The following is a 55,111-nucleotide window of genomic DNA, read 5'->3' on the forward strand; positions in this document are numbered from 1 at the left end:
TGGTCGAGCGGGTCGAGCGGGCCCGCGGTGGCCAGGTCCTCGGTGAAGAAGCTGAGGTGCCCCAGCGCCGTCCGGCCCTCGACCAGGGTGTAGCTCACCACGAACACCAGGGCGGCCAGCATCAGCGCCGCCAGGCTGTGCACCACGACGGAGGCCAGCCGGTCGCGGACCGTGGGACCGTCCTCCTCCAGCGACACCAGCAGCAGGTAGAGGGCGAGGAAGACCAGATAGGCGGTGACGAGAAAGCCGATCAGACCGCTGAAGCCGGTCAGCCGGGTGAAGAGCAGCAGGGTGACGCAGAGCGCGGCGACCGCGGCGCCCAGCAGGGCGTAGACATCGGTGGCCCGCCGGGTGCCGGTGCGGCGGCGGGGCTGCGGCGGCAGTGTCCCCGGTGCGGGCGGCACCGGCAGGGTGGTGGTCGCGGACGCCGCGGCGCGGGCGCCGGGGGGAACGGTGGTGGCCATGCGTCGGTTTCGCCTCCTTCGGTCTGCGGTTCCTCGGCGGGACGGCTCGGCAGGGCGGTGCGGGCGGGCGGGCGGGCGGCGGAGATCAGCCGGTCTGCGCGCCGGACCTGCTGCGCGCGACGATGGAGGAGGCGAGGAAGTTCACGACGAGAGTCATCAGGAACAGTGCGAGACCCGCCGCCATCAGGGCGGAGAGGTGGAACTCGGAGGCATCGCCGTAGCGCAGCGCGATGAGTGAGGAGACGGAGTTGCCGCCCTGCTGGAGGACGTGCCACTGGATCTCGAAGACCGGCGAGATCACCATGTAGACGCCGATGGTCTCGCCCAGCGCCCGGCCCAGGCCGAGCATGGTGCCGCCGATCATGCCGCCGCGGCCGAAGGGCAGCACCACGGAGCGGATCATGCCCCAGTGGGTGGCGCCCAGCGCCAGCGCACCCTCCCGCTCCCCCACCGGGGCCTGGGAGAACACCTCGCGCATGATGGAGCAGATGATCGGGCTGACCATCATGGCGACGACGATGCCGGCGATGAAGGTGGAGGCGGTGTAGACGCTGGCCGAGGCCAGCGGGTCGCCGGGGTCGGTCCCGGGCACCGAGAACGGGGGGAACCAGCCCAGGTAGGTGGACAGCCAGCGGGCGAGGCCGACGACATTGCCCTGGAGGTAGAACAGCCCCCACAGGCCGTAGACCACCGACGGCACCGCGGCCATCAGGTCGATCATGCTGATCAGGGTCTGCTTCAGCCGCGGCGGGGCGTACTCGGAGATGTACAGCGCGGTGCCGGTGGCCAGCGGGACCGAGAGGCAGATCGCCACGGTCGCGATGAGCACCGTGCCCACCAGTACCGCGGCGATGCCGAAGTTGCCGCTGTCCGGCTCCCATGCCTCGGTGGTGACGAAGGACGGGCCGGCCTCGCCCAGCGCGTCCCATGCGCGGTAGGTGAGGAAGGCGCCGACGAAGGACATGATGACGAGCACCAGCCCGCCGCCGCCGCGCAGCGTTCCCAGGAAGACGCGGTCGGCCGGGCCGGAGTCCGCCGACAGCCGCCGCGCGGCCGGCGCGGCCTCGGTGGTGCTGACGGTCACCGTGCTCCCCCTTGCTCACCGGTCGTGCGACCCGCTCTACCCGCGTCGCGGTTCCGACCGTTCCAGCGGTGGGATGCGGAGCGCGGTCCGGATCGTGAACGCGGAGCCACCGAGGGGGAACCTTGAGTGGTCACCATCCGGGTAATCCGGCCTTGAGGAAGGAGACCAGCAGGCGCCGGAAGCGCTCGCCGGCGACCACACAGGTCGAGTACCGCGCGTAGGAGCGGGCGGCACTGGCGATGCGCCGGCCGTCGGCGGTGCGGGCATGCCAGCGGAAACTGGAACCGCCCGGGCTGAGTTCGATGAGGGTGACGAGTTCGCCCGCGTCCCGGCAGGCGGCCTCGACGCCCGAGCGGCAGTCTTCCACGGAGGTGAAGGACTCCGCGGACACCGCGATGGCCCGGCCGTTCTGGGTGCTCAGCCGCCAGCAGTAGCGGGCGGGCGGGCCGCACCGGATGATCTGGAATCTGAGTACGGGCGCGTCCGATCTGCCATCCCCGCCGGTCAAGGCCGTTCCTCCGAGTCCTCGGACCTGTCATTGTCACGGACAGCCACGGCAAGGCCACGCCGCCCCCAAGCCCACGCAATCTATGTCCCTTCCCCGCCCGCGGGAGATCCCAGGAGAGGCCATCGATGGCGTTTTCACGCGCAAGTTCCCCCTCGTTCAACCTTGTTCAGCTCTGAGTGAGTCGGTGCTGTCCGCTTTCTGCGGGGATGGGGGACACTGGGGGTTCGGCCGGTCAGCCGGGGTTCCGCCGGGCCGGGCAGGCCATGTCGGGCAGACCACAGGGAGACACGGGTGAGCGGTGGGCCGCTGATTGTGCAGAGCGACAAGACGCTGCTGCTGGAGGTCGATCACGAGGGGGCGGCCGAGTGCCGGCGGGCGATCGCGCCGTTCGCCGAGCTGGAACGGGCGCCGGAGCACATCCACACCTACCGGGTCACCCCGCTCGGACTGTGGAACGCCCGGGCCGCCGGGCACGACGCCGAGCAGGTGGTGGACGCGCTGCTGCGCCACTCCCGCTATCCCGTGCCGCAGGCCCTGCTGGTGGACATCGCCGAGACCATGTCCCGCTACGGGCGGCTGACCCTCACCAAGGACCCCGCGCACGGCCTGGTGCTCACCACCACCGACCGCCCGGTGCTGGAGGAGATCCTGCGCTCCAAGCGGGTGCGCCCGCTCATCGGCGCGCGGCTCGACGACGACACCGTGGCGGTGCACCCCTCCGAGCGCGGCCAGATCAAGCAGACCCTGCTCAAGCTGGGCTGGCCGGCCGAGGACCTGGCCGGCTATGTGGACGGCGAGGCGCATCCGATCGAGCTGGCCGAGGACGGCTGGGCGCTGCGCCCCTACCAGCGGCAGGCGGTGGAGGGTTTCTGGCACGGCGGCAGCGGCGTGGTGGTGCTGCCCTGCGGCGCGGGCAAGACCCTGGTCGGCGCCGGTGCCATGGCCACCGCCAAGTCCACCACCCTGATCCTGGTCACCAACACCGTCTCGGCGCGGCAGTGGAAGTCCGAGCTGGTGCGCCGCACCTCGCTGACCGAGCACGAGGTCGGCGAGTACAGCGGCGCCAAGAAGGAGATCCGCCCGGTCACCATCGCCACCTACCAGGTGCTGACCACCAGGCGGAAGGGCCTCTATCCGCACCTGGAGCTGTTCGACTCCCGCGACTGGGGCCTGATCATCTACGACGAGGTGCATCTGCTGCCCGCGCCGGTGTTCAAGTTCACCGCCGATCTCCAGGCGCGGCGGCGGCTGGGCCTGACCGCCACCCTGGTCCGGGAGGACGGCCGCGAGTCGGACGTCTTCTCGCTGATCGGGCCCAAGCGGTTCGACGCGCCGTGGAAGGAGATCGAGGCCCAGGGCTATATCGCCCCGGCCGACTGCGTGGAGATCCGGGTCGATCTCACCGAGAGCGAGCGGCTGGCCTACGCCATGGCCGAACCGGAGGAGAAGTACCGCTACTGCGCCACCACGGACGCCAAGCTGCGGGTGGCCCGGCAGCTGGTGCGGCTGCACGCCGGGCAGCAGACCCTGGTCATCGGCCAGTACATCGACCAGCTCGACGAGCTGGGCGAGCGGCTCGGCGCGCCGGTGATCAAGGGCGAGACCGGCAATGCCCGGCGGGAGAAGCTGTTCGACGCCTTCCGCTCCGGTGAGCTGAAGGTGCTGGTGGTGTCCAAGGTGGCGAACTTCTCCGTCGATCTGCCGGAGGCCACGGTCGCCATCCAGGTCTCGGGCACCTTCGGCTCCCGCCAGGAGGAGGCGCAGCGGCTGGGCCGGGTGCTGCGTCCCAAGGCGGACGGCCACGAGGCGCGCTTCTACTCGGTGGTGGCCCGGGACACCGTGGACCAGGACTTCGCCGCCCACCGCCAGCGCTTCCTGGCGGAGCAGGGCTACGCCTACCGGATCATGGACGCGGGCGATCTCCCCGCCCCCGGCACCGGCCGCACACCCCAGACGCCCCAGACGCCCGAGGCGCCCGAGGCGCCCGGCGCCCCCGGGACTTCCGGGCACTGACCCCGGGCCCGCCCCGCCCCCGGGATTAATGGTTTGCGGCCGGTCGCAGGACCGTCGTAGGCTCCCGCTTCTGCCGTCTGGGCCGCACCCGGAGGCGCCGGCCGTTCGGGAACCGGCCGGCATGGCGTCACCCCTTCCGCACGCAGCGCACCGCACCGCACCGCACCGTCCGGCAGCCGCCGGGCGGTGCCGTGCGCGCCGTGGCCGCCGCGGGTGCCGCCGAACGCCCAGACCGTCGCCGCCGGAGGCCATCCCGTGTCCGCCCCATCCGTCCCGTCCACCCCCGAATCCGCTTCCGCCCCCTCGCCGCTCGACACCGAGCGGGCCCATCTGGCCGCCTCCCGGGCCGCGCTGCGCGCCATGCGCCGGGACGCCGAGGCCCTGGACATCTCCGATGTCGCCGCCACCTGGGTCTCCGCCGAAGTGCTGCGCCGGGATGTCGAGGCCCGGATCAAGGCGCTGGCCGACCTGGCCGGCACCCCGCTGTTCTTCGGCCGCCTGGACTATCTGCGCGCCCTGGACGCCGAGGGCGAGACCGGCACCCGCTTCTACATCGGCCGCCGGCACGTCCACGACGCCTCCGGCGACCCCATGGTCATCGACTGGCGGGCGCCGGTGTCCCGCCCCTTCTACCGGGCCTCCCGCCAGGACCCGCAGGGCATCGCGCTGCGCCGCCGGTTCGGCTACGACGGCGGCGAACTCACCGCCTACGAGGACGAGCGTCTCTCCGATCCCGGGGCCGACGAGGGCCCCGCCGGAGCGCTGCTGCGCCGCGAGATCGAGCGCCCGCGCGTCGGCCCGATGCGGGACATCGTGGCCACCATCCAGCCCGAGCAGGACGAGATCGTGCGCGGCCCGGTCGCCGAGACGGTCTGCGTGCAGGGGGCGCCCGGCACCGGGAAGACCGCCGTGGGCCTGCACCGGGTGGCGTTCCTGCTCTACGCCCACCGGGAGAAGCTGGCCCGCACCGGCACCCTGGTGATCGGGCCCAACCGCTCCTTCCTGCGCTATATCGAGCAGGTGCTGCCCGCCCTGGGCGAACTGGAGGTCAGGCAGGCCACGGTGGACGAGCTGGTGCTGGCGGACGGGCTGGAGATCCGGGGCACCGACCCGGCCCCCACCGCCGTCCTGAAGGGCGACGCGCGGATGGCGCGGCTGCTGCGCCGCGCGGTGCGCTCCGGGGTGCGCCTGCCCGAGGAGGCGGTGGTCGTCCCGCGCGGCACGCGCCGCTGGCGGGTGCCCGGGTACGAGCTGGCGGAGATCGTCCGCGAACTGCTGGACCGCGACATCCGCTACGGCGCGGCCCGCGAGGCCCTGCCGCAGCGCATCGCGCACGCCGTGCTGGTGCAGATGGAGCGCGCCGGGGAGGCCCCGGACGACCGGGTGCAGGCCGCGGTGGCGCGCAGCGCCCCGGTCAAGGCGGCGGTGAAGGCCATCTGGCCGCCGGTGGACCCGGCGAAGCTGGTGCTGCGGCTGCTGTCGGACCCGGAATTCCTCGCCGAGCACGCCGAGGGCCTGCTCACCGCCGAGGAGCAGCGCCTGCTGCTCTGGTCCCGCCCGCCGCGCTCGGTGAAGTCCGCCCGCTGGTCGGCGGCGGACGCGGTGCTCATCGACGAGGCCCGCGACCTGGTGGCACGCACCCCCTCGCTCGGCCATGTGGTGCTGGACGAGGCGCAGGACCTGTCGCCGATGCAGTACCGGGCGGTGGGCCGGCGCTGCTCGACGGGCTCGGCGACGGTGCTGGGCGATCTCGCCCAGGGCACCACCCCGTGGGCCACCGGAAGCTGGGCCGAGGCCCTGTCGCATCTGGGCAAGCCGGAGGCGGCGGTGGCCGAGCTGACCCAGGGCTTCCGGGTGCCGCGGGAGGTGATCGCCTACGCCTCCCGGCTGCTGCCCGCGATCGCGCCCGGCCTGGCCGAGGCAACCTCCGTCCGGGACACCGCCGGCTCACTGCGGCTGCGCCGCGTCCCGGAACCGGCCGGGCCGGACGGTCTGGACGGGCCGGACGGGCCGGCCGGGCTGGACGGGCTGGACGGGGCCGTGGTGGACGCCTGCCGCGCGGCCCTGGAACACGAGGGCTCCATCGGCCTGATCGCCGCCGACGCCCGCATTCCGGCGCTGGCCGGGGCGCTGGCCCGGGCCGGCCTGGCTCATCTGGGTCCGGGTGAGGAGACCAGCGAGCGGGTCCGGCTCACCCTGGTCCCCGCCTCGCTGGCCAAGGGCCTGGAGTACGACCATGTGGTGCTGGACGAACCGGCCGCGGTGGTGGCCGGCGAGCCGGACGAGCGCACCGGCCTGCGCCGCCTCTATGTCGCCCTGACCCGCGCCGTGTCCGGCCTCACCGTGGTCCACGCCGCCGCGCTCCCGGCCCCGCTGGCCGGGCCCGGCCCCGAGGGCGACCGGTCATAGCGCGTGACCGGCAAGGAGCGCGGCAGCCCCGTCGGCGACCGGTGCGACGCCGGACCGGGTACACCGGCCGGGAGGCGGCCCGGTGACGGCGCCCGGGCGGGCGGTCCGGCTACGCCGCGGCGTCCAGCGCGGCGCGCCAGGCGGCGACCGCTTCCGCGGTGACCGGGCCGGACCAGCCGGCCGGGCGGGCCGCGCCGCCGATGTGGAAGGCGTCCACCCCGGCGGCCAGCAGTTCCGGCACATGGTCCAGCCGCAGGCCGCCGCCGGCCATCAGCCGGGCCCGGTAGCCGGGCTCGCCGGCCGCGGTGCGGGCCGCCTCGCCGCGCAGCACCGCCAGGCCGTGGTCCACGCCGGCCGCCGAGCCGGCCGTGAGGTAGGTGTCCAGACCGGGGAAGCCGTCCAGCCCGGCGCGCAGCGCAAAGCGGTCGGCGCTGTGGTCGATCGCCCGGTGGCAGGTCCAGCGGGCGTCCTCGCCCAGCACCGCGGTCAGGGTGCGGATGGCGGCGACATCGGCGTGGCCGTCCTCGTCCAGGAAGCCGAGGACGAATTCCCGGGCGCCCTCGGCGCGCAGCTTCTCGGCGGTGGCGCACAGGGCGTCCAGCACCCCGCTCCCGCCGGTCCGGAAGGCTCCCGCCGCCCCAGCCCCCGAGGGCCCGGGAGACGACCCCGGCCCCGGGCGGAGCATCACGCGCAGCGGGAGGGTGACGGCCTCCCGGATCGCGGCGACGGTCTCCACGGCGGGGGTCAGCCCGTCGGCGGACATCTCGGTGACCAGCTCCAGGCGGTCGGCGCCTCCGGACTGTGCGGCGATCGCGTCCTCGGCGTCGAGCGCGATCACCTCAAGAAGTGGTCTAGACATGTCGCACATGCTGGCATAGACCACTGCGGGGAGAAAGTCCGTCCCGGATTCCGGAACCCCGGAACTCCTGAGCCCGGGCGCGGCGGCGCGGCCGGTTGGCCAGAATGGGCCCATGCCCCACGACCGCGATCCCGCTCCCGGCCCCGCTTCCGGTCCCGCTTCCGGTCCCGCTTCCGGTCCTGGCGACGCCGACCTGGCCGGCCGGTTCGCCGCCCTGCTGGACGACGCGCCCGGCGCCGCCGGGCTCGGCGCCGACCTGCTGCGCCGCTGGTCCGGACCGGAGCGCCACTACCACACCACCGGCCATCTGCGGGCCGTCCTCGGCCATCTCGGCCGGGAGCTGCGCGGCCATGCCGCCGACCCGGCGGCGGTCGCCCTGGCCGCCTGGTTCCACGACGCGGTCTACGATCCGGCGGCCGGCGGCACGGCCAACGAGGAGCGCAGCGCCGAACTGGCCGAGCGCACCCTGCCCGGCACGGGCGCACCGCCCGCGCTGACCGCCGAGGTGGCCCGGCTGGTCCGGCTCACCGCCGGCCATGATCCGGCCACCGGTGACACCAATGGCGAGGCGCTGTGCGACGCCGACCTGGCGGTGCTCGGCCATCCGCCCGAGGAGTACGCCGCCTATACCGCGGCCGTCCGCCGGGAGTACGGCTTCGTGCCGCCGGAGGCGTTCCGCACCGGGCGCGCCGAGGTGCTGCGCGGCCTGCTCGCCCACCCGCGCCTCTACCGCACCCCCTACGCCGCCCGGCACTGGGAGCCCACCGCGCGCTACAACCTCGCCGCCGAGCTCGACCTCCTCACCCGGTGACCGGCGGGGCGCCCGGCGGGGTCCGGGGCCGGGCGCGCCGCCGCCGGCGCAGGCCCGCGGCGTGCAGCCGGCGGACGATCTCCCGGCTGGTGGCGGGCACGGCGCCCAGCGCCAGGGCGTCGGGATACCGCTCCCGCGGGATGTCGTAGTGATCCCGGTCGAAGGCCCTGGCCGGCACTCCCAGCCGTTCGGCGAAGGCATGCAGCTCGGCCAGGGACTCGTCGCTCACCAGATGCGACCAGTAGCGCCCGTGCCCCGGCCAGTCCGGAGGATCGATGAGGACCGCCACACCACCGCCCCGCCTTCCGCTCCCGTGCTCCGGCCGCCGTCCCCGCGCGTGATCGTCCTCTTGACGGGGATCGCCGCCATCGAACCACCATGACCGAAGGGGGTTGACGCGCGACCCCGCCGAAAATACCTTTCATCTGTGAGGAATGCCATGAAGGAAAATTTCGCCCGGCGCGGTGGCCGGTCGCGTCCCGCTCCCGTGGCGCCCCGCCCGGCGCCGCCCGAGCCGGGCGCGCTGGCCGCCAAGGTGCGCACCATGGCACCCTCCATGACCCGCTCCATGCAGCGGGTCGCCGAGACCGTGGCCGGCGACCCGGCCGGCTGCGCCGCCCTGACCGTCACCGGGCTCGCCGAGCGTACCGGCACCAGCGAGGCCACCGTGGTGCGCACCGCGCGGCTGCTGGGCTATCCCGGCTACCGCGATCTGCGCCTGGCCCTGGCCGGTCTCGCCGCCCAGCAGGCGTCCGGCGCCGCCCCGGCCCTCACCACCGACATCTCGGTGGACGATCCGCTGGGCGAGGTGGTCGCCAAGCTGGCCCAGGACGAGCGCCAGACCCTGGCCGACACCGCCGCCTCCCTGGACGTGGCCCAGCTGGAGGCGGCCGTGACCGCCATGGCCGGTGCCCGCCGGATCGATGTCTACGGCGTCGGCGCCTCCTCCCTCGTCGCCCAGGACCTGGCGCAGAAGCTGCTGCGCATCGGCCTGGTGTCGCACGCCCACGCCGACCCGCATCTCGCGGTCACCGGAGCGGTGCAGCTCCGCGCCGGGGACGTGGCCCTGGCCATTACCCACTCCGGGCGGACGGTGGATGTGATCGAACCGCTCCAGGCCGCCTTCGACCACGGCGCCACCACCATCGCGGTCACCGGACGGCCGGACGGCGAGGTGACCCAGTACGCGGACCATGTGCTGACCACCTCCACCGCCCGGGAGAGCGAGCTGCGGCCGGCCGCCATGTCCAGCCGCACCAGCCAGCTTCTGGTGGTGGACTGCCTGTTCATAGGCGTGGCGCAACGCACCTACGCATCCGCCGCGCCCGCGCTGCACGCCAGCTACGAGGCGCTGGCCCACCGCCACTCCCCCCGCGACGCCGGCCGCTGACGATCCGGGCGGCACCGCCCGCCCGCGCGCCCCCCACCCCGGAATCCCTGCCGAGACCCCCCGAGAACCGCCCCCGAGAATCCGCCCGCACCCGCCGTCCAGCCGCCGGCCAGCCGCCGCCCCCACTTTCTCCGAGCCGCCCGTCCACTCGTCTGAGGAAGTCGCGACGCCATGACCTCGCTGCCCCCGCCCGTGCCGCACAACCCGCCCGGCCCGCTCCAGTCCGAACTGGAGTCCCTGACCACCGAGGCGTACCGCTCCGATCTCGCCGACATCGACCGGTGGCCCACGCTGGACATCGCCCGGGCGATGAACCGGGAGGACGCGGCGGTGCCCACCGCGGTGGCCGCGCAGCTTCCCCGGATCGCCGCCGCCATCGACGGGATCGCCGCCCGCATGGCGCGCGGCGGGAGGCTGGTCTACTGCGGCGCCGGCACCGCCGGGCGGCTCGGCGTACTGGACGCCAGCGAGTGCCCGCCGACCTTCAACACCGCCCCGCAGGAGGTCATCGGACTGATCGCGGGCGGCCGGCCGGCCATGACGGCCGCGGTGGAAGGCGCCGAGGACAGCCGGGAGCTGGCCGAGGCCGATCTCGCGGCGCTCGGGCTGGCCGAGCGCGATGTGGTGGTCGGCGTCTCCGCCTCCGGCCGCACCCCGTACGCGGTCGGCGCGGTGGTCTGTGCGCGCCGCGCGGGCGCGCTCACCGTCGGGCTGTCCTGCAACGCGGACACCCCGCTCAGCGCCGCGGCGGAGCATCCGATCGAGGTGGTGGTCGGGCCGGAGCTGATCGCCGGCTCCACCCGCCTCAAGGCGGGCACCGCGCAGAAGCTGGTGCTCAACATGATCTCCACCATCAGCATGATCCGGCTGGGCAAGACCTACGGAAACCTGATGGTCGATGTCCGGGCCTCCAACGACAAGCTGCGGGCCCGGTCCCGCCGGATCGTCTCGCTGGCCACCGGCGCCTCCACGGAGGACGTGGAACGGGCGCTGGCCGCGGGCGGCGGCGAGACCAAGAACGCCATCCTGGCCCTGCTGGGCGGAGTGGACGCCGCCACCGCCGCCCGCCTCCTCACCGAATCAGGTGGCCATCTGCGCACCGCCCTGCACGCCATCCGGCGCCCCTGACCCCGCGGAGGCCACCGGCGGACACCGCGGAGACCGCAGAGACCGCGGACACCGCAATGGGTGGGACCGGCGCTACGCCGCGCGGGCGCCGGTGTGGGCCTGGGGAAGGTGTGCGGCAAACCAGTCGCGGGCCAGCTGCGCGACCTGCTCCAGCGCGCCCGGTTCCTCGAAGAGATGGGTCGCCCCCGGCACCATCTCCAGCCGCTTCTCGCAGCGCAGCAGCCGTTCCGCCTGCTGGTTCAGCTCCAGCACCAGCTGGTCCTGGCCGCCCACGATCAGCAGGGTGGGGGCCCGCACCGCCGCCAGCGCCGGCTCGCCCGCCAGATCCGGCCGTCCGCCCCGGGAGACCACGGCCGCCGGGTGGTCCTCCACGGCCGCCCGCAGCGCCGCCGCCGCGCCCGTGCTGGCGCCGAAGTAGGAGACCGGCAGCCCGTCGGTGGCCTCGCGCAGCCAGCGGGCGGCGCCGGCCAGCCGCCGGGCCAGCAGCGGAATGGCGAAGACCAGGTCCCGGTCGAGCTCCTCCTCGGGCGTGAGCAGATCGAACAGCAGCGTGCCCAGCCCAGCCTCCGCCAGCGTCCGCGCCACATAGCGGTTGCGCGGGCTGTGCCGCCCGCTGCCGCTGCCGTGCGCGAAGGCCACCACCACCGGCGCATGGCGCGGCAGCACCAGCTCGCCGGGCAGCCGCACCGCGTCCGGCTCCGGCAGCCGGATCTCCACCTCGCGGCGCTCGGCGGGCTCCGCCCAGCCGCCGCCGTGCGGCGGGCCCTCGCTGCGCGGGGCGGTCTTGTGGGCGGCTGCCGCCGACCGGTTGAGCAGGTCCACCACCTCGGTGTCCTCGGTCTGGGCGAAGTCCTCGTACCACTGGCCGACCGAGCCGAAGCCGCTCGGGGCGCTGAGGAAGACCACCTCGTCGGCGTCCTGGCGAAGCTGCTCCTGCGTGCCGGCCGGCAGCACCGGCACCGCCAGCACCACCCGGGCGGCGCCCTGGCTGCGGGCGATCCGGCAGGCGGCGCGCGCCGTGGAGCCGGTGGCGATGCCGTCGTCCACGATCACGGCGGTCCGCCCGGTCAGCTCCTGGCGGGGGGTGTCGCCGCGGTAGCGGCGCACCCGGCGTTCCAGTTCGTCCCGCTCCCGCCGCTCCACCTCCGCGATGCCGGCCTCGTCCAGCCCGGTCATCCGGACCACATCGGGGTTGATCACCTTGGCGCCGTCCTCGCCGACCGCGCCGAAGCCCAGCTCCGGGTGGATGGGCACCCCCAGCTTGCGCACCACCAGCACATCCAGCGGCGCGCCCAGCCCCTGGGCCACCTCGAACGCCACCGGCACCCCGCCGCGCGGCAGTCCCAGCACCACCGGGTCGCCGTCCCGCAGGTGCCGGAGCCGCCCCGCCAGCGCCCGGCCCGCGTCCTCACGATTGACGAACCGCATGGGAAGCCTCCCGTCCTTCCGCCGTTTCTCCCGCCCGTGCCACCCCCTTGCGCGTCCTCCTCCGGCAGGTTCCCGTTTTCCGCGTCCCCACCCCCGCCCCTGCGGCGGTTCCCGGGGCCGGGAACGCCGCAGGGGCGGCGCACCGCGCGCTGTGTCTGCGCGGTGCACCGCCCCTGACGGTGCCGCCCGGAACCGGACGGCGTGCCGGAAGTGCGGGCTGCCGGACTCAGAAGTCCATGCCGCCGCCCATGCCGCCGGCGGCGGCCTCGGCACCCGCCGCGGCCTTCTCCGGCTTGTCCGCGATGACGGCCTCGGTGGTGAGGAACAGCGCCGCGATGGAGGCGGCGTTCTGCAGCGCGGAGCGGGTGACCTTGGCCGGGTCGATGATGCCCTCGGCGATCATGTCCACGTAGTCGCCGGTGGCGGCGTTCAGGCCGTGGCCCGGGGTCAGGTTGCGCACCTTCTCCGCCACGACACCGCCCTCCAGGCCGGCGTTCATGGCGATCTGCTTCAGCGGGGCCTCCAGCGCCAGCTTGACCGCGGCGGCGCCGGTGGCCTCGTCGCCGTCCAGGTCCAGCTTCTCGAAGACCGAGGACGCCTGGAGCAGGGCCACGCCACCGCCGGCGACGATGCCCTCCTCGACGGCCGCCTTGGCGTTGCGCACCGCGTCCTCGATGCGGTGCTTGCGCTCCTTCAGCTCGACCTCGGTGGCGGCACCGGCCTTGATCACGGCCACGCCGCCGGCCAGCTTGGCCAGCCGCTCCTGGAGCTTCTCGCGGTCGTAGTCGGAGTCCGAGGACTCGATCTCGGCGCGGATCTGGTTGACCCGGCCCTGCACGGCCTCGCTGTCACCGGCGCCGTCCACGATGGTGGTCTCGTCCTTGGTGACGACCACCTTGCGGGCGCGGCCCAGCAGGTCCAGGGAGGCGTTCTCCAGCTTGAGACCGACCTCCTCGGAGATGACCTGGCCGCCGGTGAGGATGGCGATGTCGCCCAGCATGGCCTTGCGGCGGTCGCCGAAGCCCGGGGCCTTGACGGCCACGGACTTGAAGGTGCCGCGGATCTTGTTGACCACCAGGGTGGACAGGGCCTCGCCCTCCACGTCCTCGGCGATGATCAGCAGCGGCTTGCCGGCCTGCATGACCTTCTCCAGCAGCGGGAGCAGGTCCTTGACGCTGGAGATCTTGGAGTTGGCGATGAGGATGTAGGGGTCCTCCAGCTCCGCCTCCATGCGCTCCATGTCGGTGGCGAAGTAGGCGGAGATGTAGCCCTTGTCGAAGCGCATGCCCTCGGTGAGCTCCAGCTCCAGCCCGAAGGTCTGCGACTCCTCGACGGTGATGACGCCTTCCTTGCCGACCTTGTCCATGGCCTCGGCGATCAGCTCGCCGATCTGGGTGTCGCCGGCGGAGATGGAGGCGGTGGAGGCGATCTGCTCCTTGGTCTCGACCTCCTTGGCCTGGCCGAGCAGCGCCTCGGAGACCTGCTCGACGGCCTTCTCGATGCCGCGCTTCAGGGCCATCGGGTTGGCGCCGGCCGCGACGTTGCGCAGGCCCTCGCGGACCAGCGCCTGGGCCAGCACGGTGGCGGTGGTGGTGCCGTCACCCGCGACGTCGTCGGTCTTCTTGGCGACTTCCTTGACCAGCTCGGCGCCGATCTTCTCGTACGGGTCCTCGAGCTCGATCTCCTTGGCGATGGAGACACCGTCGTTGGTGATGGTGGGGGCGCCCCACTTCTTCTCCAGCACGACGTTGCGGCCCTTGGGGCCGAGCGTGACCTTGACGGCGTCGGCGAGCTGGTTCATCCCGCGCTCAAGGCCGCGGCGGGCCTCCTCGTCGAACGCGATGATCTTGGCCATGTGAAATGGTCCTCCCAGATGCGGGGTGGATTGCTCCGGACCGCGCTGGCGCCCGCGACGGACGGCCCGCGGCCCGGTGGCTTCCTTGCCCCCACCGGTCAGCGGACCTCACCGACCCGGTCCTGTCTGTCACTCTCACTCGTAGAGTGCTAACGCCATGATTAGCACTCGGACCCTGTGAGTGCAAGCCGCGGGCTCCCCCGCGCGGCGGGGAGGTGCGCCGGGGGCGCCCGCCCGGGCGGCGGCCCGGGCGGCCTTCGGGCACGACCGGACATGGCCGGACATGACGAGGACCCGGGCCCGCTGTGGGACGGGAACCCGGGTCCTCGCTGAGTGGTGTGGCGGCTGGTGTTGTTCAGGCGGTGACGCGCACCATGTCGGCCTGCGGACCCTTCTGGCCCTGCGAGATCTCGAACTCGACCCGCTGCCCTTCCTCCAGAGTGCGGTAGCCGTCCATCTGAATCGCGCTGTAGTGGACGAACACGTCCGCACCACCGTCGACCGCGATGAAGCCGTAGCCCTTCTCCGCGTTGAACCACTTGACGGTGCCCTGAGCCATTCCTAACTCCCCTATTACTGGCCCTTTCACGAGCCCGCACTTCACGGACCCGGGTCAGACCTCAGACCTCACACCCGGCCGAAGGGGGTGTGTGCCAGAACGCGTCGACCGCCGCTGAATGTATCCGGCCGACCGCCGTATGCAACAGGTCATTTGAACGAGAATTCTTGTGACGCCAGAACCGTCAAAGTCCGCTATGTCACGAAAAAATAACGCTTACCGGGCAGGATCAAGGCGGCCAAACCGGCAAATGGTGCAACACTTTCCCAGGCGATATGACGCGAATTCATATGCCAATGGCACACGGGCAACGCGGGGAACGCCCTTCCCCCGTGGAACTTCCCCGGCCCGGGCACGGCCGGGCACGTCGCCCGGTCCGCCACTCTAGCGCGCCCGGGCCCTACCGTACCCGGGCATGACGGACGCCCCGGGACGGACCCGTCCCGGGGCGTACATCCGGACTCCGGCGGTGGGCCGGCGGCGAGGCCGGCGGGGCGCCGGCCGCGGCTCAGCAGCCGCCCGCGACCGCCGGAATGATCGAGACCCCGGCGCCGTCCGGGGTCGGGGTCCCGAGCCCTTCGGCGAACCGGACGTCGTCGTCATTGACATAGACGTTCACGAATCGACGCAGCTTGCCGGTGTCGTCCAGCACCCGGGCGCCGATGCCGGTGTGGTTCTTCTCCAGATCGGCCAGCACCTCGGCGAGCGTCGATCCCTCGGCCGTCACCTCGGCGGCCCCGCCGGTGTAGGTGCGCAGAATGGTCGGGATGCGGACGGTCACGCTCATGACGGTTCTCTCCTCGTTCAGGGGTGGTTCGGGCGGACGGGGAACGGGACACGGAACGGCACCGCGGCGCGGCGGCGGGCCGGACGGCGGCGCCCCGCCGCGGCCTGAGGCGCGGCAGGCACACCCGCCTCGCTCAGGCCAGACCGGCCGCGCGGAAAGCGGCGAGATCCGGCCGGATCACGGCGGTCGGCCGGCTGCCGGACGCGACCGCGTCCAGCGTCTTGAGGCCGTCCCCGGTGTTGAGCACCACGGTGGTGGCCTCCGGGTCCAGCAGGCCGTCCTTGAGGAGCTTGCGGGTGACGCCCACCGTCACCCCGCCCGCGGTCTCCGCGAAGATCCCCTCGGTGCGCGCCAGCAGCCGGATCGCGTCCACCACCTCGTCATCGGTGACGTCCTCCACCGCGCCGCCGGTGCGCCGGGCGATGTCCAGCACATAGGGCCCGTCCGCCGGGTTGCCGATGGCCAGCGACTTGGCGATGGTGTCCGGCCGCACCGGACGGATGATGTCGTGCCCGGCCTTGAACGCCTGCGAGACCGGGGAGCAGCCGGCCGCCTGCGCGCCGAATATCCGGTAGGGCTTCTCCTCCACCAGGCCGAGCGCGATCAGTTCCCGCAGCCCCTTGTCGATCTTGGTCAGCTGGGAGCCGGAGGCGATCGGCACCACGAGCTGGTCCGGCAGCCGCCAGCCGAGCTGCTCGCAGATCTCGTAGGCCAGGGTCTTGGAGCCCTCCGCGTAGTAGGGGCGGAGGTTGACGTTGACAAAGCCCCAGCCCTCGCCGGCCGGATCACCGATCAGCTCGGAGCAGAAGCGGTTGACATCGTCATAGGTGCCCTCGATGGCCACCAGGTCACCGCCGTAGACCGCGGCCATGACCACCTTGCCCTGCTCCAGGTCGTGCGGGATGAACACGCAGGACCGCAGGCCGGCCCGGGCCGCCGCGGCGCCCACCGCGCCCGCCAGGTTGCCGGTGGAGGAGCAGGAGAGGGTGGTGAAGCCGAAGGCCCGCGCGGCCTCCACGGCGATCGCCACCACCCGGTCCTTGAAGGAGTGGGTGGGATTGCCGGAGTCGTCCTTGACATGCAGCTCGCCGGAGACGCCCAGCTCGGCGGCGAGCCGGTCGGCACGGACCAGACGCGTCATGCCGGGGTTGAGATTGGGCCGGCCGGCCACCCCGGCGGGCACCGGAAGCAGCTCGGCATAGCGCCAGATGCTGCCGGGACCGGCCTCGATACGGGCCCGCAGACCCTCGGGATCCCCGCTGGGGAGCGCGTAGGCAATCTCCAGCGGGCCGAAACAGTCGGCACATGCGAAGATCGGGCTAAGTGGATAACGCTGACCGCATTCCCGGCAGGAAAGCGCAGCGGCGGACCCCAGACCGACGCCGGGCGCGGCACCCGCGGCAACGGAGCCGCCGGAACCATCCGCGGGGGCGGAAGACGCGGCAGAAGGCGCAGAAGACGCCGAGGACGTGGCAGGGACGCCGGACGCAGTGGTTGCGGGCGTGGTCGGTTCAGACATGGGTGCGAGGCCCTCTCTCCTCATCTTCCCCGTGACGGCTTTCGCCACGGGACGGAATTGGCACCTTCCCCAACGGGGACCTCGCTGCTGACCGCGAGACCGGCGGGAGGGTTGCCGGGGCTTCACCGGGCCGTTCCCTCTGCCCCTCTGGATGAGCGTTATGCGTTTTGTCAAGCGCAGCCCCCCGATATGCGGAGGTCACCTGCGTTGCTCAAGACTGTAACCGACGGCCCCGACAATGACTCGACCCCGTCCAATCCCCGAGACACCGAGGAGCGACACGTGCTGGAAGAGGCGAAGGTGTGGCTGAGCAGCCGTTCCTGGACTGCCGCCGACCGTCCGCTGTCACAGCTCATGGCCGCGAAGCGGGCGGCGGGTCCGGCAGGTACCGTCAGCGTGGTTCTGCCCGCCCTGAACGAGGAGGCGACCGTCGGCGCGATCGTCGAATCGATCCGGCGGGACCTGGTGGAACGAGTGCCTCTGGTCGACGAGATCCTGGTCATGGACTCGGGCTGTACCGACCGGACCCCCGAGGTGGCCGCCGCGGCGGGCGCCAAAGTCGTGCACCGCGACGAGATCCTTCCCCGGATGCCGGCCCGCCCCGGCAAGGGAGAGGTCCTGTGGCGGTCGTTGTTCGCGGCGAGCGGCGAGATCGTCGCCTTTGTCGATGCCGATCTGCGGGATTTCGACTCGCGGTTCGTCAGCGGAATCATCGGCCCTCTTCTCACCGAACCGGAGGTTCATCTGGTCAAGGCCATGTACGACCGCCCGCTCGGCGCCGAGCAGCTCGGGCCCGACCAGGCCGGTCCCGGCCAGGGCGGCCGGGTGACCGAGCTGGTCGCCCGCCCGCTGCTCAATCTGCACTGGCCGCACCTGGCCGGTGTGGTGCAGCCCCTCGGCGGCGAGTACGCGGCCCGGCGGTCGCTGCTGGAGCAACTGCCGTTCCCCGTCGGCTACGGCGTGGAGCTGGGGCTGCTGGTGGACACCCTGAACCTGCTGGGGCTGGACGCCATCGCGCAGGTGGATGTCGGCGTGCGCCGCCACCGCAACCAGGACGGACAGGCCCTGGGCCGGATGGCCGCCACCATCTACCGCACGGCACAGGCCAGGCTCCCCGGAGCCGGGCCGGTGCGGGCCGGGATCACCCAGTTCCAGCGGACCGAGGGTGGTGGCTTCGCCCCCCGCCACCACCCCGTGGACACCGTGGAACGGCCGCCGCTGGTCACCGTCCCGGAGTACATGGCCCGCAACCCCGGACCCCGCAGCTCGGGCCGCGCCGCGGCCTGACGGGCCCGGCACCGCCCACCACCGCCCACGAGCCCACCGCCCGGCGGGCAGGCCGGCAGCGTGGCCCCTGCCCGGCGGGACCTACCCGTGCGGGCCGCCCGTCGCGGCCCGCACACCACCGGCGGCGCGCCGCCCCGGGCCGGGCCTGGGACACGGCCGGAAACCCGCCGGGAAACACACTGCCGTATACAACTGCCGCCGGCCCGGGCCGCGCGGTGCCACCGGCCGGAATCCGACGGCCGGGCCGGTGACGTGATTCTTCGCACGCAGCACAGACGTTTGACTGTGACGAAAGGGGGCTAAGTTCCGCGCATGGTCACCACGGGACAGACCACCGGCACCTCCGGACAGGTACTCGTCGCCTCCAACCGCGGCCCGGTCAGCTACTCCCCGGCCGCCGACGGCTCCGGAACCCTCACCGCCCGGCGCGGCGGCGGCGGCCTGGTCTCGGGCCTGAGCGCGCTCGGCGCCGAGGCCGGGACCTGGGTGTGTGCCGCCCTCGGCGAGGGCGACCGCGAGGCCGCCCGCCGCGCCGCCGCAGCAGCCGCAGCCGCCGGCCCGGGAACGGGCGCGGGCACCGCCCTGCTGGACCGCGCCGACACCGGCGGCCAGGCGGTACGGATGCTCGACATCCCCGCCGGCACCTTCCACGCCGCCTACAACGGCATCTCCAACTCCGTCCTCTGGTTCGTCCACCACATGCTCTACCAGACCCCGCTGGAGCCGGTGTACGACGCCGCCTTCGAGGCGGACTGGGGGCACTACGAGGACTACAACCGGGCGTTCGCGCAGGCCCTGGCCGAGGAGGCCGCTCCGGGCGCCGCCGTGCTGGTGCAGGACTACCATCTGGCCCTGGTGCCCGGCCTGCTCCGCACCCTCCGCCCCGACCTGCGGATCAGCCACTTCTCGCACACCCCCTGGGCGCCGGTGGCCGGCTTCCGGATACTGCCCGACCCGGTCGCCCGCCGGCTGCTGCTCGGCATGCTGGGCGGCGACCGGGCCGCCTTCCTCACCTGGCGCTGGGCCGAGGCGTTCGCCGCCTGCTGCCAGACCGTGCTGGGCGCCGAGGTCACCGACCGCGGCACCGAGCTGCATCTGACCCACGAGGGCCGCACCACCCGGATCGGCGTGCACGGCCTCGGCGCGGACGCCGACTTCCTGCGCGAGCGCGCCCACCGGCCCGATGTGGACGAACGGCTGGCCGCGCTGCGCGCGCAGGTCGGCGACCGGCGCACCATCGTGCGGGTGGACCGCACCGAGCTGTCCAAGAACATCGTGCGCGGACTGCTCGCCTACCGGCGCCTGCTGACGGAGCGTCCCGAGTGGCACGACCGGGTGGTGCACATCGCCTTCGCCTACCCCTCCCGCCAGGATCTGGCCATCTACCGGGACTACACCGCCGAGGTGTCGCGGCTGGCCGAGGAGATCAACTCGGCCTTCGGCACGGAGACCTGGACCCCCGTCGTGCTTCATGTCAAGGACGACTTCGCACGCTCGCTGGCCGCCTACCGGATGGCCGATGTGGCACTGGTCAACCCGATCCGGGACGGCATGAACCTGGTCGCCAAGGAGATCCCGGTGGTGTCCGAGCGGGGCTGCGCCCTGGTGCTCTCCCGCGAGGCGGGCGCCTGCGCCGAACTCGGCGACGACGCCCTGGTGATCAACCCCTACGACATCGCGGGCACCGCGCACGCCCTGCATCTGGGCCTGGTCATGCCCGAGGACGAGCGCACCGAGCGCACCAAGCGGCTGGCCGCGGCGGCCACCGCGCTGCCGCCGCAGGCCTGGTTCCTGGCCCAGCTCACCGCGCTGCGCGGATGAGCCGCCGCCGCGAGGCGGCCGTCAGACGCCCTCGGACTCGATCATCACCGTGCGGCCCAGCACGGTGGCGTGCTCCAGCACGTCCTCCAGCGGGTCGTCGATCTGCCCGGTGGAGATCAGCGACCACTGGGGGCCGTTGTGCGAGTTGTGGTGGGTCTCGTCGGCCCGGGCGGCGGGTGCGGTCACCAGAGCGCCCGCCGCCACCGCCAGGCCCAGCCCGGCCGTCACGCCCGCCCTCCGCCGCCCGCGTCCGTTCGCTGCGCGCATCGCTTTCCCTTCGGTCACGGCGGACGGTGCCGCCGTCGGCGTTCTTCTTCCGATCCGGATATCTCCCCAGACGCCAATCGGGTTACGTAAAATCGCCCGAAAAGGGGGTGCGGGAAGCGTTCGGCCGGCCGGGAGGGAACTCACCCGGCGCGCGATGCGTCACGGAAGAGAGAGCGCGGCGTGGGAGGTGGCCGGTATGGCGATGCAGTGGCCCGGCGGTCCGGCGGGGCCCGTCGAACCCCGCGGACGGCAGGTACCGCAGCCGCAGGGCTGGCCCTATGGGCAGTCCCCGGTGATGCGGGCCTCACACGCGGACCGGGAGCGGGCCGCGGACGTGCTCAAGGCCGGCTTCGCCGAGGGCCGGCTCACCAAGCAGGAGCTGGACGACCGGCTGTCCCGGCTCAACTACGCCATGACCTATGCCGAGATCCAGCCACTGATCTCCGATCTGCCGCAGGGCCCGATGCCCATGACCGCCATGGCGGCGCCCCAGCCGGTGCCGGTTCCGCCGCCGCTGCCCCCGACCTTCCAGCCGGCACCGCCGCGCACCACCAACGGCGCCGCGACGGGCGCCCTGATCTGCGGCGTGCTCACCGTCTTCACCGGCGGAGTGGCGGCGATCCCGGCGGTGATCCTGGGCCACAAGGCCCGGGCGGAGATCCGCCGCACCCGGGAGCAGGGCGACGGGATGGCCGTGACCGGCCTGGTCCTCGGCTATCTGGCGATGGCCTTCTGGGCACTGCTCATCCTGGGCTCGGCGGTGGCCGCGGTCACCTTCGACGGCACCGGGACCGGCGGCGGCAACGTCGAGACCGGCGTGGAGAACGAGGATCAGCGGGCGGACATCCCCTGACGGGGCATCACCCGGCCCGCCGGCGACCGGCCGGTACCCTGGGCGGACGGGAGGGAGGCACGGACATGGCAGCGCACTACCCGGGAGGGCACTACCCCCCGGCCGGACCGCCCGGTTCCCCTCCGCCGCGGCCCGAGTGGCAGCAGGCGGCCCTGCGGGTCGCGGACGCCGACCGGGAGCGCACCGCCGACGTGCTGCGGGCGGGCTTCGCCGAGGGGCGCCTGACCCGCCAGGAGCTGGACGACCGCCTGGAACGGCTGCCGCGCTGCCTGACCTACGCCGATCTGGCGCTGCTGGTCGGCGATCTGCCGCAGGGACCGGGCCCACGCCCGGAATGGCCGCCGGCCGGGCCGTACCCGGCGCCGCGGCCGGATCCCGCGCCGCTGGTGCACATCCGGCCGCCGGCCGTCCCGGGCGCGGGCCTGAAGCCGCCCAAGCCGCCGATCAACGGCTCCGCGCTGATCGCGGGTATCTGCGCCGGGCTGATTCCGTCCACCCTCGGCCTGACCGCCGTCCCGGCCGTGATCTACGGGCACAAGGGACACGCGGAGATACGGCGCACCGGCGAGAGCGGCTCCGGCTTCGCCACCGCGGGCGTGGTCTCCGGCTATGTCACCCTCGCCGTCCTCCTCACCCTCATCCTCGCCATCGTCGCCGCCGTCTGATCCCCCCGCCCGCCCGGCCGGGGAGACCTCAGGGACGGAGGGTGTCGGCGAGCGCGGTGAGGAGGGCGGCGACGCCGGGCGGGCCGGGGACGACGAGATCCGCCACCGCGGTCACCGCCGCCGGGACCTCCTCGCCGCCGCTGCACACCCGCAGCCCGGCCACCCCGGAGGCACGCAGCTTGGCCACGGTCTCGAACGCCGCCAGATCGCCCAGGTCGTCCCCGGCGTAGAGCACCGCCGCCGGTTCGACGCGCGCCACCAGCTCGGCCAGGGCCATGCCCTTGTCCGTCCCCGGCGGGCGCAGTTCCAGCACGAACCGGCCCGGCTCGACGGCCAGTCCGCAGCGGGACGCCAGCGCGGCCAGCGGCTCGCGCAGCGCGGCCAGGGTGCCCGCCGGGTCGGCCGAGCGGCGGGTGTGCACGGCCAGTGCGCCGCCCTTGTCCTCGATGACCGCGTCCGGGCCGGACTCCCGCACCACGGCCGGCAGGGCGGAGCGGGCGGCGGCGATCCCCGGGTGCGGGGGCGGGGTGCGCAGTTCGCCGGTGGCGGCGTCCCAGCGCTCCGCGCCGTATGCGCCGAGCACGGTGAGACGTTCCAGCCCGGGGGCGTCCGCGAAGCCGCCGAGCCGGGCGGCGACGGCGGCCGGCCGGCCGGTGATCACCGCCACCCCGGCGATCACCGGAGCGAGCCGGGAGAGCGCGGGCAGCACATCCGGATGCGGCCTGGACTGCTCGGGGTCGGGTACGACGGGCGCCAGCGTGCCGTCGAAGTCGAGCGCCACCAGGGCGCGTTGCGGCTGGTCAAGGACGGCCGCCAGTCCTTCGCGGCCCTCTTCGGTGGTCGGTTCGGGGAGGCTGTCCATGGGTCCTGAGCCTAAGCGGGCGGCCCGCCCGGCAGTAGTACGCCTCACGGCGTCCCGGTGAACGCCGCACCCGCTCAGCGGGCGGCGCGCCGCTCGTCGCGGCGGGCGCGCAGCCGGTTGACCGTGACCGGTGCGTGGGCGAGGGCCCGGGGATCGTCGAGCAGGGCGTTGAGCAGCTGGTGGTAGCGGGTCGGGGACATGTCCAGCCGCTCCCGGATCGCCCGCTCCCAGGCCGCGCGGCCGGACCAGTTGCGGCCGGCCAGCTCCAGCACGGCCTTGTCCCGTTCGGACAGCCCCGCCCCGCCGGACCCGGACTCCGGCTCCGGCTCGGACTCCGGCTCCGGCCCCGGCCCCGGCTCGGACTCCGGCTCCGGCTCCGGCTCGGGCTCGGGTCCGGGCCCAGGCCCGGGATCGGGCTCCGGTTCCTGCTCGTCGCTGCTCATGCCCTCATCGTACGAAGCGGGCGGGAACGGGCCGCCGCCGTGCCCGCCCGGCCCGGAATCCGTCGCGGAGCGCAAGCACAGGGAAACAATGCTGACACTCCAGCACACTGGACTAGGCCTTTCTCCTGCTTTCGGGCGACACTGTGCCCGTGACTCAACCGCTTACCGAGTCCGTCCCCGGCGACCCCGCGGGCCGGCCCGAGTACGTCATCGCCATCGACGTCGGGGGCACCGGCATGAAAGCGGCCCTGCTCGCGCGCGACGGCACCGCACTGCACCGCGCCCGCCGGGCGACCGCCAGGGACGGCGGCCCCGAGGGCACGCTGGCCGGCGTCCTGAAATTTGCCGAGCAGCTCCATGCCACCGGTCTGGACCTGTATGCGCGGGAACCGGCCGCCGCGGGCATCGTGGTGCCCGGCATTCTGGACGAGGCCGCGGGAGAGGTCCGCTACGCCGCCAACCTCGGCTGGCGCGAGGTGCCGCTGCGCCGCCTGCTGAGCGAGCGGCTGGCCGGCCTCCCGGTCGCCGTGGGCCATGATGTGCGGGCCGGCGGGCTGGCCGAGGGCCGGCTGGGGGCCGGCGCGGGCGCGGCGGACGGCCGCTTTCTCTTTCTCGCGCTGGGTACCGGAATCGCCGGCGCGATCGGCATCGACGGCCGCATCGAGGCCGGAGCGCACAGCGGAGCGGGTGAGATCGGCCACATCATCGTCCGTCCGGGCGGCGAGAGGTGCGGCTGCGGGCAGCGCGGCTGCCTGGAGACGGTGTGCTCGGCCGCGGCCGTGGGCCGGGCCTGGGCCGCCGAGTGCGGCGATCCGCGGGCCACGGCCGCGGACGCCGCCCGCGCGGCGGCGGCCGGCGATCCGGCCGCCGGCCGCGTCTGGCAGCGGGCGGTGGACGGGCTGGCCGACGGCCTGCTCGTCGGAATCACCCTGCTCGACCCGGACATGGTGATCGTCGGCGGCGGACTGGCCGAGGCGGGCGACACGCTCTTCGTGCCGCTGCGCGAGGCCGTCGCCGCCCGGATCGCCTTTCAGCATCACCCCACGATCGTTCCGGCGGCCCTCGGGGACGCCGCGGGGTGCCTGGGCGCGGGACTGCTCGCCTGGGAGAGCCGCCACCACGACAACTCCGCGGAGGGATGAGTACTCATGACCACCAAAGGCCCGGCCGGCCGGCACACCGTGCTCACGGGAGCCCGGGTGGTGCTGCCCACCGGCGTGGACGACAACGGCCGGATCACCGTTCTGGGCACCCGCATCGCGGAGACCGGACCGGCCGCGGCACCGGCCGCGGGCGTTTCCGCGGACGTTTCCGCGCCCGCGGCCGGGAGCGCTCCCAGCACCGAGATCGACCTCTCCGGGCACTGGGTCCTGCCGGGCTTCGTGGACATGCACGCGCACGGCGGCGGCGGGGCCTCGTTCTCCGCGGGCACCCACGAGGAGGCGCTGCGGGTGCTGGACGCCCACCGCCGGCACGGCACCACCACCATGGCGGCCTCCACCGTCACCGGTGATCTGGGCGATCTGGCCCAGCAGGCCGGGGTGCTGTCCGAGCTGGTGGAGGACGGCGAACTGGCCGGCATCCACTTCGAGGGGCCGTTCATCGCGCTGGGCCGCTGCGGCGCCCACCAGCCCTCCCTGCTGCGCGACCCGGACCCTTCGGCGGTGCGCAAGCTGATCGACGCGGCGCGCGGCACGGCACGCATGGTGACGCTGGCGCCGGAGCTGCCCGGCGGCCTGGAGTCGGTGCGGCTGCTGAGCGAGCTGGGAGTGATCGCCGCGGTCGGCCACACCGACGCCGACTACGACATCACCCGCCAGGCCATCCGGGCCGGGGCCACCGTCGCCACCCACCTGTTCAACGCCATGGCACCGCTGGCACACCGCGATCCGGGGCCGATCGCGGCGCTGCTGGAGGACGAGCGGGTGACCGTGGAGCTGATCAACGACGGCACGCATCTGCATCCGGCCGTGCTCCAGCTCGCCTTCCGGGAGGCGGGCGCGGCGCGGGTCGCGTTCATCACGGACGCCATGGGCGCGGCCGGCATGGGCGACGGCCGCTATCCGCTGGGCCCGCTGGAGGTCGAGGTCAGGGACGGAGTGGCCCGGCTGGTGGAGGGCGGCGCCATCGCCGGATCGACCCTCACCCTGGACCGGGCGCTGCGCCGCGCGGTCACCGTGGACGGCCTGGCCGTCACCGACGCCGTCACCGCCCTGTGCCGCACCCCGGCCCGGCTGCTGGGCATCGACGACCGGGTCGGCTCACTCGCCCCCGGCAAGGACGCGGATCTGGTGGTCCTGGACGAGTCCTTCGAGGTCACCGCCGTCATGCGTAAGGGCACCTGGCTCCTCCCGCCACCGGGCACCGCCTGATCCGCGCCGGTACGGCGAGGGCGGCCGCCCGGAGCGATCCTCCGGGCCGGCCGCCCTCGTCACGGCTCAGCGCCGCTCGGCTTCAGCACCTCACGGCTTCACCACTGCGGGATGTCCTTGTTCTCGGTGATCAGGATCTTGTCGATCAGCACGTCGCACTTGTCGCCCTGGTCGCAGCCCATGTGAATGACATTGCTGCCCTCCACCAGCTCGACGTTCTTCCAGGTCCGGACCCAGTTCTTGTCGAAGGCGTCGTTCTTGGCGTAGTCCTTGAACTCCAGCGGGTCGGACCGGATCTCGGAGTCGGAGTTGACCGCGAAGCTCATCTCCTGATCGCCCTTGGGCACCGAGTAGCCGATGTACAGCCGGTAGACGCCGGGCTCGCCCTCGAAGTCGAATGTCCAGCTCACAGTGGCGCCCGGGGTGTTCAGGCCGGTGATGTAGGTGCCGTCGGCGGAGCGGGCGTTCGCGATGTCGCCGGCCAGGACGGCACCGCCGGAGAGGGCCAGCGAGGTGAGACCGGCTTCCGGGAGCTCGACCGGCTCCTCGCTCTCCTCCGGGGCGGCGGACTCCTCGGGGTCGTCCTCGCCGTTCTGGTTCTCCGGCTCGTCGGCCGGGTCCGCGTTCTCGCCGGTGCCGGTGCCGGAGTTCGCGGCGGGGTCCTGGTCGTCGTCTCCGCTGAAGAGGATGGCCGCACCCACCCCGAGGACGACCGCCGTCACCACGGCTATGGCGCCGATCAGCAGGCCGTTGCGGCGCGGCGGCTCCTCGCCCTCCGGGCCGTGGCCATGGCCGGGCCGCCCGCCGCCGGCCGGGCCGCCGGGGACGGTCTCCGGCGCGGCATAGCGGGCGTCCGGGGACTGCTGGGGCGGATAGCCGTAGCCGCCGCCACCCGCGGCGGTGCGCTGGCCGTACTGCCGTTCGCCGACCGGCCGCACCTGCTGGTAGGTCGGGGGCGCCTGCGGGGCGGGCCCCTGCCCGCCGCCCTCCGGGCGGTAGAGATAGCCGAACGGGTCGTCTCCCTCGGGCGCACCGCCCATCCCGTTGTTGCCCGAGCTCATCGCCTGCGCTCCTTCACGAGTCCCCACCCTCATACACCTTCAGGGCGCGAGCCTACCCCTTTCGGGCGACCCCATCCGTCGTCCAGGTCACGCGGAGATCACCCTCCGGTCACCATGGCGCGCGGTCAGGAGGCGCGGCGGCGGTTGCCGCCCTGGTGGCGGGAGCGCTTTTCGATGTACATCCGCTGGTCGGCCGATTCCAGTATCTGCTCGGTGGTCATGCCGCAGGCGGCCCAGCCGATGCCGAAGCTGGCGCCGACCCGGACCGTACGGCCGCCCTCGGTCCTGATGGGCGGGATGATCGCGTTGCGCAGCCGTACCGCCAGGTCGGAGGCGTCGGCCGGGCCGAGGCCGTCGGCCAGCACCACGAATTCGTCGCCGCCGAGCCGGGCCACGGTGTCCCGCTCCCGGACCAGGCGCTGGAGGCGGCGGGCGACCTCCTTGAGCACCTCGTCCCCGGCCTGGTGGCCGTGCCGGTCGTTGATGCCCTTGAAGCCGTCCAGGTCGCAGAAGAGCACGGCCAGGCCCTTGCCGTCGCCGTAGGGGGCGTCCGGTTCCCAGACGTGCTCATGGCCGTCGTAGCCGTCTCCGGTGGGGTCGAACTCGGGGCGGTCGCAGATCCGGGCGTCCAGCCGGGTGCGCAGCTCGGCCCGGTTGGGCAGGCCGGTGAGCGCGTCGTGGCTGGCCCGGTGGGCGAGCGCCAGCTCGTGCCGCTTGCGGTCCTCGATGTCCTCGACATGGGTGAGCAGAAACGGCCCGCCGGTGTCGGCGACCACCGAGTTGCGCAGCGAGACCCAGCAGTAGCTGCCGTCGCGGCGGGCCAGCCGCAGCTCGGCGCGCCCGCCGTCCGGTGAGGTGCGCAGCAGTACGGCGGTGTCCTCGGGGTGGACGAGGTCGGCGAAGCTGTACCGGCACAGCACCGGCGCGGGGCGGCCGAGCAGCCGGCTGAGGGCGTCGTTGACCCGCATCAGGCGGCCGTGGTCCTCGCCGCCGATCTCCACGATGGCCATGCCGCTGGGCGCGTATTCGAACGCCTGGCGGAAGCTCTCCTCGCTCGCCCGCAACGCCTGTTTCTCCCGCTCCAGGCGTATCAGCGCGCGTTGCATGTTGGCACGCAGCCGGGCGTTGCTGACGGCTATGGCCGCCTGCGAGGCATACAGGGCCAGGGCCTCGCGGCCCCAGGGGCCGGGGCGGCGGCCGTTGCGGGGGCGGTCGAGGGCGAGCACGGCGAGCAGTTCGCCGTCGGAGGCGTGCATGGGGGCGAAGAGCCGGTCCATGGGGTGCCACTCGTCCGGATAGCGCGGGGCCGGGCCGGTGGTGTGCCACTGCGGGACGTCGTCGTCGTCCAGTACCCAGCCCTCGGTGTAGGGGATGAAACGCAGCCCTTCCCAGTCCTCCCCCATGGACAGCCGGCGTTCCCACGCCTGGCGGGAACCGGTCCGTCCGGCCAGCGCGGCCTCCGCGTCCTCACTGCCGGCCACCGCCGCGACCAGCAGATCTCCGTCCGTACGGACCAGATTGACGGCGGCCAGTTCGAAGCCGAGGACCTCCACGGCACCGTTGGCGATGGTCTGGAGGGTGTCGGCCATGCCGCGTGCGTGATTGAGCCGGGCGACCACCTGGTGCAGCTCCCGCAGCGACGCGAGACGAACATAAGGCTCCGTGTCCGTTCCCATCACTCCCCCGGCCCAAATGCACGTGCAGATACACACGCCACTGAATCACAGGGAGCTGTTCGATCGGTACACAGGGTCAGCAATTAGTGGGGTGCTGTGACTCATGTCACATCATCCCTCTCCGGATTCTCTCGGCTCCTCGCGCCGGTTCCGTGCGCCCCTCCTCCCCGGTCCCGGTCCGGCCCTCCGTCGGGGGTCCTGGTTCCCGCGCCCGATGCGGGAGCCGGTCCTCGGCGGTTACGTTACTGATGTGTCAAGCAGCGCGCACCAGGGCCCGCAGCGCGGCCCCCGCAGTCCGGACGGCGTCCCCACCGGCCGCGCCGCCGTCATCCATGCTGAAGAAGTGACCGAGGAGGAATTCCGCGGGGCACTGGCGCGGCTGGCGGCCGGTGTGGTGCTGATCACCGCGCACGACGAGGAGGACGGCCCGTTCGGCGCGCCCGCCGGGATGACCGCCACGGCGTTCCTGTCCGTCTCGCTGGAGCCGCCGCTGGTGCTGGTGAGCGTGCGCACCGGATCGCGGATGGAGGAGCTGCTGGAGCGGCAGCCGCTGTGGGCGGCCTCGCTGCTCTCCGAGCGGCAGCGGGCGCTGGCCGGGCGGTTCGCCATGAAGGGGCGGGTGAGCGACCGGCTGCTGTTCCAGGAGGTGCCGCACACGGTCGGGGAGGCCACGGGCGCACCGCTGGTGGAGGGCGCGCTGGCGGCCGTGGAATGCCGCACCGAGCAGCGGGTGCCGGCCGGCGACCACACGCTGGTGGTGGCCCGGGTGCTCGGCGTCTCGCTGCCCGCCGCCGAGGGCGGGCCACTGCTCTACTACCGCAGCCGCTACCGCGCGCTGGGCTGAACAGGGGACCGCCCGGCCCGGGGTCAGTCCCAGGCGGGGCCGCTCCGGCCGCCGGACCGGCCGCGCTTGAGCTCCCCGCGGCGCTTCTTCTCCCGCAGCCGCCGTTCCTTGATCCCGGCCGGCACCGGACGGCGCCGGCGCGCCTTGGGCGGGGGTGCGGTCGCCTCGGCCAGCAACGCCGCCATCCGCACCGCCGCGGCCTCCCGGTTGCGCCACTGCGAGCGGTGCTCGCCGGCCCGGACGGTGAGCACGCCGTCGGTCAGCCGGCCGGCCAGCCGCCGCAGCGCCCGTTCCTTCCACACCTCGGGCAGCGCCTCGGTGGCGGCCAGGTCGAAGGACAGCTCCACCCTGGTGTCGCTGGTGTTGACGTGCTGGCCGCCCGGCCCGGAGGAGCGGGAGAACCGCCAGCGGAGCTCGGACACCGGGAGCCGGACCGAGCCGCGGATGACATGGGGACCGGACATGCGTTCCATCCTTCCTGCCGCACCGCGGCCCCGCACCCCGTTATCGCCGTCATCGTCGTTACCGTCGTCGCCGTCCGGCGTTCCCCGGTATTCGGGGCGACGGAACGCTGCGTCCGCTCCCCACGTTGTCCCCAGGGGCGGTAACGTCGGCAGGGACCGACAGGACGGACGGATACCCTGCGCGCCCCGCGAGCGCCAAGGAAAGGGATCTTCATGGCTGTAAGCCTGAGCAAAGGCGGCAACGTCTCACTGACCAAGGAGGCGCCGGGCCTGAAAGCCGTGACCATCGGCCTCGGCTGGGACGTACGCAGCACCACCGGAGCCGGCTTCGACCTCGATGCGAGCGCCATCGCGCTGAACGCCGGCGGCAAGGTCGTCAACGACGGCTTCTTCATCTTCTTCAACAACCTGATGTCCCCGGACCAGTCCATCCAGCACACCGGTGACAACCTCACCGGCGAGGGCGAGGGCGACGACGAGCAGATCAACGTCTTCCTGGAGGGGCTCTCCCCGGAGGTGGAGCGGATCGTCTTCCCGGTCTCCATCTATGACGCCGACTCGCGCGGCCAGAACTTCGGCCAGGTGCGCAACGCGTTCATCCGGGTGGTGAACCAGAACGGCGGCGCGGAGATCGCCCGCTACGACCTCTCCGAGGACGCCTCCACCGAGACCGCCATGGTCTTCGGCGAGCTGTACCGGCACGGCGCCGAGTGGAAGTTCCGCGCCGTGGGCCAGGGCTACGCCTCCGGCCTGGTCGGCATCGCCCAGGACTTCGGCGTCAACGTCTGACCCGCCGGGACCGGCCCAGGGCCCGCCGACCCGCACCACGGGGTCAGCGGGCCCTCGCGTCCCTGCCGCGCCTGCCATGATCCGGCCGGGAAGGTGTCCCGTGAAACATCCGGACGCCACCGTCCCCTCCGCCGCACCCGGCCCGGCCCGGCTCCGGCCCGAACCCACCCCCACAGTGATGTCCGCCCGGTTCCGTTCAGCCGAGTCGGCGCGGCGGATCAGGGCTGGATGATGATGCCGAGGTGGGCGGCGAGGGCCGGGGCGAGGTCGAGCAGCTGAGCGGGGGTGAGCACCGCCCCGCCGAGCCGGTCGAGACCCCGGGAGATCTCCAGCCGGGAGGCCGTGCGGAGGTCGGTGTCGTGCAGTTCGGCGTGGGAGAAGTCGGCGCCGCGCAGCTCGCAGTCGGCGAAGACCACCCGCTCCAGCCGCGCCCCGCCGAAATCCGGCTCGTTCAGCGTGCAGTCCTGGAAGGTGACGTCGGTGAGGCGGGACTGGCGGAGATTGAGATAGTCGATCTTGCAGCGGCGGACCAGCACCCGGTTGAGCCCGGCGCCGCCGAGCTGGAGGCCGCCGAGGCGGGCGTCGGACAGCTCGGTGTCCCGCAGCGTCGCCTCGGAGAGCTGGACCCCGATCCCGCGCACCTCCTCCAGCACCGTGTCGGTCAGGCGGGCACGGCGCAGATCGGCGTCGTCCAGCGCGCAACGGCGGATCGCGCACTCCAGAAACGTCATGCCGCGTGCCCGCAGCCCCGACCAGTCGAGGCCGGCGAACTCCAGTCCGTCATGGTCGTCGTCCGGCCCGGGGCGGCCGGGGCCGGGCCGCCACTGCTCCGGCCGGGAGATCCGGGGGCGCTGGGCGGGTCTGATCCGGGTGGGTGCGGGTGTCATGCCGCCAGTCTGCGGCACGGCACCGACACTCCGGCCCGGCGCGGCCCGGCTCGTTGCGGTGCCGCGGGAGGACTTGATCTGAAGTTCGGTTGAAGTTCAAGAATGGTGGCGGCGGATCGCGCACCCGCGGTCCGGGAACGGAGGAGTTCTGTCATGCGTGCCATTCGGCTGCACAGCTTCGGACCGCCGGAGAACCTGGTGCCGGAGAACCTTCCCGACCCGGTGCCCGGCGCCGGCGAGGTGCTGATCGAGGTGGCCGCCGCGGGCGTCCACCTGGTCGACACCGTGCTCCGCCGGGGAGCGCCCGGCGGTCGCTTCCCCCGCCCGGACCTGCCCACCGTTCCCGGCCGCGAGGTGGCCGGCACGGTCACCGCGCTCGGCCCGGAGACCGACCCGGAGTGGCTGGGCGCCCGGGTGGCCGCCCATCTCGGCATGGTGCCCGGCGGCTACGCGGACCGGGCGGTGACCGCGGCCGGGCGGCTGCACCGGCTCCCGGCGGAGCTCCCCTTCGACCGGGCGGTGGCCATGATCGGCACCGGCCGCACCACCATGGGCGTGCTGCGCGCCGCCGAGCCGGGCCCCGGCCCCGGCGATCTGGTGCTGGTGCTGGCCGCGGCCGGCGGCATCGGCTCGCTGCTGGTGCAGTACGCCCGGCACCGCGGCGCCACCGTCGTCGGCGCGGCCGGCGGCCCGCACAAGACCGCCGCCGTGGCCGGCCTCGGCGCCACCGCGGCCGTGGACTACAACCGCCCCGGCTGGCCGGAAGAGGTGCGCCGCATGTTCGGCGACCGTCCGGCCACCCTGCTCCTGGAAGGGGTCGGCGGACCCCTCGCCCGGGACGCCGCCGGGCTGCTCGCCCCCGGCGGACGCCATCTGCGCTACGGCTGGGCCTCGGTGCCCGGCTTCGACGGCTCCGCCGACCCGGCGGCGATGGGCGAGGCGGAGCTGCGGGAGCGGTCCATCACCGCGGAGACCGTGCTCGGCCCGGCCATGCTGGACAATCTGCGGGCGCTGGAGGAACGGGCCATGGCGCTCGCCGCGGACGGCACCCTGCGTCCGCCGGTGCACCGCTTCCCGCTGGCCGACGCCGCCCGCGCGCACCGGGCCCTGGAGACCCGGGCCACCGTGGGCAAGGTGGTGCTCATTCCCTGACCGGCAGCCGCAGCACGGCCACCGCTCCGCCAATGCCCCCGCCAACGCCCCCGCCCTCGGCACCGCCCCCGGCACCGGGAACGTTGGCCCAGGTGACGGTGGCGCCGAGCAGCCTGGCCTGGCCGGTGACGATGGTCAGACCCAGCCCGGTGCCGTGCCCCCGCTCCGGCGCCCCGGTACGGAACCGGCGCGGCCCGTGCGCCAGCAGGTCCGCCGGAAAGCCCGGCCCGTGGTCGCGCACCCGCAGCTCCCGGCCGGCCACCTCCAGCACCACCGGCGGCCGGCCGTGCCGCTCCGCGTTGGCCAGCAGATTGGCCAGCACCCGGGCCACCCGCCGCGGATCGGTCCGCACCTCGGCGTCGGCCCGCACCACCACCTCGACGGGCGCGGCCGGACCGGGGCGCGGCAGCGCGGCGGCGTGCGCGGCCACCGCACGGCGGGCCAGCGCCGCGGTGCGGCAGGTCTCGAACACCGCGCGCTCCACCCCGTCCGTCTCCAGCCGCGCCACCTCGATCACGTCCTCCACCAGCCGCCGCAGAACGGTCACCCGCTCCCGCACCAGCTCGGTGGGCCGGCCCGGGGGCAGCAGTTCGGCCGCGGTGACCAGCCCGGCCACCGGGGTGCGCAGCTCATGCGCGATGTCGGCGGTGATCCGGCGCTCGGCCGCCAGCCGCTCGCCCAGCGCGTCCGCCATGGTGTTCACCGCCGCGCCCAGCCGGGCCACCTCGTCCCGGCCGCGGCCGGGCCGCACCCGGGCGGAGAGGTCACCGCCCGCGATCCGCTGCGCGGTACGCGCCGAACGGCCGATGCGCCGCCCGGTGACGCCGGCCGCCAGCGCGCCCAGCAGACTGCCCAGCGCGGTGGCCGCCGCCCCGGCGCCGACCAGCGTGCGGTCCAGGGCGGCCAGCGCCTGCGCCTGCGGCCGGTAGGACTCGCGCACCGCCAGCACCGTGCCGCTGCCGCCCGGCTCGTCCGGCCCGCCGCCGCCGGCTCCGGGGGCGGCCGGCACCGTGGCCGCCCACAGCACCGGTCCGTCGGCGCCCCGCTCCAGATATGTGGCCCGCACCGGGGAGTCGGTGACCGTCCGCCGCAGCGCGGCCGGCAGGTCCTCCGGGTCCACCAGCACCCCGCCGTCCATCCGCATGGCATGCTGCCGCGCGCCCGCCACCAGCTTCGCGTCCAGCGCCTGCCGGGCCACATCGAGCTGGCGGCGCGAGGTCTGCTCATGCACCAGCAGCCCGAGCACGGCCGCCACCACCGCCGCCACCCCGGCGACCAGCAGTGCCAGCTTGATCCGCAGTCCCATCGCCCGGCCCCCGCTCCGGCGGTCAGCGGCGCAGCTTGTAGCCGAAGCCGCGCACGGTCTCGATACGGTCGTGGCCGATCTTGCCGCGCAGCCGCTGCACATGGACGTCCACCACCCGGGTGTCCCCGCCCCAGGCATAGTCCCAGACCCGCTCCAGCAGGGTGGAGCGGTCCAGCACCACGCCCGGTTCACCGGCGAAGACCAGCAGCAGCCTCAGCTCGGTGGGGGTGAGTTCCAGCGGCCGGCCGTCACGCCGCACCTCCATGCCGCGCGGGTCCACCGTGAGGTCGCCGAAGCGCAGCGGCGGCGGGGCGGCGGCCGGTGCCCCGGGCGGGGCGGGCGGCGGCGGGGCGGCCCGGCGCAGCGCCGCCCTGATCCGGGCCACCAGCACCGAGGTGTCGTAGGGCTTGGTGACATAGTCGTCGGCCCCGGCCTCCAGGCCCTGCACCACGTCCAGCGGATCGGTGCGGGCCGAGATCATCAGCACCGGCACCCGGCTGGTCTCCCGGATGCGGCGCACCACGCTGACCCCGTCCAGCAGCGGCAGCATCACATCCAGCAGCACCACATCGGGGGCGTGGCCGCGGAAGAGTTCCAGTCCGGTCAGGCCGTCCTCGGCGGTGCGGACCCGGAAGCCGTAGCGCTCCAGCAGCAGACCGGTGGCCTCCCGCAGCACGGCGTCGTCCTCCACCAGCAGCACCTCGGTGCCGTCCGGGCCCGCCGCGCCCACCGTGGTGTCCGTGGAGCCGTCAGTCATGGCCGATGCGTTCCGTTCACTCCTGGTAGGGGATGTTCAGGGGGAAGTCGAGCAGTTCCCCGGCCAGCTCGGCGGGCAGGTCCGGGGAGCGCACGGTGGCGCGGCTGTAGTAGTAGACGGCCTCCACCGGCACCGGGTCGCGCAGCTCCACGGTGGCCGGATACGGCTCCGCCAGGCAGTCCGGCAGACACCAGGTGCCCGCCACCATGCCCTCGGCAAAGGCGACCGGCTCGTCCCAGGACTCCCAGCGCAGCCGGCTGAGCGAGACGAACTCGGTGATGCCGAACCGTTCCGGCCTGCGCAGCGGCTGGGCCGCCGGATCGCTGACGTAGACGGGGCCGGTGTGCGGGCGGGCGGTGGGCGCCGCGCCCTCCACCCGCACGCCGCCGTCGGCGCCGAACGGGCCCGCGCAGCCGGCGGTGGCCGCCAGCAGCGTCGCCAGCAGGGCCGCCGTCGGCCGGCGGGGGCGGGGGACGGTCATGGGGTGACCGGATCCGGGACCTCTTCGCCGCCGATCCGCCAGCGCTCGACCTCCCCGGCACCGACCGTCATCAGCGGCCGTTCCCCGGACAGGTCCTCGACCTGGGCGAACCGGGCGTCCGCGGCGGGCAGCTCCACCTCCAGGCGGAAGGTGCCGAACATCTGCTCGCCTTCGCCGCCCGCCATGGGCTCGGGGGCGGTGAGGGTGATCTCCGCCTGATAAGGGTTGTCGGTGCATTCCGGCAGGCACCACATGCCGGACAGCGAGCCGCTGCCGGTGGCCGAGTCCGCGCCCCAGGTGTCCCAGGTCAGGTCCCGCAGGGTGGAGAATTCCGACAGCACCAGGTGGACCGGCTCGATCTCCGCGTTGTTGACCTCGCCGTAGTAGCTGAAGACCCAGGACCGCTCGTCCTGGCCGGCGTCGCCGGCCCCGGCCTGCTCCGCGGAGGCATCCGGGGACGGCGCGGTCCCGGACGGTTCCGGGGACTCCGACGACTCATCCGGCTCCGAAGGCTCGGACGGCTCCTGCGACCCGGCGGGCCCGGTGGCGGTGTTTCCGGCGGCGGAACCGGCGGGTTCCTCGTCCTGCTGGCCGCAGGCCGCGCCGCCCAGGGCCAGCACCGCGGCCCCCAGCAGCGCCGCGCCGGACCGCCGCATCCGCTCCGCCCGGTTGTTCACGTTCATGGCGGCTCCCCTTCCCTGGTTCCGGGGGCGCACATGCGCGAATGCCCCGGAAAGACCGTTGATGACTACGGACGGTACGGAAGGAACCCATCGGCCGCCCGGCGGGCGTGTAACAGCCCGCCATCGATCCCATGCGGCGGCACACCCCGGGCGGGCGGCCGGAGCGCCCTCTTCCGCAACGTTTCTGCGCAGCCAGAGGGCGCTTCCCGCCAGGTGAGCCGCCTGTCGGATTCGAACCGACGACCTGCTGTTTACAAGACAGCTGCTCTGACCGGCTGAGCTAAGGCGGCAGGACCCGAGCAGTCTACCCAAGCCCGCACGGGACCGGACGGACCCTTTCTCTGTGCCGTGCACCACCAAGTGGTGACAGCAGTCACTCTTTCGGGTTAGGTTTCCGGAACGTCCACCTGCGTGGACGCTCCCAGGCACTCCCTTTACTCGGATCGTCCGGCACGTTCCTGCCGGTGAAGGAGACAGAAACATCATGGCTACGGTCACTTTCGACAAGGCGACCCGGATCTACCCGGGCTCCACCGTGCCCGCCGTCGACCAGCTCGACATCGCGATCGAGGACGGCGAGTTCCTCGTTCTGGTGGGCCCCTCCGGCTGCGGCAAGTCCACCTCTCTGCGGATGCTCGCGGGCCTGGAGGACGTCAACGGAGGCTCCATCCACATCGGTGACCGGGATGTCACCCACCTGCCGCCCAAGGACCGGGACATCGCCATGGTGTTCCAGAACTACGCGCTGTACCCGCACATGACCGTCGCCCAGAACATGGGCTTCGCGCTCAAGATCGCGGGCGTGCCGAAGGCCGAGATCCGCGCCAAGGTCGAGGAGGCCGCCAAGATCCTCGACCTCACCGAGTACCTGGACCGCAAGCCCAAGGCGCTCTCCGGCGGTCAGCGGCAGCGGGTCGCCATGGGCCGGGCCATCGTGCGTGAGCCCCAGGTCTTCCTGATGGACGAGCCGCTGTCGAACCTCGACGCCAAGCTCCGGGTGCAGACCCGCACCCAGATCGCCAGCCTCCAGCGGCGGCTGGGCGTCACCACCGTCTACGTCACCCACGACCAGGTCGAGGCCATGACCATGGGTGACCGGGTGGCCGTGCTCAAGGACGGCCTCCTCCAGCAGGTGGACACCCCGCGGCACATGTACGACAAGCCGGCCAACCTCTTCGTGGCGGGCTTCATCGGCTCCCCGGCCATGAACCTGATCGAGGTGCCGATCATCGAGGGCGGCGTGAAGTTCGGCAACAGCGTGGTGCCGATCGAGCGCCACGCGCTGTCCGAGGCCCAGGCCAAGGGCGACACCCACGTGGTGGTGGGCTGCCGTCCCGAGCACTTCGAGGTCACCGGCAACGGCGACTCGGCGGGCCTGAGCAAGGAGGACCCGACGGACGCGGCCGGTATCGCCGTCTCGGTGAACGTGGTCGAGGAGACCGGCGCCGACGGCTACATCTACGGCACCGCCGAGGTCGGCGGCGAGGTCAAGGACCTGGTGATCCGGGTGGACAGCCGCCAGGTGCCGCAGAAGGGCTCCCAGGTCCACGTGGTGCCGCGGCCGGGCGAGACCCACGTGTTCTCGGCCAGCACCGGTGAGCGCCTGACCGACTGACCGGCTGACCGGCTGACCGGTTACCGGACCGGTCCGGCCGGGCGGGACAAGCGGGCCCGTGCTTCCTCTCGGGGGATGCACGGGCCCGTTTCGCATGTCCGGGTACCCGGGAAACATCCTGGGCGATTCCTGCGGAACATCCGGGAGAAATCGCCCAGTTCGAGCAGCTCCCGTCAACCTCGCGATTCGAAAACCGGGAATCGCATCGCTCAAAAGGGTGAGCAAATGTCGCCAAATACCCATCAATCGCTACCATCGCTGTCACCCCGGCATGCGCGTCCCCCGCATACCGCGCACATCAATTCAGCGGCATTCCGCCCGACCCGTCCGCGAGGATCTCCGTGAATCAGGCAGCCCGCCGTATCGGCCGCAGTCTCGCTCTTGTCCTTCCGGTCGTCCTGGTGCTGTCCGGGACGCTGGCCGTCGCCCGCGTGCCCTGGGCCGTGGCCCCCGCCGGGGCGACCGTCCTGCCCGCCGGCGCGGAACAGAACGGCCCCGCGCCCGCCTCAGCGCCCGACGCGCCCCCGGCCCCGGCGGCCGGGGGCACCGCGGCCGGGGCGGCGGCGCCCGAGGAGGCGCTGCGCGACCGGCTGGTCGCCGAACTCCAGCAGGAGGACCCGGCCGTGGCCCTCACCAGCCTCCAGTACGAAGTGGACCGCGAGCCCTCGCTGGCCCGGCACTGCGCCGATATCGCCCGGGCCCTCGGCCGCGCGGCCGTGGAGAAGTACGGCAGCGCCTTGGCCCAGGAATACGCCCGTCCGGTCTGCGACACCTCCTACGCGGCCGGCGTGCTGGCCGCGGGCTGAGTCCCGGTGCGCTCTCCCCGGCCCCGTCCCGCGGCTTTTCCCCCGCGCGGGACGGGGCCGGCCGATGCGCGGGGAACGGAACCCGTGAACGCTGCCGGGGCAGGTGTTTCCGGTGATTCGCGGGGTTCTTCGCCCCGTTTCCGTAAGCGCCTCGAACGGTCATCTCGTCCGTATACGCTGCGGGGCATGACTGAAGCTCCGTCGCCCACGCAGGCCGTCATCCTGGCCGGTGGCCAGGGCTCCCGCCTTCGCCCGTACACCGACGACCGCCCCAAGCCGATGGTGGAGATCCCCGGGACGGGGACGCCCATCATCGGTCACCAGCTCACCTGGCTGGCCGAGGAGGGGGTCACGGACGTGGTGGTCTCCTGCGGGCACCTCGCCCGGGTGCTCCAGGAGTGGCTGGACTCGGCCCCGCTGCCGCTGCGGGTCACCACCGTGGTGGAGAGCGAGCCGCTGGGCCGCGGCGGCGGGCTGAAGTACGCGGCCAAGGCGCTGCCGCGGCACGACGAGCCCTGGTACGCCACCAACGGGGACATCTGGACCCGCTTCTCCCTGCGCCGGATGGCCGCCTTCCACGCCGAGCGGGACGCGATAGCCACCCTGGCGCTGGCCCGCCCGCGCATCCCGTGGGGCGCGGTGGCCACCGACGAGTTCGGCAATGTCACCGACTTCATCGAGGCGCCGCCGATTCCGTACGACATCAACGCCGGTGTCTATGTGTTCTCGCACGAGTTCACCCCGCTGCTGCCGGACCACGGCGACCATGAGCGCACCACCTTCCCCTGGCTGGCCAGGGAGCGGCGGCTGGCCGGCTTCCCGCTGCCGCAGGGCGCGTACTGGCGGGCCATCGACACCGCCAAGGACCTCACCGAGGCCGCCCGCGAACTGCGCGAACTCGCCGACCACGGCGCCGACTGACTGACCCCGGCGACGACTGCGACGACTGCGCACAGCTGCCGGCAGCTGCCGGAGAGCCGGAGAAGGCCGGAGAAGGGATGTGCCCCGGTACGGAGTTTCCGTACCGGGGCACACCCCGTGAAGTCCGGCTCTCCGGCCGGGTGATCAGCCGCCGAGGATGCCGCCCTAACCGAGCAGCCCGCCGATCCGGCCGAGGCTGCCCTGATCACCCCCGTCACTCTCCGAGCTGCCGGATGTGCCGTCCCCGGCCTCCGGCGGCGACTCCGAGCCCGTGCCGCCGCCCGGCTCGGTGGTCTCACCGCCCGTCTCCTCCGGCCCGGCGCCGCTCTCCGCGGGCGACGCCTCGCCGCCTGCGGCGGCCGACTCCTCCGGCGAGGCCGGCACCGTCTGCTCGCCGCCCGGCAGACCGCCCGTCTCGGGGCTTGCGCTCTCCTCGGCGGCGCTCTCCTCGGCCTCGGGCGACGCCGTCTCGCCGCCGCCCGTCTCCTCCTCAGCCTGCCGGGAGGACTCCTCCGCCGGGCCGGCCCCGCCGTCCGGGCCGTCGCCGGGCGAGGCGCCGTCCGCCCCGGCGGTCCGGGAGGGCAGCGGTGAACCCTGACGGCTGTTGCGCGGCTGCTCCCCGTATGGATCGCGGCCGGTCTCGAACTCCTCGGTGGAGCGCACCGCCCCGCCCAGCACCGAGCCGAGCACCATGATCACCCCGATCAGCAGGGTGGCCAGCAGCGCGCCCCGGCGCAGCACCCGGCGGCGCAGTTCCGTCAGCGGGGCGCGCGGGCCCAGCGAGCGCCAGGCTTCCCCGGCGAGCCGCGCGTCCAGGGAGTAGACCGGCGCCCCGGCGATCACCAGCGGGCTCCAGGCCGCCAGCAGGATGATGTCCGGGGTGTCGTACGCCGGCCCGGCCTGCCAGCTCACCGTCATCAGCAGGGCGACGGAGAGCAGCGCGCCGAGCACCGCGGCCAGCCGCTGCCACAGCCCGGCGATGGTCAGCGCACCGACGATGATCTGGGTGAAGGCCACGGTCAGTCCGGCGCCGACCGGATGTGCCACGGCCCAGGAGTGCAGCGGCTGGGCCAGCGCCCAGGGCTCCAGGCCGGAGAGCCACTGCACCATGGAGCCGCGCTCGCCGCCGTCGAAGTAGACCGGATCGGTGAGCTTGCCCAGCCCGGCGCTGATCAGGAGGAAACCCAGCAGCAGGCGGAGCGGCAGCAGCACGATGCCGAGGTTGATCCGGCGGTCAGGGTAGAAGCGGCGGGCGGCCTCGGCGCGGGCGCCGGCCGGCCGGCCGCCCGGCCCTCCGACCTCCACCAGCGGGCCGCCGCCGTTCTCCGCGCCCTCGTAGGCGGGGGCGTAGGTGTCGGGGTGGCCGTCCCGCCCCGGGTGTGCGGGCGGGCCGCCGCCGGCGGGCCGCACCGGGGGCAGCACCACGGTGTCGGCGGTCCCGCCGCCGAAGGCGCGGCGGGGGGCGGCGGGCACGGGGGATTCGGTGGCGACGCGCTGCGGGGCCACGGCGGGCAGCAGTGCCGTCTCGGTGACCCGGGGAAGCACCTGGGTGGCCACCGCGTCCGGATGTCCGGCGGGCCCGGCGGGCGGCCGGGCCGCGGCCAGCAGCCTGGCGGCGGTGTCGCCCCGGCCGCTGAGCACCACCGCCCGCCGGCCGCCGCCGGGGACGCCGGCGGCGGGCACCCGGTGCGGTGCGGCCACGGGCACCGGGGACGGCACCGCGGACGGCTCCGGACCGGCGGCTCCCAGCTCGACCCGGAAACTGGCGTGGTTGACGATGATCTGCGCGGGATCACACGGCACCTTGACGGTGTTCAGCACCGCTTCCGCGTCGTAGAACCCGCTCCGGCTCCCGCCGGCGGAGGTGCGGCCCCCGGGGGACGGGCGGGGTGTTCGAGTCTCCACACTCGACTAACCGAGTGACCGGGTGTTTGGACACTGCCTGATCCGGAATTTGTGACGGCGCCCCGTCAACGCCGGGGAACGGCGACGCGGCCGGGGCGCGGGAGTGCTCCCGGCCCCGGCCGCGTCGCACGGCCCCCCTCAGCGTTCCCGGCTCACCAGTAGATGACCACCTTGTCGCCCTCGCGCACCTCGTCGAACAGCCACTCCAGCGAGTCGTAGTCGCGGACGTTGACGCAGCCGTAGGAGCCGCCGTTGTAGCCGTTCTGCCGGAAGTTCTCCGAGTAGTGCACCGCCTGGCCGCCGTCGAAGAACATGGCGAACGGCATCGGCGAGTCGTAGATCGTGGAGTGGTGGTCCCGGCTCTTCCAGTAGACCGTGAACTGGCCCTCGCGGGTCTCATAGCCCTCGGCGCCGAACCGCACGTCCAGGGTGAGCTGCACCTCGCCGTCGATCATCCACACGAGCTGGCTGGTGGTCTTGGAGATGCACAGCACCCGGCCGGTCATGCAGCGCTCGTCCAGGGTGGCGGTGTCCGCCTCGTCCGCCTCCGGCACCTCCACCGGCGGCCGGAGCTCGTCCTCGGTCGGGGTCTTGGTCTGCGACTTCAGCAGGTCCCAGGTGTCCTCGTAGACGGTGCCGGTCACCTCCAGCCCGGCCGCCTTCTGGTAGGACTTCACGGCGTCCGAGGTGACATTGCCGTAGTAGCCGGTCGGGTCCACGTCGAAGTGGCCGAGCTGCTTCAGCCGCGCCTGGAGCCCGCGCACCTGGTCGTTGTTGTCGCCGTACCCCATCACCTGCTTCTTGGGGAACAGCTCGTCCTGGGTCGGCTCGGTGGTCTCCGAGAGCAGCAGGTCCCAGGTGGACTGGTGGACGACGCCGGAGACCTCCAGCTCCGCCCTTGACTCCTGGTAGGCGGCGACCGCGCCGGTGGTCACCTCGCCGTAGAAGGCGGTGGGCTGGGCGGCGAAGTGCCCGGTCTGGGCCAGCCGCGCCTGGAGCTCGCGGATTTCCTCCGAGGTCTCGCCGGCCTGGTAGAGGACCGGGTCCGGTTCCTCGGTGGGCGAGGGTTCGGGCTCCGGCTCCTCCGCCTCCTCCGTGGGCTCCTCGCCCGCCGTCTCCTCCGGTGACGGGTCCGGCGTGGTCTCGTTGGCCACCGGCTTGGCGTCGGGCTCCTCGCCCGCCCCACCGGTGCCGCAGGCGGTGAGCAGCACGGTCGCCGCCGCCAGCGCGGCGAGGGACCGGCCCAGAGACCTGACTGTGTGCGCCGAGCGCATGGTTTTCCCCCCGGGAGTCGTGGTTCCGTGCTCTAAGAAGTGACCACCGGAACCCGCGTTGCGTTGCCCGGGTGCGGATAACGAAAAGCATACGTGTATGTCACCAGCATGTACGGACGCCAACTCACCGCTGCCCGCGGCCACTTGACGGCCCCGGCGGCCGGGTGGGCACCGGCCGCCCGATGCACGGCGGCATCGCCCGCGCCGGGCGCCGGCGCCCGGCGCTCCGGCGCGGCGGCGCGCGCGGCGCGGGCTCAGGGAAGGGTGCGCAGGCGGGCGGCTTCGTAGAGGACGACACCGGCGGCGACGCCCGCATTGAGCGACTCGGCCGTGCCGGGCATCGGAATCCGGGCCCGGATGTCGCACACCTCCGACACCAGCCGGGACAGCCCCTTGCCCTCGCTGCCCACCACCAGCACCACCGGGCCGTCCAGCACGCCGAGGCCGCCGATCGCGGCCTCGGCGTCCGCGGCCAGGCCGACCACCTGGAGCCCGGCCTTCTGGTAGTTCTGGAGCGCCCGGGTGAGGTTGGTGGCGCGGGCCACCGGGATGCGGGCGGCGGCGCCCGCCGAGGTCTTCCAGGCGCCCGCGGTCATCCCGGCCGAGCGGCGCTCGGGCACCACCACGCCGTGCCCGCCGAAGGCGGCCACCGAGCGCACCACGGCGCCCAGGTTGCGCGGGTCGGTGACCCCGTCCAGGGCCACGATCAGCGCGTCCTCGCCCGCGCCGGCCGCCACGTCCAGCAGGTCGTCGGGGTGGGCGTAGTCATAGGGCGGGATCTGGAGAACCAGGCCCTGGTGGTTCAGGCCGCCGGTCATCCGGTCCAGTTCGGGGCGGGGCGCCTCGGCCAGCCGGATGCCCCGGTGCCCGGCGGCCAGCGCCACCGCCTCCTTGACCCGCTCGTCGCTGTCGATGAACTGCTGTACATACAGCGCATTGGCCGGGACGCCCTCGCGCAGCGCCTCCAGCACCGGATTGCGCCCGACCACCAGTTCGGCGGTGGGCTTGGCGCGCCCGGGCCGGGCCTGGGAGCGGCGGGCCTTGGCCGCGGCGGCCCGCTGCTTGGCGTGGCCGGGGCGCAGTTCCGCGGGCGGGGTGGGCCCCTTGCCCTCCAGCCCGCGGCGGCGCTTGCCGCCGCTGCCGACGGTGGCGCCCTTCTTGTTGCTGGTACGCCGGTTGCGGCGCGGGCTGTTGCCAGGCATGCGGATCTCAGTCCTTCATCGGGTGGTGCGGCCAGCCCCTGCGGACCGGTGCTTCGGTCAGGAAAGCTCCCAGCGCGGGCCCTGCGGGGTGTCCTCGATGGTGAGGCCCGCGGCCTGGAGCCGGTCACGGATGGCGTCGGCGGTGCCGTAGTCCTTGCGCTGCCTGGCGGCCTGCCGCTGCTCCAGCAGGGCGGGCACCACGGCCCGCAGCACGCCGCGCATCTGCTCGCCGCGGCGGTCGGCGCCGGCCGCGGTCCACCGCTCGTCCAGCGGGTCCATGCCGAGCACCCCCAGCATGGCGCGGACCTGCGCGGCCAGCGCGGCGGCCGACTCCTTGTCGCCCTCCTCCAGCGCGGTGTTGCCCTGCCGCACGGTGGTGTGCACCACGGCCAGCGCCTGCGGCACGCCGAGGTCGTCGTCCATGGCGGCGGCGAATTCCGCGGGCACCGCCTCGGCCGGGGTGATCGTCCCGGCCTGCTCGGCGGCCCGGTGCAGGAAGCCCTCGATCCGGGTGACCGCGGTGTCCGCCTCGGCCAGTGACTCCTCGGCGTACTCGATGGTGGAGCGGTAGTGCGGGCCGCCCAGGTAGTAGCGCAGCACCAGCGGACGCCAGCGCTTGATCATCTCCAGCACCAGCACCGAGTTGCCGAGCGACTTGGACATCTTCTCGCCGGACATGGTCACCCAGGCGTTGTGCAGCCAGTAGCCGGCGAAGTCGTCGCCGTAGGCGCGGGACTGGGCGATCTCGTTCTCGTGGTGCGGGAAGACCAGGTCCACGCCGCCGCCGTGGATGTCGAAGGCCCGGCCCAGGTACTTGTGGGCCATGGCGGAGCACTCCAGGTGCCAGCCGGGCCGGCCCCGGCCCCAGGGCGTCTCCCAGGAGGGCTCGCCGGGCCGGGCCGCCTTCCACATGGCGAAGTCGCGGGGATCGCGCTTGCCGGTCTCGCCCTCGCCCTCGGGCTGGCGCAGCCCGTCGAGTTCCTGGCCGGAGAGGGCGAGATAGCCGGGGTAGGAGCGCACCGAGAAATAGACATTGCCGTCCGCGGCATAGGCGTGGCCGGAGCCGATCAGGCCGCGCATCATCTCGGTCATCTCCGGCACATGGCCGGTGGCGCGCGGCTCATAGGTCGGCGGCAGGCAGCCCAGCGCGGTGTAGGCGTCGTCGAACGCCCGCTCGTTGGCGTAGCCGATCGCCCACCAGGGCCGGTTCTGCTCGGCGGCCTTGGTGAGAATCTTGTCGTCGATGTCGGTGACGTTCCGGACGAAGGTCACGTCGAGGCCGCGGTGGGCCAGCCAGCGGCGCAGGATGTCGAAGTTCAGGCCGGACCGGATGTGCCCGATGTGCGGCGGTGCCTGCACCGTGGCGCCGCACAGGTAGATCGAGACACAGCCCGGGACGAGCGGGACGAAGTCACGGATCTTCCGGGCGGCGGTGTCGTACAGGCGAAGAGTCACGCGCCAAGAGTACCGAGTGGCGCCGCCGCCCCCGGCACACCGGCGGACGCCGGCGGGCGCAGCGGGCGGGCGCCGGGCGGGCGTGAGGCGGGGGCGTCAGGACGGCGGGAGCACCAGGGCGGTGGCGATGGCGGCCAGGCCCTCGCCGCGGCCGGTCAGCCCGAGACCGTCGGTGGTGGTGCCGGAGACGGCGACCGGTGCCCCGGCCGCCTCGGACAGCACCCGCTGGGCCTCGGCCCGCCGGCTGCCGATCTTCGGCCGGACACCGATCACCTGGATCGCGACATTGCCCGGGACAAAACCCTCGGCGCGCACGATGCGGGCCGCCTCGGCCAGCAGCCGCACTCCGGAGGCACCGGCCCATTCGGGGCGGCCGGTGCCGAAGTGGCGGCCCAGATCGCCCAGCCCGGCGGCGGAGAACAGCGCGTCGCAGGCGGCGTGCGCCGCCACATCGCCGTCCGAATGCCCGGCCAGCCCGTACTCGGCATCCGGCCAGAGCAGGCCGGCGCACCACAGCTCCCGGCCGCGCTCGAAGGCGTGCACATCGGTGCCGATGCCGACCAGCGGCAGCCGCGGCGGCACGGCGGGCGGGTGATCAGAAACCATCGGTGGCCCTCCGGCGGGCGAGTACGGCCTCGGCGAGGACCAGATCCAGCGGGCGGGTCACCTTGAACGCCTCCTCGTGGCCGGGCACCAGCACCACCGGGCGGCCGAGCCGTTCCACCATGCCGGCGCAGTCGGTGGCGCCCTCCCCCGCACCGGTGATCCGTTCGTGGGCCTCGGTCAGGGTGGCCCGGTCGAAGCCCTGCGGGGTCTGCACGGCGCGCAGCAGTGCCCGCTCGGGGGTGGCGGCCACCGGTTCCGGCGCGCCGGCCGGCCGGTGGGGGTCCTCGGCGATCTGTTTGACGGTGTCGGTCACCGGGAGCGCGGGGACCACGGCCGGCGCGCCGGCGCGCACCGCGGCCACCACGGCGTCCACCGTGTCCACCGGCACCAGCGGGCGCGCCGCGTCGTGCACCAGGACGACATCGACCTCGGGGGGCAGCGCTTGCAGCCCCAGACGCACGGATTCCTGCCGGGTGGCGCCGCCGGCGACCACGGCCAGCTCGGTGGCGCCGGGCAGCGGGAAGCCGTCCAGCATGGCCCGCACCGAGTCGGTGGCGTCGGGCGGCGCGACCACCACGACCAGGGCGACGGCACGGGACCTGGCCAGCGCGCGCACGGCGTGCACCAGCATCGGGGTGCCGCCGAGCTCGCGCAGCGCCTTGGGGGTGCCGGGGCCGAGGCGGACGCCCTTGCCGGCCGCGGGAACCACGGCGGCGGTCCGGCCGGCGGGCGGGCGGAGGGCTGGCTCAGCGGAGTCAACCGGTGACTGATCTGACATTGCTATCGGTATGCAGGTTTGTCGTCATGGCGGAGGTGGGTATGGCCTTGAGCGTGCCGGACGGGCTCGGTCGCCCCTTCCGTGACAAGTCGGCCGAGTTCGCGGCCTCCGGCACCTTTTCGCACGCCGTCATCTTCACCGGCACCGCGGAGCCGTCCGCAGAGCGACGCGGCGGCACGGGGACGCGGGGACGCGGGACGCAGGGACCGGCGGGCGCGGACCGGCCGGGCACAGGCGGAAAACCCTGTGACCTTTGCGGCGGCCCTTGCGGCGGGGAGCTTCGCGCTGCCGCGCGGATGTGCCGCAGCGCCCGTCCGGCATCCCGTGATCCCTTCGGGCGCTGCGGCACATCAACGGCCGACAGCCCTTCCGGCCGTTCCGGGGCGGCTCACGGCCCGGCCGGTGCGAAGCCGAATTGAAGAGAACTGATCAGGAGGCGAGTACCTCGTCGAGCAGCGTCTCGGCCTTGTCCTCGTTCGTGTTCTCGGCGAGCGCGAGTTCGCTCACCAGGATCTGACGGGCCTTGGCGAGCATGCGCTTCTCGCCGGCCGACAGCCCGCGTTCACGCTCCCGCCGCCAGAGATCGCGTACCACCTCGGCGACCTTGATGACATCGCCCGAGGCCAGCTTCTCAAGGTTTGCCTTGTAGCGACGGGACCAGTTGGTCGGCTCTTCGGCATACGGCGCCCGCAGCACCTCGAAGACCCGGTCCAGACCGTCTTGCCCGACCACATCGCGCACACCGACGAGCTCCGCGTTCTCCGCCGGTACACGCACCTCCAAGTCACCCTGAGCGACCTTCAGCACCAAGTATGTCTTGTCCACGCCTTTAATCTGGCGAGTTTCGATGGCCTGGATCAGCGCAGCCCCGTGATGGGGATAGACCACGGTGTCGCCAACCTTGAAGTCGCCAACCTTGATCGTCATGTGACAGGTACCCCTTCCGTGGCTATCCAGGGTAACACGGGATCGCCCCCTTCTGAATGGCGTTTTCGCAGGTCAGACCATATCTTGGGGGTTGACAACGGGGCGGAGGGCATACTCAGCGGGGTCTGCGCAAGTGGGTATCCGCAGGTGAGGGGCAGGATTCCGGCCGGTTGATTCACCTGGCGAACCATGGAAACAACTTCCTCCGCGACTCGATTCCTGTCTGTTTTGTCCTAGTTCGCAGAATCGTCTCGACACCCCTTCCCCTCCGTGTTCCCCCTCCTTGCCGCGCCGTCGCGGGAATTGCCGGGAACCCCATCCGGAAGCAGACCCGGAAGCGTGCCGGGAAGCGTGCCGGGAAGGACGTGGGGAAGCCCCGGGAAGTGGCGCGCGAGTTCCCGCCGCCGATGCGCAAGATCACCGGAACCCGGCCGTAACGTTCGCGCCGCTTTGCCATGGGCGGGCGGCGGGGAACCGCCCCATCCGGGGATTCCCCGCGCGGCCGTGCGGTGGGCCGGATGCGGCCGGTTCACCACGGGTGGGTACGCTGGCCTCGCCAAGAGATCAACCGCAGACCGGTGCGGGCTGCCGGCCCCGCCGTTGATGCTCGTCCTAGGAGATGCCGCAGCCGTGAGCCGCAGCCTTCGACGCGGTGCCCTTGCCGCGACCCTCGCGCTTTCGATCGCCCCGCTGGCCGCCTGCGGAGCCGGCTACGACAGCGGCACCGACAGCGTCCGGCCGGACAACGCATACGCCCGGACCGACGGCATCGAGGTGCAGAACGTCAATGTGGTGATCGGCGAGGCCGCCGACGGCCCGGCCTCGGTCACCGCCCGGATCTTCAACGACAGCGGAGCCGACCAGACCCTGGAAGCGATCCTGCTCGGCACGGAAGGCGGGCAGTTCGAACTGCTGCCGCCCGAGGGCGAGAGCGCGATCACCGTCCCGGCGGGCGGCTCGGTGATGCTGGGCGGCGAGGGCAACCCGGCCGCCTATGTGCCGGACGCCTCGGCCGCCGGTATTGCCGCGGGCAATGCGCAGAACCTGGTCTTCCTGATGAGCGAGAGCGGCGAGGCCGAACTCTTCGCCCGGGTGGTGCCGGCCACCGGCCCGTTCGCCTACTACGCGGACTGGGGGCCGACCGAGCCGCCGGCCGAGGAGACCGCGGAGGAGCAGGACCAGCAGCAGGAGACCGAACAGCAGGAGACCCAGGACACCGGCACCGCCGGGGAGGAGTCCGGGGAGGACACCGGCACCGGGGAAGACGGCGGGGCCGGGGAGGATGCCGCCGGGGAGGAGTCCGGGGACGACGGCACGGCCGACGAGTGACCGGCCGCCCCGGTGCGGCGCGCCGGTGCAGATGATCCGGATCCGTCACGGGCGGGCGGGCGGAGCCCTGCGGCTCCGCCCGCCCGCCCGTGACCGCATCGGTCAGGGCTCGAACTTGTAGCCCAGCCCCCGCACCGTCACCAGGTACCGCGGCGCGCCGGGGTCCGGCTCGATCTTGGCCCGCAGCCGCTTCACATGCACATCCAGGGTCTTGGTGTCGCCCACATAGTCGGCGCCCCAGACCCGGTCGATGAGCTGCATCCGGGTCAGCACCCGGCCCGCGTTGCGCAGCAGCATGGCCAGCAGGTCGAACTCCTTCAGCGGCAGATCGACCCGCCGCCCGGAGACCGTCACCACATGCCGGTCCACATCCATCCGCACCGGCCCGGCCTCCAGCGCGGTGGGGATGTCCTCCTCCGGCTCGCCGCGGCGGCGCAGCACCGCGCGGATCCGGGCGACCAGCTCCCGGGAGGAGAAGGGCTTGGTCACATAGTCGTCGGCTCCTATTTCCAGGCCGACGACCTTGTCGATCTCACTGTCCTTGGCGGTCACCATGATGACCGGCACATTGGAGCGGCTGCGCAGCTGGCGGCAGACCTCGGTGCCCGGCAGCCCGGGCAGCATCAGGTCGAGCAGTACCAGATCGGCGCCATTGCGCTCGAACTCATCAAGCCCCTCGGGTCCGGTGGCCGCGATGGCGACCTCGAAGCCCTCCTTGCGGAGCATGTACGACAGGGCGTCGCTGAACGACTCCTCGTCCTCGACGACGAGCACTCGAGTCACGGGAGGACCTCCGAGGCGGAATCACTGGTGTGGGTGGATGGGCCGGGACGGGTGCCCGGGGCACCCTCCCGGTTGCGGCCGACGCCATTGTGGCCGCCGGCGCCGCCGGCCGGGAGCTCCCCGCCGGTCGTGCCGGTGGTGCCGGCGGTGCTGCCGGCGGCCGTGCCGCCGCCCGCACCGGTCCGGTGGCCGTCCTCGGCGCCGGACCCGTCGTCGGGGTCGTCGTCGGCGGCGGTGACGGCCAGGTCGTTCTCCTCCGGCATGTCGGCCGGGGTGCGGAGCGCGCCGCTGACCCCGTTGCGGCCCTGCTGGGCCGCCCGGTGCCGGGCGCGCGCGCTGCCGGGCTCCGGCAGCCGCAGGGTGAAGGTGGAGCCCTGTCCCTCGGCGCTCCACACCTCCACCTCGCCGCCGTGCGAGGCGACGACGTGCTTGACGATGGCCAGCCCCAGGCCGGTGCCCCCGGTGGAACGGGAGCGGGCCGGGTCGACCCGGTAGAAACGCTCGAAGATGCGCGCCCGGTCGGACTCGGAGATGCCCACGCCCTGGTCGGTGACGGAGATCTCGATCCGGTCGCCGCCCTTGGCCGGGACCCGGGCGGCGGCGATGGCGACCTTGGTGTGCGCGGGGCTGTAGTTCACCGCGTTCTCCACCAGATTGCCCAGCGCCATGGCGAGCTGGCCCCGGTTGCCCCAGACGCTCAGCCCCGGGGTGCCGCCCACCACGATGGTGATCTCCTTGGCGGTGGCGGCCTGCCGGCAGCGGTCCTGGGCCTCGTGCACCAGATCGGCGACCGGGACCTCCTCGGCGTGGGTGAGCGGGTCGTTGTCCTGCACCCGGGAGAGCTGGATCAGCTCCTGGACCATCTTGGTGAGCCGGGCGGCCTCCACCTGCATCCGTCCGGCGAAACGGTTCACCGCGTCCGGATCGTCGGCCGCGTTGACCACGGCCTCGGCCAGCAGGGAGAGCGCCCCGGCCGGGGTCTTGAGCTCATGGCTGACATTGGCCACGAAGTCGCGGCGCACCGCGTCGATGCGGCGGACCTCGGTGAGGTCCTCCACCAGCAGCAGCACCAGCCGGGAGCCGAGCGGTGCGGAGCGCGCGGACACGGCCTGGTGGTCGCCGTTCCGGCCGGCCCGGCCGCGGCGCGGCAGGTCCAGCTCCTGCTGGCGGATCTCGCCGTCCCGGCGGGTCTCCCGGGCCATCCGCAGCATGGGCTCGACCGCGAGCCGGCCGCCCCGCACCAGGCCGAGGGCGTAGGCGGCGGAGCTGGCCTTGACCACGTTGTCGTACTGGTCCAGGACCACGGCCGAGGAGCGCAGCACGGAGAGCACGGTGTCGACGCCGGGCGGCAGCACCGGTTCGGCCGGCGGGGTGGTACGAAGGGGACGCGTCCGCTCGCGCTCGCTGATACGGAATGCCAGCATGGCAAAGACACCGGTGCAGAGCCCGGCGATCGCCGCCACTGCGGCAACGGCCGCGTTCACGTCCATAGCCCCAGGTTAGGCAGGTCGTACGGGGACTCCCCAGAGGTAGGGGCAGATGCTCGTCCGCCCGCCGGGAAAAGTTCACCTTCGAGCCAGTGACGCTTCACCTTCCGGGTTGGCATCCGACGTCTTCGCCACCCACCGTGACCTGGCCGGACGTGAGAGGGTAGGCGCCAGAACGGCCGGTGCCGGCGGGGGCTCGTGCCCCGGCTCGGCCCCTTTTGCGTCGCCTTGTGCGGAGGAGAGGTACATCGGATGCGTGACGCGTTTCATGAGGAGCTGGACGCAATCAGCGACAGCCTGGTGGAGATGGCGCGATTTGTGGGCTCCGCGATGGGGCGCGCCACCACGGCCATGCTGGACGCCGATCTGAAGCTCGCGGAAAGCGTGATCGAGGCGGACGCCAAGGTCGACGACATGCAGCGGGACCTTGAGGAATCGGCGATAGCGCTGCTCGCCCGGCAGCAGCCGGTCGCCACCGATCTGCGGATCGTGGTGACCTCCCTGCGGATGAGCGCCGACCTGGAGCGCTGCGGCGACCTGGCCCAGCATGTGGCCAAGGTGGCCCGGCTGCGCTTCCCGCAGTCGGCGGTGCCCCGGGATCTCCAGGCGACGATACTTTCCATGGGCCAGCTCGCGCAGCGGCTGATGGCCAAGGCCGCCGAGGTGCTGATCACCAAGGACGTCGAGCTGGCCATGCAGCTCGAACGCGACGACGACGAGATGGACGAGCTGCACCGCACCCTCTTCCGCCATCTGCTGGACGAGCGCTGGCGGCACGGTGTGGAGACGGCGGTGGACGTCACCCTGCTGGGCCGCTACTACGAACGGTTCGCGGACCATGCGGTGTCGATCGCGCGGCGCGTGGTCTACCTGGTGACCGGCGAGTACGCGGACGAGTTCCAGCCGGAGAGCGGGCCGGAGACCCCGGCGGCGTCCGGCGAGACGGCTGCCGGTTCGGCCGGCTGAGCCCGGGGCGGGGGGCGCGACCGGGCGGACGGCGCACTGCCGGAAGGCTCCCCCGGCAGCCGAGTGCTTCCGCGCGCCCTCCATGCGCGGGAGCGCCATGGCCTGCCCTTCCGGTCCAATACCGGGTGGAGACATCCGCGTGGAGGATCTACCCACCCGCAGGAGGGACCATGGCTCAGTCCTCGGCTCATTCGTCCGCTCTCGAAGCCTCCTCCCCGGCCCGCATCCCCGATCTCGCGGAGGGACGGCGTCCGCTGCCGCTCCGCGGGTCCTGCGGCTGCGGCTCCGGATGCGGCTGCGGCTGCCAGTCCGGCAGCGGCTGCCAGTGCGGCGGCTCGTGCCGCTGACCGGCGATCGTTGATCGCCGGCCGGTACCCGGTGAGCCGGTGAGCCGGTGAGCCCGCCTTTCCGGAGACCGGTTCCGGGGCGGCGGGAGACAGACCGGCCGGCACAGGCGCCGCGGGTACCACGGGTGCACGGCGAGGGGTCCTGCCCGGTTCGACGGGGCAGGACCCCGGCTCATGCCCGGCTCATGCCTGCTCGTGCCTGTTCGTGCCTGCTCGTGCCGTTCCCCGGCCGCGGTGCCACGCCGCGGGTGACTTGTGCCTACGCTCTGACCATGACCGAACCGCCCGCCGGCGACCGCCCCGGCCGCCCCGAGCACGGTGACCCGCCCCGGCGGTGGACACTCCCGGGTGAGTTGCTGGCCGAGGTCTCCGGCGGCCCGGTGCGGCGCAGCGTCCGCGACTGGGCGGTGGACGTCCTGCTCTTCGGCTGGGCGCTGATGTGGTGGGCGCTCATCGGCTTTGTCGACACCTCGGGCCCGGCCGACCCCGCCTTCCCACCCGACTGGGTGCGGGCGGTGGACGTTCCGCTGGGCCTGCTGAGCTGTCTGGCGCTGTGGCTGCGGCGCCGCTACCCGATGGGCCTGGCGATCGCCTTTCTGCCGGTGAGCGCGGTGGCGGACACCATCTTCGGCTCACTGATGGTGGTGCTGCTCAATCTGGCGCTGCGGGTGCCGTGGCGGCCCGCGCTGGTGATGCTCGGCCTGTATCTGCTGGCCGCGGTGCCGTACATGGTGCTGCACGCGCTGCCGCAGGAGGGCCCGCTGGTGGTGGGCTTTGTCGTCGCCTACTACCTGGCGTTCTTCGCCTGGGGGGTGGCGATCCGGGCCCGGCGGCAGGAGGTGCTGCGGCTGCGGGAGGACGCGGCCCGGGCGCGGGCCGACCATGCCCGGCGGCTGGCCGAGACCCGGCGGCGGGAGCGGGAGGCGATCGCCCGGGAGATGCACGATGTGCTGGCGCACCGCATCTCGCTGCTGTCGGTGCACGCGGGCGCGCTGGCGTACCGGCTGCGCCGTACCGCCGAGGAGGACGCGCCGCCGCCCGCCCCGGCGGAGATCGCCGCCAGCGCCCAGACCATCCGGGACACCGCGCACCAGGCGCTGGAGGAGCTGCGGGAGGTGCTGACCGTGCTGCGCGGCGGGCCCGCCGCCGCGACCGCGGGGATGGCACCGGCCGGGCCGGGGCATGCCCCGCCGCCGGCGCCGGTCACCCCGCTGCCGACCATCGCCGAGGTGGCCGGGCTGGTGGCCGAGGCGGAGGCGGCCGGGCAGCGGGTGCGGTTCCTGGACAGCACGGACGCGGAGGCGGCACAGGCCCTGCGCAGCCCCGTGCAGCGCACCGTCTACCGGGTGGTGCAGGAGGGGCTGACCAATGCCCGCAAGCATGCGCCGGGCCAGCCGGTCACCGTGGAACTCGGCGGCGCGCCCGGCCGGGGCCTGACCATCGTGCTGCGCAACCCGCTGGGCAGCGGGGCCTCGCCGGGGCCGGAGCCGGTGATCCCGGGCACCGGCTCCGGGCTGACCGGGCTGAGCGAGCGGACCGCGCTGGAGGGCGGCACCCTGGAGCACGGCTGCGCCGACGGCACCTTCCATCTCACCGCCCACCTGCCGTGGCCCGGCTGAGCCGGCCCGGGCCGGAATGACGGTGCCGCGCGGACAGCGGCGGTGACGGAGCCCTCCGGCCTCGGCGACGGTGGCGGGGCAGAGGGCTCGCGACGGCTCGGCCGCGGACCGCGTCCGGGGCCGGCTGCTTCTTACTTCTTGGCCTTGCCCTGGTTCTTCACGGCCTCGATCGCGGCCTTGGCGGCCTCCGGGTCCAGGTAGGTGCCGCCCGGGGTGGCGGGGTTGAAGTCGCCGTCCAGTTCGTACAGCAGCGGGATACCGGTGGGGATGTTCAGGCCGACGATCTCGCTGTCGGAGATGCCGTCCAGATGCTTGACCAGGGCACGCAGGCTGTTGCCGTGCGCGGCGACCAGCACCGTGCGGCCGGTGAGCAGGTCGGGCACGATGCCGTCGTACCAGTAGGGCAGCATCCGGGCGACGACATCCTTGAGGCACTCGGTGCGCGGGCGGAGCTCACCGGGAATGGTGGCGTAGCGGGGGTCGTCGCTCTGCGACCACTCGGCGCCGTCCTCCAGCGCCGGCGGCGGGGTGTCGTAGGAGCGGCGCCACTTCATGAACTGTTCCTCGCCGAACTCGGCGAGGGTCGCCGCCTTGTCCTTGCCCTGGAGCGCGCCGTAGTGACGCTCGTTCAGCCGCCAGGTGCGGTGGACCGGGATCCACAGCCGGTCGGCGGCCTCCAGGGCCAGATTGGCGGTGCGGATGGCGCGCTTCTGCAGGGAGGTGTGCAGCACGTCGGGCAGCAGACCGGCCTCCCGGAGCAGTTCGCCGCCCCGGGTCGCCTCCTTCTCGCCCTTCTCCGTGAGGTTGACGTCCACCCAGCCGGTGAACAGATTCTTGGCGTTCCATTCGCTCTCGCCGTGGCGGAGCAGGATCAGCTTGTACGGTGCGTCGGCCATGTTCCGAGGCTAAACGAACCCCGGCGGGCCGCTGTCCCCGGCCCGGCTGCCGGACACCCCGCCGGGCCGGCGACCGGCTAGGGTGCCACCCATGAGCGCACCCGACGGCGGGGGAATCAGCGTGGTGTGGGCCCGGGAGCCGGTTCCGGCCGGGCCGCACAGTGTGTTCCTGGCCGGACCGACACCGCGGGGCAACCAGGTGCCGTCCTGGCGGCCGGCCGCCATCGAGGCCCTGGCGGCGGCCTGGGACGGCCCGGAGGCGCTGACCGTGCTGGCGCCGGAATCCCCGGGCGGCTTCCACGAGCGGGACTACGAGGACCAGTTCCGCTGGGAGACCGAGGCCCGGGCGGCGGCGGGCACGATCCTGTTCTGGATCCCCCGGTGCGTGGACACCCTGCCGGGCTTCACCACCAATGTGGAGTTCGGCCTGGACGTGACGACCGGCCGGGCCGTGCTGGGCTGTCCGCCGGACTGCCCGAGCCCGGAACGGAACCGCTACCTCGTCCTCCTCGCCCGCCACCACGGCGTCCCCGTCCTGGAGACCCTCCCCGACACCGTCACCGCCGCCCTGACCCTGCTGCGCACCCGGCAGTCCTGAGCCGCGGCCGGAGCGGTGTCACCGGTCGAATCGGCGCGCCGTGGTTCCGCTCCACCGCGGCATCACGGCGTACGGGTCCGATACGGGGCGAGGTAGCGTTCGGCGGTCGTGTC

53 protein-coding genes, 1 tRNA gene and 1 riboswitch (2 of these 55 only partly in view) are annotated in these 55,111 nt (G+C 73.5%); of the genes, 21 read left to right on the forward strand and 33 right to left on the reverse strand.

What is annotated here, in order from left to right; translation table 11 throughout:
- The 3 genes from pstA to BM242_RS06460 all read right to left on the reverse strand — a co-directional run.
- Positions 1–464, reverse strand: partial view of a phosphate ABC transporter permease PstA gene (gene pstA, locus BM242_RS06450; RefSeq protein ID WP_093837677.1) — the start only. Its footprint begins 802 nt before the window's first position; 464 of the gene's 1,266 nt are visible here — the first part of the coding sequence; the start codon lies at positions 462–464; its stop codon lies beyond the left edge, outside the window.
- Between the two features lie 85 nt (positions 465–549).
- On the reverse strand, positions 550–1,548 hold the full coding sequence (pstC, locus tag BM242_RS06455; RefSeq protein ID WP_217652386.1) for a phosphate ABC transporter permease subunit PstC: 999 nt from the start codon (positions 1,546–1,548) through the stop codon (positions 550–552).
- Positions 1,549–1,678: 130 nt separating this feature from the next.
- The gene (locus BM242_RS06460) at positions 1,679–2,056 is read right to left on the reverse strand and encodes a hypothetical protein (RefSeq protein ID WP_093837678.1); all 378 of its coding nucleotides are present in this window, start codon (positions 2,054–2,056) and stop codon (positions 1,679–1,681) included.
- A 291-nt stretch (positions 2,057–2,347) separates the two neighbouring features.
- Here BM242_RS06460 and BM242_RS06465 point away from each other — a divergent pair, with 291 nt between their 5' ends.
- On the forward strand, positions 2,348–4,069 hold the full coding sequence (locus tag BM242_RS06465; protein ID WP_245833864.1) for a DNA repair helicase XPB: 1,722 nt from the start codon (positions 2,348–2,350) through the stop codon (positions 4,067–4,069).
- A 255-nt stretch (positions 4,070–4,324) separates the two neighbouring features.
- The gene (locus tag BM242_RS06470; RefSeq protein WP_093837853.1) at positions 4,325–6,478 is read left to right on the forward strand and encodes a HelD family protein; all 2,154 of its coding nucleotides are present in this window, start codon (positions 4,325–4,327) and stop codon (positions 6,476–6,478) included.
- A gap of 109 nt (positions 6,479–6,587) precedes the next feature.
- Here BM242_RS06470 and BM242_RS06475 read toward each other — a convergent pair whose 3' ends face one another.
- Positions 6,588–7,337, reverse strand: coding sequence for a copper homeostasis protein CutC (locus BM242_RS06475; protein ID WP_093837854.1), 750 nt, complete (start codon positions 7,335–7,337; stop codon positions 6,588–6,590).
- Positions 7,338–7,449: 112 nt separating this feature from the next.
- Between BM242_RS06475 and BM242_RS06480 the strand changes: the two genes are divergently transcribed.
- Positions 7,450–8,148, forward strand: a complete 699-nt coding sequence (locus BM242_RS06480; protein ID WP_093837679.1) for an HD domain-containing protein — start codon at positions 7,450–7,452, stop codon at positions 8,146–8,148.
- Here BM242_RS06480 and BM242_RS06485 read toward each other — a convergent pair.
- A complete protein-coding gene (locus tag BM242_RS06485) occupies positions 8,138–8,437 on the reverse strand; it encodes a DUF4031 domain-containing protein (protein ID WP_093837680.1) in 300 nt (99 codons plus the stop codon). The two genes, BM242_RS06480 and BM242_RS06485, sit on opposite strands and share 11 nt — an antisense overlap.
- A 150-nt stretch (positions 8,438–8,587) precedes the next feature.
- On the opposite strand from BM242_RS06485, the gene BM242_RS06490 reads away from it, so the two are divergent.
- Both BM242_RS06490 and murQ read left to right on the forward strand, forming a co-directional pair.
- Positions 8,588–9,538, forward strand: coding sequence for a MurR/RpiR family transcriptional regulator (locus tag BM242_RS06490; protein ID WP_093837681.1), 951 nt, complete (start codon positions 8,588–8,590; stop codon positions 9,536–9,538).
- A 171-nt stretch (positions 9,539–9,709) separates the two neighbouring features.
- Positions 9,710–10,666 (forward strand): N-acetylmuramic acid 6-phosphate etherase, encoded by a 957-nt coding sequence (murQ, locus tag BM242_RS06495; RefSeq protein WP_093837682.1) that lies wholly within the window; start codon positions 9,710–9,712, stop codon positions 10,664–10,666.
- Positions 10,667–10,738: 72 nt separating this feature from the next.
- Here the strand turns inward: murQ and BM242_RS06500 are convergent, their stop codons facing one another.
- From BM242_RS06500 to thrC, 5 genes are all read right to left on the reverse strand, one after another.
- A complete protein-coding gene (locus tag BM242_RS06500) occupies positions 10,739–12,094 on the reverse strand; it encodes a phosphoribosyltransferase (RefSeq protein WP_093837683.1) in 1,356 nt (451 codons plus the stop codon).
- A 226-nt stretch (positions 12,095–12,320) separates the two neighbouring features.
- The gene (gene groL, locus BM242_RS06505; protein WP_093837684.1) at positions 12,321–13,949 is read right to left on the reverse strand and encodes a chaperonin GroEL; all 1,629 of its coding nucleotides are present in this window, start codon (positions 13,947–13,949) and stop codon (positions 12,321–12,323) included.
- 355 nt (positions 13,950–14,304) lie between these two features.
- A complete protein-coding gene (locus BM242_RS06510) occupies positions 14,305–14,508 on the reverse strand; it encodes a cold-shock protein (RefSeq protein WP_004986573.1) in 204 nt (67 codons plus the stop codon).
- Between the two features lie 508 nt (positions 14,509–15,016).
- Positions 15,017–15,295, reverse strand: a complete 279-nt coding sequence (locus BM242_RS06515; RefSeq protein ID WP_093837685.1) for a MoaD/ThiS family protein — start codon at positions 15,293–15,295, stop codon at positions 15,017–15,019.
- 133 nt (positions 15,296–15,428) lie between these two features.
- Positions 15,429–16,838 (reverse strand): threonine synthase, encoded by a 1,410-nt coding sequence (thrC, locus tag BM242_RS06520; RefSeq protein ID WP_425443817.1) that lies wholly within the window; start codon positions 16,836–16,838, stop codon positions 15,429–15,431.
- Positions 16,832–16,972, reverse strand: a riboswitch (SAM riboswitch). (Overlaps the previous gene by 7 nt.)
- Positions 16,973–17,096: 124 nt before the next feature.
- Here thrC and BM242_RS06525 point away from each other — a divergent pair.
- Together BM242_RS06525 and BM242_RS06530 are read left to right on the forward strand one after the other, a co-directional pair.
- Positions 17,097–18,101, forward strand: coding sequence for a glucosyl-3-phosphoglycerate synthase (locus BM242_RS06525; protein ID WP_093837687.1), 1,005 nt, complete (start codon positions 17,097–17,099; stop codon positions 18,099–18,101).
- A 312-nt stretch (positions 18,102–18,413) separates the two neighbouring features.
- The gene (locus BM242_RS06530; RefSeq protein WP_093837688.1) at positions 18,414–19,922 is read left to right on the forward strand and encodes an alpha,alpha-trehalose-phosphate synthase (UDP-forming); all 1,509 of its coding nucleotides are present in this window, start codon (positions 18,414–18,416) and stop codon (positions 19,920–19,922) included.
- Positions 19,923–19,943: 21 nt separating this feature from the next.
- Here BM242_RS06530 and BM242_RS06535 read toward each other — a convergent pair whose 3' ends face one another.
- Positions 19,944–20,189 (reverse strand): packaged DNA stabilization protein gp10, encoded by a 246-nt coding sequence (locus BM242_RS06535; protein WP_245833866.1) that lies wholly within the window; start codon positions 20,187–20,189, stop codon positions 19,944–19,946.
- 196 nt (positions 20,190–20,385) lie between these two features.
- Here BM242_RS06535 and BM242_RS06540 point away from each other — a divergent pair, with 196 nt between their 5' ends.
- Both BM242_RS06540 and BM242_RS06545 read left to right on the forward strand, forming a co-directional pair.
- The gene (locus BM242_RS06540) at positions 20,386–21,042 is read left to right on the forward strand and encodes a DUF1707 and DUF4190 domain-containing protein (RefSeq protein WP_342746940.1); all 657 of its coding nucleotides are present in this window, start codon (positions 20,386–20,388) and stop codon (positions 21,040–21,042) included.
- 65 nt (positions 21,043–21,107) lie between these two features.
- Positions 21,108–21,707, forward strand: coding sequence for a DUF1707 and DUF4190 domain-containing protein (locus tag BM242_RS06545; RefSeq protein WP_245833867.1), 600 nt, complete (start codon positions 21,108–21,110; stop codon positions 21,705–21,707).
- 28 nt (positions 21,708–21,735) lie between these two features.
- On the opposite strand, the gene otsB is transcribed toward BM242_RS06545, so the two are convergent.
- Together otsB and BM242_RS06555 are read right to left on the reverse strand one after the other, a co-directional pair.
- Positions 21,736–22,569, reverse strand: a complete 834-nt coding sequence (gene otsB / locus BM242_RS06550) for a trehalose-phosphatase (protein WP_093837690.1) — start codon at positions 22,567–22,569, stop codon at positions 21,736–21,738.
- Between the two features lie 74 nt (positions 22,570–22,643).
- Positions 22,644–23,012, reverse strand: coding sequence for a DUF3263 domain-containing protein (locus BM242_RS06555; RefSeq protein WP_093837691.1), 369 nt, complete (start codon positions 23,010–23,012; stop codon positions 22,644–22,646).
- A 236-nt stretch (positions 23,013–23,248) separates the two neighbouring features.
- Between BM242_RS06555 and BM242_RS06560 the strand changes: the two genes are divergently transcribed.
- Together BM242_RS06560 and nagA are read left to right on the forward strand one after the other, a co-directional pair.
- The gene (locus tag BM242_RS06560) at positions 23,249–24,154 is read left to right on the forward strand and encodes an ROK family protein (RefSeq protein WP_093837857.1); all 906 of its coding nucleotides are present in this window, start codon (positions 23,249–23,251) and stop codon (positions 24,152–24,154) included.
- Between the two features lie 6 nt (positions 24,155–24,160).
- Positions 24,161–25,384, forward strand: a complete 1,224-nt coding sequence (nagA, locus tag BM242_RS06565) for an N-acetylglucosamine-6-phosphate deacetylase (protein WP_093837692.1) — start codon at positions 24,161–24,163, stop codon at positions 25,382–25,384.
- A gap of 98 nt (positions 25,385–25,482) precedes the next feature.
- Here nagA and BM242_RS06570 read toward each other — a convergent pair whose 3' ends face one another.
- Positions 25,483–26,445 (reverse strand): hypothetical protein, encoded by a 963-nt coding sequence (locus BM242_RS06570; RefSeq protein WP_093837693.1) that lies wholly within the window; start codon positions 26,443–26,445, stop codon positions 25,483–25,485.
- Positions 26,446–26,570: 125 nt separating this feature from the next.
- A complete protein-coding gene (gene cdgB, locus BM242_RS06575; RefSeq protein WP_093837694.1) occupies positions 26,571–28,121 on the reverse strand; it encodes a diguanylate cyclase CdgB in 1,551 nt (516 codons plus the stop codon).
- A 343-nt stretch (positions 28,122–28,464) separates the two neighbouring features.
- Here cdgB and BM242_RS06580 point away from each other — a divergent pair, with 343 nt between their 5' ends.
- On the forward strand, positions 28,465–28,965 hold the full coding sequence (locus BM242_RS06580; protein ID WP_245833887.1) for a flavin reductase family protein: 501 nt from the start codon (positions 28,465–28,467) through the stop codon (positions 28,963–28,965).
- Positions 28,966–28,988: 23 nt separating this feature from the next.
- On the opposite strand, the gene arfB is transcribed toward BM242_RS06580, so the two are convergent.
- Positions 28,989–29,438 (reverse strand): alternative ribosome rescue aminoacyl-tRNA hydrolase ArfB, encoded by a 450-nt coding sequence (arfB, locus tag BM242_RS06585; RefSeq protein ID WP_093837696.1) that lies wholly within the window; start codon positions 29,436–29,438, stop codon positions 28,989–28,991.
- A gap of 204 nt (positions 29,439–29,642) precedes the next feature.
- Here arfB and BM242_RS06590 point away from each other — a divergent pair, with 204 nt between their 5' ends.
- Complete coding sequence (locus tag BM242_RS06590; protein WP_093837697.1) at positions 29,643–30,218, forward strand: TerD family protein; 576 nt, start codon at positions 29,643–29,645, stop codon at positions 30,216–30,218.
- A gap of 218 nt (positions 30,219–30,436) precedes the next feature.
- Here BM242_RS06590 and BM242_RS06595 read toward each other — a convergent pair whose 3' ends face one another.
- Positions 30,437–31,105 (reverse strand): pentapeptide repeat-containing protein, encoded by a 669-nt coding sequence (locus BM242_RS06595; protein WP_093837698.1) that lies wholly within the window; start codon positions 31,103–31,105, stop codon positions 30,437–30,439.
- Positions 31,106–31,258: 153 nt separating this feature from the next.
- On the opposite strand from BM242_RS06595, the gene BM242_RS06600 reads away from it, so the two are divergent.
- A complete protein-coding gene (locus tag BM242_RS06600) occupies positions 31,259–32,257 on the forward strand; it encodes a zinc-binding dehydrogenase (RefSeq protein ID WP_093837699.1) in 999 nt (332 codons plus the stop codon).
- On the opposite strand, the gene BM242_RS06605 is transcribed toward BM242_RS06600, so the two are convergent.
- The 5 genes from BM242_RS06605 to BM242_RS06625 all read right to left on the reverse strand — a co-directional run bounded on the left by BM242_RS06605 (position 32,247) and on the right by BM242_RS06625 (position 35,774).
- Entirely contained in the window at positions 32,247–33,563 is a 1,317-nt protein-coding gene (locus tag BM242_RS06605; RefSeq protein WP_093837700.1) for a sensor histidine kinase, read from the reverse strand. The genes BM242_RS06600 and BM242_RS06605 overlap by 11 nt on opposite strands.
- A 22-nt stretch (positions 33,564–33,585) precedes the next feature.
- Complete coding sequence (gene cseB / locus BM242_RS06610; protein ID WP_093837701.1) at positions 33,586–34,320, reverse strand: two-component system response regulator CseB; 735 nt, start codon at positions 34,318–34,320, stop codon at positions 33,586–33,588.
- Between the two features lie 16 nt (positions 34,321–34,336).
- Positions 34,337–34,801: a hypothetical protein gene (locus BM242_RS06615; protein WP_093837702.1), complete on the reverse strand. Its 465-nt coding sequence runs from the start codon at positions 34,799–34,801 to the stop codon at positions 34,337–34,339.
- Positions 34,798–35,484, reverse strand: a complete 687-nt coding sequence (locus BM242_RS06620; protein WP_093837703.1) for a hypothetical protein — start codon at positions 35,482–35,484, stop codon at positions 34,798–34,800. Before BM242_RS06620 ends, BM242_RS06615 begins: the two co-directional genes overlap by 4 nt.
- A 216-nt stretch (positions 35,485–35,700) precedes the next feature.
- Positions 35,701–35,774: transfer RNA gene (locus BM242_RS06625), tRNA-Thr, on the reverse strand.
- A gap of 194 nt (positions 35,775–35,968) precedes the next feature.
- On the opposite strand from BM242_RS06625, the gene BM242_RS06630 reads away from it, so the two are divergent.
- The 3 genes from BM242_RS06630 (at position 35,969) to BM242_RS06640 (ending at position 38,826) form a co-directional block, all read left to right on the forward strand.
- On the forward strand, positions 35,969–37,099 hold the full coding sequence (locus tag BM242_RS06630) for an ABC transporter ATP-binding protein (protein ID WP_093837704.1): 1,131 nt from the start codon (positions 35,969–35,971) through the stop codon (positions 37,097–37,099).
- A gap of 341 nt (positions 37,100–37,440) precedes the next feature.
- Entirely contained in the window at positions 37,441–37,905 is a 465-nt protein-coding gene (locus BM242_RS06635; protein ID WP_093837705.1) for a hypothetical protein, read from the forward strand.
- Between the two features lie 186 nt (positions 37,906–38,091).
- Positions 38,092–38,826, forward strand: a complete 735-nt coding sequence (locus tag BM242_RS06640; protein ID WP_093837706.1) for a nucleotidyltransferase family protein — start codon at positions 38,092–38,094, stop codon at positions 38,824–38,826.
- Between the two features lie 165 nt (positions 38,827–38,991).
- Here BM242_RS06640 and BM242_RS06645 read toward each other — a convergent pair whose 3' ends face one another.
- From BM242_RS06645 to BM242_RS06675, 7 genes are all read right to left on the reverse strand, one after another.
- Entirely contained in the window at positions 38,992–40,647 is a 1,656-nt protein-coding gene (locus BM242_RS06645; protein ID WP_245833868.1) for a DoxX family protein, read from the reverse strand.
- Between the two features lie 236 nt (positions 40,648–40,883).
- Entirely contained in the window at positions 40,884–42,005 is a 1,122-nt protein-coding gene (locus tag BM242_RS06650; RefSeq protein ID WP_093837708.1) for a L,D-transpeptidase family protein, read from the reverse strand.
- Positions 42,006–42,259: 254 nt separating this feature from the next.
- The gene (gene rlmB / locus BM242_RS06655; RefSeq protein WP_093837709.1) at positions 42,260–43,207 is read right to left on the reverse strand and encodes a 23S rRNA (guanosine(2251)-2'-O)-methyltransferase RlmB; all 948 of its coding nucleotides are present in this window, start codon (positions 43,205–43,207) and stop codon (positions 42,260–42,262) included.
- A 57-nt stretch (positions 43,208–43,264) separates the two neighbouring features.
- On the reverse strand, positions 43,265–44,662 hold the full coding sequence (cysS, locus tag BM242_RS06660) for a cysteine--tRNA ligase (protein WP_093837710.1): 1,398 nt from the start codon (positions 44,660–44,662) through the stop codon (positions 43,265–43,267).
- Between the two features lie 96 nt (positions 44,663–44,758).
- A complete protein-coding gene (gene ispF / locus BM242_RS06665; RefSeq protein WP_093837711.1) occupies positions 44,759–45,268 on the reverse strand; it encodes a 2-C-methyl-D-erythritol 2,4-cyclodiphosphate synthase in 510 nt (169 codons plus the stop codon).
- Positions 45,258–46,046 carry a 2-C-methyl-D-erythritol 4-phosphate cytidylyltransferase gene (gene ispD, locus BM242_RS06670; RefSeq protein ID WP_093837712.1) on the reverse strand — a complete coding sequence of 263 codons (789 nt, stop codon included), beginning with the start codon at positions 46,044–46,046 and terminating at the stop codon, positions 45,258–45,260. Before ispD ends, ispF begins: the two co-directional genes overlap by 11 nt.
- Positions 46,047–46,475: 429 nt before the next feature.
- The gene (locus BM242_RS06675) at positions 46,476–46,973 is read right to left on the reverse strand and encodes a CarD family transcriptional regulator (protein ID WP_093837713.1); all 498 of its coding nucleotides are present in this window, start codon (positions 46,971–46,973) and stop codon (positions 46,476–46,478) included.
- A 630-nt stretch (positions 46,974–47,603) separates the two neighbouring features.
- Here BM242_RS06675 and BM242_RS06685 point away from each other — a divergent pair.
- On the forward strand, positions 47,604–48,302 hold the full coding sequence (locus BM242_RS06685; protein ID WP_093837715.1) for a hypothetical protein: 699 nt from the start codon (positions 47,604–47,606) through the stop codon (positions 48,300–48,302).
- Positions 48,303–48,404: 102 nt separating this feature from the next.
- Here BM242_RS06685 and phoP read toward each other — a convergent pair whose 3' ends face one another.
- A complete protein-coding gene (phoP, locus tag BM242_RS06690; protein ID WP_483883323.1) occupies positions 48,405–49,076 on the reverse strand; it encodes a two-component system response regulator PhoP in 672 nt (223 codons plus the stop codon).
- 5 nt (positions 49,077–49,081) lie between these two features.
- Positions 49,082–50,575, reverse strand: coding sequence for a sensor histidine kinase (locus BM242_RS06695; RefSeq protein ID WP_245833869.1), 1,494 nt, complete (start codon positions 50,573–50,575; stop codon positions 49,082–49,084).
- A gap of 249 nt (positions 50,576–50,824) precedes the next feature.
- Between BM242_RS06695 and phoU the strand changes: the two genes are divergently transcribed.
- Together phoU and BM242_RS06705 are read left to right on the forward strand one after the other, a co-directional pair.
- Positions 50,825–51,538 carry a phosphate signaling complex protein PhoU gene (phoU, locus tag BM242_RS06700; RefSeq protein ID WP_093837717.1) on the forward strand — a complete coding sequence of 238 codons (714 nt, stop codon included), beginning with the start codon at positions 50,825–50,827 and terminating at the stop codon, positions 51,536–51,538.
- Between the two features lie 619 nt (positions 51,539–52,157).
- A complete protein-coding gene (locus tag BM242_RS06705; RefSeq protein ID WP_093837718.1) occupies positions 52,158–53,504 on the forward strand; it encodes a sensor histidine kinase in 1,347 nt (448 codons plus the stop codon).
- Between the two features lie 131 nt (positions 53,505–53,635).
- Here the strand turns inward: BM242_RS06705 and BM242_RS06710 are convergent, their stop codons facing one another.
- Positions 53,636–54,400: a phosphoglyceromutase gene (locus BM242_RS06710; protein WP_093837719.1), complete on the reverse strand. Its 765-nt coding sequence runs from the start codon at positions 54,398–54,400 to the stop codon at positions 53,636–53,638.
- Between the two features lie 91 nt (positions 54,401–54,491).
- Between BM242_RS06710 and BM242_RS06715 the strand changes: the two genes are divergently transcribed.
- Positions 54,492–54,998, forward strand: a complete 507-nt coding sequence (locus tag BM242_RS06715; RefSeq protein WP_093837720.1) for a nucleoside 2-deoxyribosyltransferase domain-containing protein — start codon at positions 54,492–54,494, stop codon at positions 54,996–54,998.
- Positions 54,999–55,060: 62 nt separating this feature from the next.
- Here BM242_RS06715 and BM242_RS06720 read toward each other — a convergent pair whose 3' ends face one another.
- Positions 55,061–55,111, reverse strand: partial view of a hypothetical protein gene (locus tag BM242_RS06720; protein WP_093837721.1) — the final stretch only. 219 nt of this gene lie beyond the right edge of the window; 51 of the gene's 270 nt are visible here — the last part of the coding sequence; its start codon lies beyond the right edge, outside the window; its stop codon occupies positions 55,061–55,063.

Source organism: Streptomyces aidingensis, from assembly GCF_900112355.1.
In the GTDB taxonomy this organism is placed as follows: Bacteria; Actinomycetota; Actinomycetes; order Streptomycetales; family Streptomycetaceae; genus Streptomyces; species Streptomyces aidingensis.

What these genes read in the sequence shown, in the direction of transcription:
- BM242_RS06475 (WP_093837854.1), bottom strand. Translation starts at nt 7,337, where the DNA reads ATGTCTAGACCACTTCTTGAGGTGATCGCGCTCGACGCCGAGGACGCG.
- BM242_RS06480 (WP_093837679.1), top strand. Translation starts at nt 7,450, where the DNA reads ATGCCCCACGACCGCGATCCCGCTCCCGGCCCCGCTTCCGGTCCCGCT.
- BM242_RS06490 (WP_093837681.1), top strand. Translation starts at nt 8,588, where the DNA reads ATGAAGGAAAATTTCGCCCGGCGCGGTGGCCGGTCGCGTCCCGCTCCC.
- murQ (WP_093837682.1), top strand. Translation starts at nt 9,710, where the DNA reads ATGACCTCGCTGCCCCCGCCCGTGCCGCACAACCCGCCCGGCCCGCTC.
- BM242_RS06500 (WP_093837683.1), bottom strand. Translation starts at nt 12,094, where the DNA reads ATGCGGTTCGTCAATCGTGAGGACGCGGGCCGGGCGCTGGCGGGGCGG.
- groL (WP_093837684.1), bottom strand. Translation starts at nt 13,949, where the DNA reads ATGGCCAAGATCATCGCGTTCGACGAGGAGGCCCGCCGCGGCCTTGAG.
- BM242_RS06510 (WP_004986573.1), bottom strand. Translation starts at nt 14,508, where the DNA reads ATGGCTCAGGGCACCGTCAAGTGGTTCAACGCGGAGAAGGGCTACGGC.
- BM242_RS06515 (WP_093837685.1), bottom strand. Translation starts at nt 15,295, where the DNA reads ATGAGCGTGACCGTCCGCATCCCGACCATTCTGCGCACCTACACCGGC.
- thrC (WP_425443817.1), bottom strand. Translation starts at nt 16,838, where the DNA reads ATGAGGAGAGAGGGCCTCGCACCCATGTCTGAACCGACCACGCCCGCA.
- BM242_RS06530 (WP_093837688.1), top strand. Translation starts at nt 18,414, where the DNA reads ATGGTCACCACGGGACAGACCACCGGCACCTCCGGACAGGTACTCGTC.
- BM242_RS06535 (WP_245833866.1), bottom strand. Translation starts at nt 20,189, where the DNA reads ATGCGCGCAGCGAACGGACGCGGGCGGCGGAGGGCGGGCGTGACGGCC.
- BM242_RS06540 (WP_342746940.1), top strand. Translation starts at nt 20,386, where the DNA reads ATGGCGATGCAGTGGCCCGGCGGTCCGGCGGGGCCCGTCGAACCCCGC.
- BM242_RS06545 (WP_245833867.1), top strand. Translation starts at nt 21,108, where the DNA reads ATGGCAGCGCACTACCCGGGAGGGCACTACCCCCCGGCCGGACCGCCC.
- otsB (WP_093837690.1), bottom strand. Translation starts at nt 22,569, where the DNA reads ATGGACAGCCTCCCCGAACCGACCACCGAAGAGGGCCGCGAAGGACTG.
- BM242_RS06555 (WP_093837691.1), bottom strand. Translation starts at nt 23,012, where the DNA reads ATGAGCAGCGACGAGCAGGAACCGGAGCCCGATCCCGGGCCTGGGCCC.
- BM242_RS06560 (WP_093837857.1), top strand. Translation starts at nt 23,249, where the DNA reads ATGAAAGCGGCCCTGCTCGCGCGCGACGGCACCGCACTGCACCGCGCC.
- nagA (WP_093837692.1), top strand. Translation starts at nt 24,161, where the DNA reads ATGACCACCAAAGGCCCGGCCGGCCGGCACACCGTGCTCACGGGAGCC.
- BM242_RS06570 (WP_093837693.1), bottom strand. Translation starts at nt 26,445, where the DNA reads ATGAGCTCGGGCAACAACGGGATGGGCGGTGCGCCCGAGGGAGACGAC.
- cdgB (WP_093837694.1), bottom strand. Translation starts at nt 28,121, where the DNA reads ATGGGAACGGACACGGAGCCTTATGTTCGTCTCGCGTCGCTGCGGGAG.
- arfB (WP_093837696.1), bottom strand. Translation starts at nt 29,438, where the DNA reads ATGGAACGCATGTCCGGTCCCCATGTCATCCGCGGCTCGGTCCGGCTC.
- BM242_RS06590 (WP_093837697.1), top strand. Translation starts at nt 29,643, where the DNA reads ATGGCTGTAAGCCTGAGCAAAGGCGGCAACGTCTCACTGACCAAGGAG.
- BM242_RS06595 (WP_093837698.1), bottom strand. Translation starts at nt 31,105, where the DNA reads ATGACACCCGCACCCACCCGGATCAGACCCGCCCAGCGCCCCCGGATC.
- BM242_RS06600 (WP_093837699.1), top strand. Translation starts at nt 31,259, where the DNA reads ATGCGTGCCATTCGGCTGCACAGCTTCGGACCGCCGGAGAACCTGGTG.
- BM242_RS06605 (WP_093837700.1), bottom strand. Translation starts at nt 33,563, where the DNA reads ATGGGACTGCGGATCAAGCTGGCACTGCTGGTCGCCGGGGTGGCGGCG.
- cseB (WP_093837701.1), bottom strand. Translation starts at nt 34,320, where the DNA reads ATGACTGACGGCTCCACGGACACCACGGTGGGCGCGGCGGGCCCGGAC.
- BM242_RS06615 (WP_093837702.1), bottom strand. Translation starts at nt 34,801, where the DNA reads ATGACCGTCCCCCGCCCCCGCCGGCCGACGGCGGCCCTGCTGGCGACG.
- BM242_RS06620 (WP_093837703.1), bottom strand. Translation starts at nt 35,484, where the DNA reads ATGAACGTGAACAACCGGGCGGAGCGGATGCGGCGGTCCGGCGCGGCG.
- BM242_RS06630 (WP_093837704.1), top strand. Translation starts at nt 35,969, where the DNA reads ATGGCTACGGTCACTTTCGACAAGGCGACCCGGATCTACCCGGGCTCC.
- BM242_RS06640 (WP_093837706.1), top strand. Translation starts at nt 38,092, where the DNA reads ATGACTGAAGCTCCGTCGCCCACGCAGGCCGTCATCCTGGCCGGTGGC.
- BM242_RS06650 (WP_093837708.1), bottom strand. Translation starts at nt 42,005, where the DNA reads ATGCGCTCGGCGCACACAGTCAGGTCTCTGGGCCGGTCCCTCGCCGCG.
- rlmB (WP_093837709.1), bottom strand. Translation starts at nt 43,207, where the DNA reads ATGCCTGGCAACAGCCCGCGCCGCAACCGGCGTACCAGCAACAAGAAG.
- ispF (WP_093837711.1), bottom strand. Translation starts at nt 45,268, where the DNA reads ATGGTTTCTGATCACCCGCCCGCCGTGCCGCCGCGGCTGCCGCTGGTC.
- ispD (WP_093837712.1), bottom strand. Translation starts at nt 46,046, where the DNA reads ATGTCAGATCAGTCACCGGTTGACTCCGCTGAGCCAGCCCTCCGCCCG.
- BM242_RS06675 (WP_093837713.1), bottom strand. Translation starts at nt 46,973, where the DNA reads ATGACGATCAAGGTTGGCGACTTCAAGGTTGGCGACACCGTGGTCTAT.
- BM242_RS06695 (WP_245833869.1), bottom strand. Translation starts at nt 50,575, where the DNA reads ATGGACGTGAACGCGGCCGTTGCCGCAGTGGCGGCGATCGCCGGGCTC.
- phoU (WP_093837717.1), top strand. Translation starts at nt 50,825, where the DNA reads ATGCGTGACGCGTTTCATGAGGAGCTGGACGCAATCAGCGACAGCCTG.
- BM242_RS06705 (WP_093837718.1), top strand. Translation starts at nt 52,158, where the DNA reads ATGACCGAACCGCCCGCCGGCGACCGCCCCGGCCGCCCCGAGCACGGT.
- BM242_RS06710 (WP_093837719.1), bottom strand. Translation starts at nt 54,400, where the DNA reads ATGGCCGACGCACCGTACAAGCTGATCCTGCTCCGCCACGGCGAGAGC.
- BM242_RS06715 (WP_093837720.1), top strand. Translation starts at nt 54,492, where the DNA reads ATGAGCGCACCCGACGGCGGGGGAATCAGCGTGGTGTGGGCCCGGGAG.